The organism is Burkholderia sp. ABCPW 11, from assembly GCF_001523445.1.
Lineage (GTDB): Bacteria > Pseudomonadota > Gammaproteobacteria > Burkholderiales > Burkholderiaceae > Burkholderia.
In genome coordinates this window covers 1-57,671 of sequence record NZ_LOVM01000062.1, presented here as the reverse complement: position 1 = coordinate 57,671, position 57,671 = coordinate 1, and the positions used below count along the sequence as shown (strand labels likewise).

The 57,671-nt window shown below is 65.1% G+C and carries 50 protein-coding genes (1 of these 50 running past the window's edge); 36 read left to right on the top strand and 14 right to left on the bottom strand.

Annotated elements, in window-relative coordinates; translation table 11 throughout:
• Window positions 1–291, top strand: partial view of an NAD(P)-dependent oxidoreductase gene (locus tag WS61_RS23425; RefSeq protein WP_059503938.1) — the end only. 546 nt of this gene lie to the left of the window's left edge; the window shows 291 of its 837 coding nt (coding positions 547–837); its start codon lies off the left edge, out of view; the stop codon is at window positions 289–291.
• Between the two features lie 19 nt (window positions 292–310).
• Here WS61_RS23425 and WS61_RS23420 read toward each other — a convergent pair whose 3' ends face one another.
• On the bottom strand, window positions 311–631 hold the full coding sequence (locus tag WS61_RS23420) for a DUF1330 domain-containing protein (RefSeq protein WP_059503937.1): 321 nt from the start codon (window positions 629–631) through the stop codon (window positions 311–313).
• Window positions 632–807: 176 nt separating this feature from the next.
• Window positions 808–1,266 (bottom strand): MerR family transcriptional regulator, encoded by a 459-nt coding sequence (locus WS61_RS23415; RefSeq protein ID WP_059503935.1) that lies wholly within the window; start codon window positions 1,264–1,266, stop codon window positions 808–810.
• Between the two features lie 77 nt (window positions 1,267–1,343).
• On the opposite strand from WS61_RS23415, the gene WS61_RS23410 reads away from it, so the two are divergent.
• Complete coding sequence (locus WS61_RS23410; RefSeq protein WP_059503933.1) at window positions 1,344–2,576, top strand: NADH:flavin oxidoreductase/NADH oxidase family protein; 1,233 nt, start codon at window positions 1,344–1,346, stop codon at window positions 2,574–2,576.
• 94 nt (window positions 2,577–2,670) lie between these two features.
• Here WS61_RS23410 and WS61_RS23405 read toward each other — a convergent pair whose 3' ends face one another.
• The 4 genes from WS61_RS23405 to WS61_RS23390 all read right to left on the bottom strand — a co-directional run bounded on the left by WS61_RS23405 (window position 2,671) and on the right by WS61_RS23390 (window position 7,466).
• On the bottom strand, window positions 2,671–4,794 hold the full coding sequence (locus WS61_RS23405) for a TonB-dependent siderophore receptor (RefSeq protein ID WP_059503932.1): 2,124 nt from the start codon (window positions 4,792–4,794) through the stop codon (window positions 2,671–2,673).
• A 40-nt stretch (window positions 4,795–4,834) separates the two neighbouring features.
• The gene (locus WS61_RS23400) at window positions 4,835–6,304 is read right to left on the bottom strand and encodes a PepSY domain-containing protein (RefSeq protein WP_059503930.1); all 1,470 of its coding nucleotides are present in this window, start codon (window positions 6,302–6,304) and stop codon (window positions 4,835–4,837) included.
• Between the two features lie 242 nt (window positions 6,305–6,546).
• Window positions 6,547–7,032: a DUF2946 family protein gene (locus tag WS61_RS23395; protein ID WP_059503928.1), complete on the bottom strand. Its 486-nt coding sequence runs from the start codon at window positions 7,030–7,032 to the stop codon at window positions 6,547–6,549.
• 110 nt (window positions 7,033–7,142) lie between these two features.
• Window positions 7,143–7,466 carry a hypothetical protein gene (locus WS61_RS23390; protein WP_034205546.1) on the bottom strand — a complete coding sequence of 108 codons (324 nt, stop codon included), beginning with the start codon at window positions 7,464–7,466 and terminating at the stop codon, window positions 7,143–7,145.
• Window positions 7,467–7,609: 143 nt separating this feature from the next.
• On the opposite strand from WS61_RS23390, the gene WS61_RS35295 reads away from it, so the two are divergent.
• Window positions 7,610–7,759, top strand: a complete 150-nt coding sequence (locus WS61_RS35295; RefSeq protein ID WP_179949404.1) for a hypothetical protein — start codon at window positions 7,610–7,612, stop codon at window positions 7,757–7,759.
• Window positions 7,760–8,054: 295 nt separating this feature from the next.
• Entirely contained in the window at window positions 8,055–8,687 is a 633-nt protein-coding gene (locus WS61_RS23385; RefSeq protein WP_059503926.1) for a LysE family translocator, read from the top strand.
• A gap of 72 nt (window positions 8,688–8,759) precedes the next feature.
• On the opposite strand, the gene WS61_RS23380 is transcribed toward WS61_RS23385, so the two are convergent.
• On the bottom strand, window positions 8,760–10,388 hold the full coding sequence (locus tag WS61_RS23380; protein ID WP_059503924.1) for an NADP-dependent glyceraldehyde-3-phosphate dehydrogenase: 1,629 nt from the start codon (window positions 10,386–10,388) through the stop codon (window positions 8,760–8,762).
• 933 nt (window positions 10,389–11,321) lie between these two features.
• Between WS61_RS23380 and WS61_RS23375 the strand changes: the two genes are divergently transcribed.
• Window positions 11,322–13,451 (top strand): TonB-dependent siderophore receptor, encoded by a 2,130-nt coding sequence (locus WS61_RS23375; RefSeq protein WP_059503922.1) that lies wholly within the window; start codon window positions 11,322–11,324, stop codon window positions 13,449–13,451.
• Between the two features lie 69 nt (window positions 13,452–13,520).
• On the opposite strand, the gene WS61_RS23370 is transcribed toward WS61_RS23375, so the two are convergent.
• A complete protein-coding gene (locus WS61_RS23370; RefSeq protein ID WP_059503920.1) occupies window positions 13,521–14,468 on the bottom strand; it encodes a LysR family transcriptional regulator in 948 nt (315 codons plus the stop codon).
• A 286-nt stretch (window positions 14,469–14,754) separates the two neighbouring features.
• Between WS61_RS23370 and WS61_RS23365 the strand changes: the two genes are divergently transcribed.
• Window positions 14,755–15,783, top strand: coding sequence for a DUF1338 domain-containing protein (locus WS61_RS23365; RefSeq protein WP_059503917.1), 1,029 nt, complete (start codon window positions 14,755–14,757; stop codon window positions 15,781–15,783).
• 232 nt (window positions 15,784–16,015) lie between these two features.
• Here WS61_RS23365 and WS61_RS23360 read toward each other — a convergent pair whose 3' ends face one another.
• From WS61_RS23360 to WS61_RS35290, 3 genes are all read right to left on the bottom strand, one after another.
• A complete protein-coding gene (locus tag WS61_RS23360; protein ID WP_034205539.1) occupies window positions 16,016–16,213 on the bottom strand; it encodes a CsbD family protein in 198 nt (65 codons plus the stop codon).
• A 53-nt stretch (window positions 16,214–16,266) separates the two neighbouring features.
• Window positions 16,267–16,617: a BON domain-containing protein gene (locus WS61_RS23355; protein WP_059503915.1), complete on the bottom strand. Its 351-nt coding sequence runs from the start codon at window positions 16,615–16,617 to the stop codon at window positions 16,267–16,269.
• A 69-nt stretch (window positions 16,618–16,686) separates the two neighbouring features.
• A complete protein-coding gene (locus WS61_RS35290) occupies window positions 16,687–16,851 on the bottom strand; it encodes a hypothetical protein (RefSeq protein ID WP_179949403.1) in 165 nt (54 codons plus the stop codon).
• Window positions 16,852–17,233: 382 nt separating this feature from the next.
• Here WS61_RS35290 and WS61_RS23350 point away from each other — a divergent pair, with 382 nt between their 5' ends.
• The 4 genes from WS61_RS23350 (at window position 17,234) to WS61_RS23335 (ending at window position 22,049) form a co-directional block, all read left to right on the top strand.
• Complete coding sequence (locus WS61_RS23350; RefSeq protein ID WP_034205537.1) at window positions 17,234–18,766, top strand: helix-turn-helix transcriptional regulator; 1,533 nt, start codon at window positions 17,234–17,236, stop codon at window positions 18,764–18,766.
• Window positions 18,767–18,907: 141 nt separating this feature from the next.
• Complete coding sequence (locus WS61_RS23345; protein ID WP_027782241.1) at window positions 18,908–19,099, top strand: CsbD family protein; 192 nt, start codon at window positions 18,908–18,910, stop codon at window positions 19,097–19,099.
• A gap of 422 nt (window positions 19,100–19,521) precedes the next feature.
• Window positions 19,522–20,673: a branched-chain amino acid ABC transporter substrate-binding protein gene (locus WS61_RS23340; RefSeq protein ID WP_059503914.1), complete on the top strand. Its 1,152-nt coding sequence runs from the start codon at window positions 19,522–19,524 to the stop codon at window positions 20,671–20,673.
• A 203-nt stretch (window positions 20,674–20,876) separates the two neighbouring features.
• Window positions 20,877–22,049 carry an FAD-binding oxidoreductase gene (locus WS61_RS23335; RefSeq protein ID WP_059503912.1) on the top strand — a complete coding sequence of 391 codons (1,173 nt, stop codon included), beginning with the start codon at window positions 20,877–20,879 and terminating at the stop codon, window positions 22,047–22,049.
• A gap of 97 nt (window positions 22,050–22,146) precedes the next feature.
• Here the strand turns inward: WS61_RS23335 and WS61_RS23330 are convergent, their stop codons facing one another.
• Window positions 22,147–23,328 carry a serine hydrolase gene (locus tag WS61_RS23330; RefSeq protein WP_059503959.1) on the bottom strand — a complete coding sequence of 394 codons (1,182 nt, stop codon included), beginning with the start codon at window positions 23,326–23,328 and terminating at the stop codon, window positions 22,147–22,149.
• A 277-nt stretch (window positions 23,329–23,605) separates the two neighbouring features.
• Between WS61_RS23330 and WS61_RS23325 the strand changes: the two genes are divergently transcribed.
• The 5 genes from WS61_RS23325 (at window position 23,606) to WS61_RS23305 (ending at window position 27,225) form a co-directional block, all read left to right on the top strand.
• Window positions 23,606–24,733 (top strand): aminotransferase class V-fold PLP-dependent enzyme, encoded by a 1,128-nt coding sequence (locus tag WS61_RS23325; protein ID WP_059503910.1) that lies wholly within the window; start codon window positions 23,606–23,608, stop codon window positions 24,731–24,733.
• Window positions 24,734–24,829: 96 nt separating this feature from the next.
• Window positions 24,830–25,399: a YdeI family protein gene (locus WS61_RS23320; RefSeq protein ID WP_059503909.1), complete on the top strand. Its 570-nt coding sequence runs from the start codon at window positions 24,830–24,832 to the stop codon at window positions 25,397–25,399.
• A 274-nt stretch (window positions 25,400–25,673) separates the two neighbouring features.
• Window positions 25,674–26,015, top strand: coding sequence for a DHCW motif cupin fold protein (locus WS61_RS23315; protein WP_059503907.1), 342 nt, complete (start codon window positions 25,674–25,676; stop codon window positions 26,013–26,015).
• A 158-nt stretch (window positions 26,016–26,173) separates the two neighbouring features.
• Window positions 26,174–26,548, top strand: coding sequence for a VOC family protein (locus WS61_RS23310; RefSeq protein WP_059503905.1), 375 nt, complete (start codon window positions 26,174–26,176; stop codon window positions 26,546–26,548).
• Complete coding sequence (locus WS61_RS23305) at window positions 26,548–27,225, top strand: hypothetical protein (protein ID WP_059503903.1); 678 nt, start codon at window positions 26,548–26,550, stop codon at window positions 27,223–27,225. The genes WS61_RS23310 and WS61_RS23305 overlap by 1 nt, the downstream gene beginning before the upstream one ends.
• A gap of 5 nt (window positions 27,226–27,230) precedes the next feature.
• On the opposite strand, the gene WS61_RS23300 is transcribed toward WS61_RS23305, so the two are convergent.
• Window positions 27,231–28,202 (bottom strand): LysR substrate-binding domain-containing protein, encoded by a 972-nt coding sequence (locus WS61_RS23300; protein WP_059503901.1) that lies wholly within the window; start codon window positions 28,200–28,202, stop codon window positions 27,231–27,233.
• A gap of 134 nt (window positions 28,203–28,336) precedes the next feature.
• On the opposite strand from WS61_RS23300, the gene WS61_RS23295 reads away from it, so the two are divergent.
• The 7 genes from WS61_RS23295 (at window position 28,337) to WS61_RS23265 (ending at window position 35,940) form a co-directional block, all read left to right on the top strand.
• The gene (locus WS61_RS23295; RefSeq protein WP_059503899.1) at window positions 28,337–30,637 is read left to right on the top strand and encodes an NADP-dependent malic enzyme; all 2,301 of its coding nucleotides are present in this window, start codon (window positions 28,337–28,339) and stop codon (window positions 30,635–30,637) included.
• 502 nt (window positions 30,638–31,139) lie between these two features.
• A complete protein-coding gene (locus WS61_RS23290) occupies window positions 31,140–31,547 on the top strand; it encodes a hypothetical protein (RefSeq protein ID WP_059503897.1) in 408 nt (135 codons plus the stop codon).
• Window positions 31,548–31,631: 84 nt separating this feature from the next.
• Window positions 31,632–32,159 carry a pyridoxamine 5'-phosphate oxidase family protein gene (locus WS61_RS23285; RefSeq protein WP_059503895.1) on the top strand — a complete coding sequence of 176 codons (528 nt, stop codon included), beginning with the start codon at window positions 31,632–31,634 and terminating at the stop codon, window positions 32,157–32,159.
• Window positions 32,146–33,621: an NAD(P)/FAD-dependent oxidoreductase gene (locus tag WS61_RS23280; protein ID WP_059503893.1), complete on the top strand. Its 1,476-nt coding sequence runs from the start codon at window positions 32,146–32,148 to the stop codon at window positions 33,619–33,621. The genes WS61_RS23285 and WS61_RS23280 overlap by 14 nt, the downstream gene beginning before the upstream one ends.
• A gap of 233 nt (window positions 33,622–33,854) precedes the next feature.
• A complete protein-coding gene (locus WS61_RS23275; RefSeq protein ID WP_059503891.1) occupies window positions 33,855–35,054 on the top strand; it encodes a PLP-dependent aminotransferase family protein in 1,200 nt (399 codons plus the stop codon).
• A gap of 12 nt (window positions 35,055–35,066) precedes the next feature.
• The gene (locus tag WS61_RS23270; protein ID WP_059503889.1) at window positions 35,067–35,258 is read left to right on the top strand and encodes a hypothetical protein; all 192 of its coding nucleotides are present in this window, start codon (window positions 35,067–35,069) and stop codon (window positions 35,256–35,258) included.
• A 94-nt stretch (window positions 35,259–35,352) separates the two neighbouring features.
• Window positions 35,353–35,940 carry a pyridoxamine 5'-phosphate oxidase family protein gene (locus tag WS61_RS23265; protein WP_059503957.1) on the top strand — a complete coding sequence of 196 codons (588 nt, stop codon included), beginning with the start codon at window positions 35,353–35,355 and terminating at the stop codon, window positions 35,938–35,940.
• A gap of 25 nt (window positions 35,941–35,965) precedes the next feature.
• Here the strand turns inward: WS61_RS23265 and gcvA are convergent, their stop codons facing one another.
• Complete coding sequence (gcvA, locus tag WS61_RS23260) at window positions 35,966–36,856, bottom strand: transcriptional regulator GcvA (protein ID WP_059503888.1); 891 nt, start codon at window positions 36,854–36,856, stop codon at window positions 35,966–35,968.
• 134 nt (window positions 36,857–36,990) lie between these two features.
• Here gcvA and WS61_RS23255 point away from each other — a divergent pair, with 134 nt between their 5' ends.
• The 14 genes from WS61_RS23255 (at window position 36,991) to WS61_RS23210 (ending at window position 57,236) form a co-directional block, all read left to right on the top strand.
• Window positions 36,991–37,695, top strand: coding sequence for an SDR family oxidoreductase (locus tag WS61_RS23255; RefSeq protein WP_059503955.1), 705 nt, complete (start codon window positions 36,991–36,993; stop codon window positions 37,693–37,695).
• Between the two features lie 207 nt (window positions 37,696–37,902).
• Window positions 37,903–39,180, top strand: a complete 1,278-nt coding sequence (locus WS61_RS23250) for an epoxide hydrolase family protein (RefSeq protein ID WP_059503886.1) — start codon at window positions 37,903–37,905, stop codon at window positions 39,178–39,180.
• Between the two features lie 281 nt (window positions 39,181–39,461).
• Complete coding sequence (locus tag WS61_RS23245; RefSeq protein ID WP_059503884.1) at window positions 39,462–40,505, top strand: alpha/beta fold hydrolase; 1,044 nt, start codon at window positions 39,462–39,464, stop codon at window positions 40,503–40,505.
• Entirely contained in the window at window positions 40,505–41,047 is a 543-nt protein-coding gene (locus WS61_RS23240; protein ID WP_059503882.1) for a cytochrome P460 family protein, read from the top strand. The genes WS61_RS23245 and WS61_RS23240 overlap by 1 nt, the downstream gene beginning before the upstream one ends.
• A gap of 332 nt (window positions 41,048–41,379) precedes the next feature.
• Window positions 41,380–41,676 carry a DUF4148 domain-containing protein gene (locus tag WS61_RS23235; protein WP_373557134.1) on the top strand — a complete coding sequence of 99 codons (297 nt, stop codon included), beginning with the start codon at window positions 41,380–41,382 and terminating at the stop codon, window positions 41,674–41,676.
• 84 nt (window positions 41,677–41,760) lie between these two features.
• The gene (locus WS61_RS23230) at window positions 41,761–42,552 is read left to right on the top strand and encodes an alpha/beta fold hydrolase (protein ID WP_059503951.1); all 792 of its coding nucleotides are present in this window, start codon (window positions 41,761–41,763) and stop codon (window positions 42,550–42,552) included.
• A 76-nt stretch (window positions 42,553–42,628) separates the two neighbouring features.
• Complete coding sequence (locus WS61_RS23225) at window positions 42,629–44,029, top strand: amidase family protein (RefSeq protein WP_059503880.1); 1,401 nt, start codon at window positions 42,629–42,631, stop codon at window positions 44,027–44,029.
• 553 nt (window positions 44,030–44,582) lie between these two features.
• Window positions 44,583–53,885 carry a hemagglutinin repeat-containing protein gene (locus WS61_RS23220; protein WP_095211820.1) on the top strand — a complete coding sequence of 3,101 codons (9,303 nt, stop codon included), beginning with the start codon at window positions 44,583–44,585 and terminating at the stop codon, window positions 53,883–53,885.
• Window positions 53,882–54,343 (top strand): hypothetical protein, encoded by a 462-nt coding sequence (locus WS61_RS35020; protein WP_157692778.1) that lies wholly within the window; start codon window positions 53,882–53,884, stop codon window positions 54,341–54,343. The genes WS61_RS23220 and WS61_RS35020 overlap by 4 nt, the downstream gene beginning before the upstream one ends.
• A gap of 58 nt (window positions 54,344–54,401) precedes the next feature.
• Window positions 54,402–54,491, top strand: a complete 90-nt coding sequence (locus tag WS61_RS35740; protein WP_257127344.1) for a hypothetical protein — start codon at window positions 54,402–54,404, stop codon at window positions 54,489–54,491.
• Between the two features lie 10 nt (window positions 54,492–54,501).
• Window positions 54,502–54,618, top strand: coding sequence for a colicin E5-related ribonuclease (locus WS61_RS35735; RefSeq protein ID WP_257127343.1), 117 nt, complete (start codon window positions 54,502–54,504; stop codon window positions 54,616–54,618).
• A gap of 6 nt (window positions 54,619–54,624) precedes the next feature.
• Window positions 54,625–54,951, top strand: a complete 327-nt coding sequence (gene cdiI, locus WS61_RS34085; protein WP_095211819.1) for a toxin-immunity protein system imunity protein CdiI — start codon at window positions 54,625–54,627, stop codon at window positions 54,949–54,951.
• Between the two features lie 162 nt (window positions 54,952–55,113).
• Complete coding sequence (locus WS61_RS35010; protein WP_157692776.1) at window positions 55,114–55,482, top strand: hypothetical protein; 369 nt, start codon at window positions 55,114–55,116, stop codon at window positions 55,480–55,482.
• Between the two features lie 41 nt (window positions 55,483–55,523).
• Entirely contained in the window at window positions 55,524–57,236 is a 1,713-nt protein-coding gene (locus WS61_RS23210; RefSeq protein ID WP_059503875.1) for a ShlB/FhaC/HecB family hemolysin secretion/activation protein, read from the top strand.
• Window positions 57,237–57,671: the final 435 nt, after the last annotated feature.

Sequence of the window (57,671 nt, the reverse complement as noted above, 5' to 3'; positions counted from 1 at the left end):
CGCATGCTCGTCACGTTCCTCAGCTATCGCGATTTCATCGAGCTCGTGCGCTGCTCGCTGCTGACGAATCGTGTCGGCCACGCGATCGTGTACGGCGCGTCGGACAACCCGGTGAAGTGGTGGGACAACACGAAGGCCGGCTTCCTCGGCTTCCGCCCGCGCGACAGCTCCGAGCAGTTCGCCGGACTGTTTCCGGTGACGGCGCCGACCGCCGAGTACGACGATCCCGCGCAGCGGTTCCAGGGCGGCGGCTTCGTCGTGGGCGAGCCGATGGAGCGGAAGGCGTCGTAAGCGTCGCCTGCGTCAGGCATCAACGCAGAATGTCGGTCGCCTTGTGCCGCTCGTCGACGCCGTCGATCAGGATCAGCGGGCCGCTCGCGTGCCGTGCGCGTAGCGGCTGGATCTGCCGGTACGCCTCCGATTCGTACCATTCGCGCGCCGTGTCGAGGTCGGGAAACGCGATCGCGATCAGATCGCCGCGCCATACACCTTCGCGTACTTCGGGCCGTGCGCCGTGAATCACGAAATGGCCGTCGTACGGCGCAAGCGTGCCGTCGATGCGTTCGAGGTATTCGACGATGTCGTCGCACATGTCGACGTCGTGCAGGTGGGCGATGGCGTAGGCGGTCATGGCAGGCTCCTTGGCGGGATGCGGTTCGAGAGTCGTTGGAGCCATGATCGTGGCGCGGGCGGCGCGCGTCGATTACCTGCGACGTAAGCAAAGCGCGGCAACCGCGCCACATCGTGTTTCAGGCCGCGGCGCGCATCGATCGATGGATGAGCAGCGTAATCCCACGGCACAATCCATCACGCCCGCTTGCGCGCCGGCCGCACCACGGGCGCCGGCTCCAGCGGCTCGCTGGCCTGCTCGCACAGCCGGTCGAGCATCCGTTGCGCGGCGCCCGCGCAATCCTCGCCCGCCGGCTTGTTCTCGATCGCGTCGATCAGCGTTTCCAGATGCTGCCGGTTCTGCGCGAGCCGCCGTTCGAGCAGCGCGATTTCGCCGACCTTGTGCCGCAGCGCGACCAGCAGTTCGTCGCGCGGCCATGCGCCGAGATCGGGCGGCAGCACCGCGCGGATCTCGTCGAGCGCGAAGCCCGCGCGCTGCGCGCGGTCGATGATCGCGAGCCGCGTCAACGCTTCCGGCCCGTATTCCCGATAGCCGTTTGCCTGCCGGCGGGCCGGTTCGAGCAGGCCGCTCGCTTCGTAGAAGCGGATGCGCGACGCCGCGAGGCCGCTCGCCTTCGCCAGTTCGCCGATTTTCATGGGGACTCCAAAAAGGCTTGACCTTAAAGTTGACTTTAAAGTTATCGTGGGCCATCGTCAATCGAGGATCTGCCACCATGAATCTGTTTGCGCCCCTCACACTGCCCAACGGGGCGGTGATTCCGAACCGTCTGGCCAAGGCCGCGATGGAAGAAAACATGGCCGATGCGGACCACGCGCCGTCCGATGCGTTGCTGCGCCTGTACCAGGCGTGGGCCGACGGTCAGGCCGGCCTGATCCTGACCGGCAACGTGATGGTGGACGGCCGCGCGATGACGGGGCCGAACGGCGTCGTGCTCGAAAGCGACGCGCATCTCGACCGTTTCCGCCGCTGGGCGCGGATCGCCCGCTCGGGCGGCGGGCACGTGTGGATGCAGATCAATCACCCGGGGCGCCAGATGCAGGCGGCGCTCGGCCAGACGACGCTCGCGCCGTCGGCCGTGCCGCTCGCGCTCGGCGCGTTGTCGAAGCAGTTTCCAGTGCCGAAGGAAATGACGGCGGCCGATATCGCCGACGTGCAGCAGCGCTTCGTGCGTGCCGCGCAGCTCGCGGAGCAAAGCGGTTTCACCGGCGTGCAGGTGCATGCGGCGCACGGCTATCTGCTGAGCCAGTTCCTGTCGCCGCTGACGAACCGCCGGCAGGATCGATGGGGCGGCAGCATCGAGAATCGCGCACGCCTGCTGCTCGATATCGTGAAGGCGGTGCGCGCGACGGTATCGCCGGCCTTCGCCGTCGCGGTGAAGCTGAATTCGGCCGATTTCCAGCGCGGCGGTTTCAGCGCGGATGACGCGAAGCGCGTGGTCGAATTGCTGAATCCGCTCGGCGTCGATCTCGTCGAACTGTCGGGCGGGAGCTATGAAGTGCCGGCGATGCAGGGCGAGGCGCGCGACGGGCGCACGCTCGCGCGCGAAGCGTATTTCCTCGAATTCGCGCGCGACATCACGGCCGTCGCGCGCATGCCGCTGATGGTCACGGGCGGGATCCGGCGTCGTGCGGTGGCCGAGCAGGTCGTGAACAGCGGCGTGGCGATGGTCGGCATCGCGACCGCGCTGTCGATCGACCCGAACCTGCCGCGCGACTGGCGCGCCGGCAAGGACAGCGCGCCGGTGCTGGCGCCGATCCGGTGGAAGAACAAGGCGCTGGGCGCGCTGGCGAACATGGCCGTCGTCAAGTTCCAGCTCACGCGGCTCAGCGAAGGGCGTCGCACGCACCCGCGGGTGTCGCCGCTGCGCGCGCTGGTGAAGCAGCAACTGGCCGCGCAGTGCCAGACGCGACGCTACCGGAAGTGGATGGCGGGGCCGCGTACTTGATCGATGCGTCCAGGTTGGCCGCGGCGATACCGGAGGCTGACCGACCCGCCGCCGCGCACGGGGCGGCGCGCGCGTTGCGTGGCGGCGCGCCGCATCAGAACCGGTAGTTCGCGAGCACCTCGAACCGCCGATCGTTGCCGAGCAGATACTGCGTCTCGTTGTAGTACGCGGACTGCACGTAGCGACGGTTGAACACGTTGTACGCGCGGGCGGTGATCGTCGTGTCCTTGCGCGGCCGCCACGCGAGGCCCAGGTCGACGGTCGTGTACGACGGCATGGCGAGCCGGTTCGCGGTATCGGCGAACCGCTTGCCGACGTACTTGACGCCCGCGATGCCCGTCCAGTCCGGCGCGAAGCGCCAGCTCACCCACAGGTTCGCCAGACGCTGCGGCACCGACATCGGCACGTTGCCCGCGCGCGATACGGTCGCGTCGCCGGACGACTGCTGGAAATCGTCGTATTTCGCGCGCAGGATCGATACGTTCGCATCGACGCGCCAATCCTTCGCGATCTCCGCACCGACCGTCGCCTCCAGCCCGCGCGACGACTGCTGGCCGACCTGGATCGACTGGTTCGGGTTCGCCGGGTCGGCCGTCAGGAGATTGCTCTTCACGATCCGGTACGCGGCCAGCGTCCATTCCGCGTTGCCGTCGAGGAACGACTGCTTCACGCCGATCTCGATCTGCCGGCCGGTCGCGAGCGTGAAGTTCGCCTTCGACGCATTCAGCGACAGCAGCGAGCTGACCGGATCGGCCGCGACCGAATACTGGCCGTACACGGCGAGGCCGGGCCGCACGTCGTATACGGTGCCGACGCGCCAGCCCGTGTTCGCGAACACCTTCGTGAATGCGCCGCCGTTCACGAGATCGTCGCGGTTCACGCTCGCATGGTCGTAGCGCAGCCCGCCGATCACCGACCAGCGCGGCGTGATCGCGAGCCGATTCTCCGCGAACAGCGCGTACTGGTTCGACTGGCTGCGGTACTTCGGAAATGTACCGGCCGTATTGATGAAACCGCGCGGATCGAAGTCGAGCGGATCGACCGTCGACGTGCCCGAATACGGCGAGTTGTTGTCGTGCTGGAACGTCGTGTGGTTGAACTCGACGCCCGCCGAAAACGTGTTGCGCATCCCGAACAGCGCGCTGTCGACGGTGGCCGTCGTCACGTTGCCGTACTGTTCCTGATCGTGAAAGATCTCGGTGTAGCTGCTGCGCCGCACCTGCGCGCTCGACGGCACGTACGTGTAGTACTCCGCATCCTTCCAGTGACGATTGCTCTTCATCCGGTACAGCGTGCTCGTCACGTTCAGGCCGTCGCTCGGCTGCCAGTTCGCCGATACGGTGGCCCAGCTGTCGCGGAACGCGATGTCGGCGTCGCCGACGTTGTAGTTCTTCTCGTCGAGCGCGCGATCGCGCGCGCCGCCGACGAGCGGCGTGCCGAAATACCGCATCGGATGCTGGAAGCCCTGCGCGTACGACGCCGTCACGTACAGGTCGGGCGTCACGTCGTAGCGCAGCGCGCCCGACACCGACAGGTTGCGCGAGTCGCCGCGATCGACCCAGTTCGACGAGCGGTTGCCGCTGATGTCGAAGCGGTACGACAGCTTGTCGCCGATCGCGCCGCCGCTGCCGAACGCGGCGCGCGCCGTGCCTTCGGTGCCGCCGCCGACTTGCAACTCATTGCGGATCGGCGTGCGCGTCGGCTTCTTCGGCACGATGTTGACCACGCCGCCGATCGCGCCTTCGCCGTAGATTACCGAAGCGGGGCCGCGCAGCACGTCGATATGGTCGACCGACCACGTGTCGAACGGGAACGTGACGCCGATCGCGCCGTACGGGCGCACGCCGTCGTAGAGCTGCGTGACCGACGACGCGCCGACGAAGCCGCGCGCGGCGAGCTCCGAATCGCCGTTGCCGGGATGCGGCGACGCGCTGATGCCGGCGGCGCGGCTTACCGCGTCGACGATCGAACTGTCGCCGCGCGTGTCGAGGGTCGCGCGGCCGATCTGCTCGACGCTCGCGGGCGTTTCGAGCGGCGACAGCCCGAGATGGCTGCCGGTGTCGAGCGGTTGCGTCAGTGCGGGTGCCTTCTGCGCGTCGACGCGAATCGGTGCGAGCGTGGCGCCGGCGCCGTCGCCGCCGCTTTCCTGTGCTTGTGCGTGCCCGGCCGGCGAGAGCGCCGCGAGAACGGCAGCGGGCAGCATCGATCTGAACTTCATTGTTTCGGTTTCCTTCGAATGGGGGAGGTGCTTGCGTCGATCACGCTGCGGCCGGGGCCGCGCGGCCGAACAGCAGCCGGTCGAGCAGCCAGACCGCGACGAGCGTCAGCCCCATCAACGGGAAAACGATGCCGAGCAGCACGAGCCCGGCGACCCAGCCGCGCATCGGCGGCGTGCCGCGTTCGCGCGACGGTGCGCCCAGCTTCCCGGCCGGGCGGCGTTTCCACCACATCACGGTACCCGTGACGGCCATCGCGGCCAGCCCGAGCGACAACACCGCGCAAAGGATCTGATTCGCGAGCCCGAAATAACGGCCCATGTGCAGCGACGTGCCGTACGACACGGCTTTCGATACCGCGCCGTAGTCGTCGTAGCGGATGTCCTTCAGGACGGCGCCGCTGTACTGGTCGACATAGATCGTGCGTTCGGCCTTCGGGTCGGCCGGAAAGTACGACGCGGTGAACACGCCATCCGCGCCGGACGGCAACGCGAGCGTGTAGCCGCTCGTTACGCCGAGCCCGGCGACGATCGCGATCGCGCGGGCCAGCGGCAGCGGCGCAGGGGCCGGCGCCGACGGCGAATGCGGCACGGGCACGTTGCCGACCGCCCACGGCGTTTGCGGCAACGGCAGGTCGTCCATCACCATTCCCGGCATCGATTCGCCGGAATCGTGGTGATGGCCGGACGGCATGGCCGCCTGCGCAGGCGCCTGCCCGGCCGTCACGGCGGCACCCGGGCGCGTCGAGCGGATCGACTCGCCGCCCCACGCGCCTTCCGGCGCGCCGAGGTTCACGGTCGCGGCGAGCGCCTTGAAATTCTTGCCCCACGAGCCCGACCACGGCAGCCCCGTCAGGATGAACGCGACCGTGCCGGCCGCGAGCCAGATGCCGGCCGACGCGTGAATGCTCTTCCACAGCGGCCGGCCGCGCAGCGACAGGTCGGGCCGCAGCGCGCGCCCGACGCGGGCCGCCCCGCGCGGCCACCACAGCGCGACGCCGGTGCCGATCATCACGAAGGTCCAGCAGGCGGCGAGCTCCATCAGCAACTCGCCGGTCTTGCCGAGCAGCAGCTTGCGATGCAGCATTCGGTCGACCTGCATGAAGCGGTTCTCGACGCTCAGCGTGCCGAGCACGCTGCCGTCGTACGGGTTCACGTACACGCTCTCGCGGCTGCCGTCGCGCAGCCGGAATACGTACTCGGCGCTGCGGTCCGGCGCGGTGGCGACCTGCACGGACACCGGCGTGGCGCCGGCCGGCATCGCGGTGCGTGCGCGGGCGAGCAGCGTGTCGGCATCGAGCCGCGGCGTCGCGCGCGGTTCGACGACCAGCCGGTGCGGATACAGCAGCGGTTCGATCTGCGGCTGGAAGCAGTAGAGCGTGCCCGTGATCGCGAGGATCACGAGGAACGGCATCACGAACAGGCCGGCGTAGAAATGCCAGCGCCAGAGCGTCCGATAACCGGCGCTGGCGGAACGGGCGGGCGAGATGGCCCGATCGACGGTGGTCGACATGGTGTGAACTCCTCGGGTGCGTCGAGCGGCGCGACCGGCGGGGGCCGGCTGCGGTCGACGTGCGTCGCACCCGCATGCGTGCATCGCCGCGGCGGGCGGCGCGGCAGCTGCGCAAACGGTGCGCAGGGCGGCGTCGCCCGCGCGATGCGGGCATTCGGGTGAACGCGTGAATCAGGTCAGGGCGAAACGAACGGCGTGAACGCGCATGCACGTCGACGTGCGCGCGTCACGGGGCAAAACGTTCAGCAGAACAAAGGAGGGGCGCGGGAGGGCGGGCGATCGTCGAATATCGATCGCACGAATGGAAGACCGTCGAAGCGAATGAAGAAGCGCCGCGGCGGCGCTGCGGGAAACAGCAGCACCAGCAGCACGAACGACGCGAGCGCGGTGAACAGTGCGGCGCCGAATGCGCACAGGCTGTCGCCGTTGTCGGAGGACGCCGCCTGGTCGGCGTGCGCGTCATGCTTCAGTGCATCGGCGAGCGCGCGCGCATCGTTGGCCGGCGTGATCGGCGCGCCCGCATCGAAGCGGGCGGCCAGCGCGGCGCCGGTGACGATCAGCGGGCCGCGGCCCGAACACAGCACCACCGAGCCCGCATCCGGACCGTCCGGATCGAGCATCACGGCGCCCGACATCAGCGCGCGGGACAGCAGCGTCACGAGGAGGAACCCCCACAGCCACCGTCGCGCGACGCCTGGCCGGAGCAGGAAGCGGCGAAGTGCGTTCATGGCGCGCGATTGTACCTCCGTTTACGTGGAGGGACAGTCGGGGCGCGCGTGTGCGGGATGGGTTGGGTTGCCGCGACGGCCGTGCGCGACGCGCGATCCGTTGCGCCGGCTCACACCGGATAGGCGTCGTCGACCTTCAGGTTCGCGAGCCGGAACAGCGTGCGCAGCGTCTGCGGATGAATGTCGCGGTGCGCGGCGAGCGACGTCAGCATGAAGTCGAGCACCTTCGCGTAGCGGAGCAGCACGAGGCAGCGCGCGAGATCGGGCGCGCGGCCGCGCATGTCTTCGGCGAGCGTGACCATTTGCGTCGACAGCGTGCGTGCCATCTCGAGTTCCATCTGCTGTTTTTCGGTCCAGTCGGGCAGCGGCTGTTCGAGCACCTTCGCGAGGAAGAGCTGGAACGACGAATCGGACGAGTTGGGCTGCGCATCCATGAAGAGCCTCGTTGCGTGTGCATACGTACGGGCGTATCCGCGGACGCGCCCGAGGGTGAATCATGTCCGCGCAGTCCCGCGCGCGGCTTCTGCCCGAACGGAATGCAGATTCCGTACCAGCGCCGCCAGACGATTGTTGAGCAATGTTGAGCCGCGATCCGCCGTCGGTCGGCGAGTCCCGTCGGGACTGGATTGCGCAGGCGATCGAGGAGGGTATCTACGGGCGCGAGGTGGACGGCGTCGGGCGCCCGAAACGGCGCGACGACGCGAAATGCTTCACGGATGTAACGTAACGCGGGCCTCGGGCGCGTCGCGCGTTTCCCCTGCGAATGGCCGGAACGACGCGTGCCGTGCGGTTCCGCCGCGCCCGCCGTGCGTCCGCCGACGGTAAACCGCTGCGCGGAACGTGCGCTGTCGCATCGCGCGAACGGCGGCGAGCACGCCGGTTGTTTCAAAACAGAGACGGTCCGGCGGCGGGCGATCGGTTGCGTGGCCATCCAACTGGCCCACCGATCGGACGCACAATTGTCCATGGGCAGACGGCGCAGGTTTGCCAACAATCTCCGGATCGTCCCCGCGAGATTCGACATGAGCGCCCATACCTTCTTCTCGGCCAACCTGCTGCTTGCCTACACGGCCTATTTCATCGGCACGGCCAGCCCCGGGCCGAGCAATCTCGCGATCATGTCGGTCGCCGCGAACCAGGGCCGCAAGGCGGCGCTCGCGTTCGCGCTCGGCGTGATTTCAGGGTCGATGTTCTGGGCGATGGTCGCGGCGCTCGGCATATCGGCCGCGCTGCTCGCGTGGTCGAAGCTGCTGGTCGCGATCAAGGTCTTCGGCGGGCTGTACCTGCTGTGGCTCGCGTTCAAGTCGGCGCGCACGGCGCTGTCGGGCCCGCCGGCGGCATCGGCGAATGCGGCGCGCGAGCAGCGGCTGTCGCGCTTCTACGTGCGCGGCGCGATGCTGCATCTGACCAATCCGAAGGCGATTCTCGTGTGGGTGTCGATCGTCGCGCTGTCGTCGAACGGCGCGGGCGGGGCGCACGGCGCCGTCGTCCCGGGCTGCCTCGCGATCGGCTGCATGGTGTTCGGCGGCTATGCGCTGGTGTTCTCGATGGACGGTGCGCGGCGGCTTTACGTGCGCGGCCGTCGCGCGATGGAAGCATGCCTGGCCGTCGTGTTCGGCGTGGCGGGCGTCCGGCTGCTGGTGACGAACGTCTAGCAGGGCGACGCATGCCGGAAGCGCCCCGCCGCACCGGCGTGCGACGGGGGCCCGGCATCGATCAGGATGGCTTCAGAAAATGAAGCCCGTATTGATGAACTTCGAGTGGTGATCCGACACGATCGAGTCGAGCAGCTGCTTGCTGGCGTCGGTCTGCTTCGCCGCGACCATCGAGCGGATCGAGAACGCGCGCAGCGCATCGCTCACCGACAGCGTGCCCTCGGCCGAATCCTTGCGCCCCGCGAACGGGAACACGTCGGGCCCGCGCTGGCACTGGCAGTTGATGTTCACGCGGCACACCTGGTTCACGAGCGGATCGACGAGCGCGCCGATCTGCGCCGGATCGGAACCGAAGATGCTGACCTGCTGGCCGTGATCCGACGTCGTCACGTAGTCGAGCGCGGTTTCCACGTCGTCGAACGGTGCGACCGGAATGATCGGCCCGAACTGCTCCTCGCGGTACAGCTTCATCCCTTCGGACACCGGATACACGACGGCCGGGTAGAACAGCGTCTTGCTGAATTCGCCGCCCGAACGATTGACGACCTGCGCGCCCTTCGCCTTCGCGTCGTCGATCGCGTCGGTCATGTACACGGTGCGATGCATGCCGGGCAGCGGCGTGATGCTGACGCCTTTTTCCCACGGCATGCCGATTTTCAGCTGTTCGAGTGCGGCGGTGAAGCGCTTCAGGAATTCGTCGACGATCGAGCGATGCACGAGCAGCATCTTCAGCGCGGTGCAGCGCTGGCCGTTGAACGACAGCGCGCCGAGCAGGCACTCCTTCACGGTGAGGTCGAGATCGGCGTCGGGCAGCACGATCGCCGCGTTCTTCGCGTCGAGGCCGAGGATCGCGCGCAGCCGGTGCGACTTCGGGTGCTGCTTCTTCAGGTGATCGGCCACCTTGCTCGACCCGATCAGCGCGAGCACGTTGATCTTGCCCGACGCGAGCATGTGCGGCACGACCACCGCGCCCGGCGCGTAGATCGTGTTGATCACGCCCTTCGGGAATGCGTCGCGGAACGCCTCGAGCAGCGGCTCGAACAGCAGCGTGCCGTACTGCGGTGGCTTGAACACCACGGTGTTGCCCATCAGCAGCGCCGGAATCAGCGTCGCGAACGTCTCGTTCAACGGATAGTTGTACGGGCCCATGCAGAGCACGACGCCCAGCGGCGTGCGGCGGATCTGGCCGATCGTGCCTTCCGCGATCACGAAGCGCGAGTTCGTGTTGTCGAGCTCTTTCAGCGCGTCGATCGTCTGCGTCATGTAGGTGACGGTGCGGTCGAATTCCTTCTGCGAATCGGCGAGGCTCTTGCCGATCTCCCACATGATCAGGTTCACGACGAGTTCGCGCTGCGCGACCATCCGCTTGATGAAGTCCTGCATGCACGCGATGCGCTGCTCGACCTTCATCGTCGGCCATTCGCCGCGGCCGGCGTCGTACGCGCGCACCGCGGCGTCGAGCGCCGCGTCGCTTTCCGTTTCGCCCATCACCGGGTAGCTGCCGATTTCGACCTGCTCGACGCTGCCGTCCGCCTGTCGCACGCATACGGGCGACAGCACGGTCTTGGTTGCGCCGTCCCACGGCCGCAATTCGCCGTCGACGAGCGACACGCGCTGGTGAATCGGCGAAGCCAGCCGGAATTCGGCGGGGATGTCCTGTAAGGCGGGAAACAGGTGCTGCAGGGAGGCGGAATCGGGCATGACGGTCTCGTTTGACGGGGTGTCCGGGAAGGGACGGGCGAAGCGAATCCTGAGCTGAACGGTCCTCGATCCTGAATCCGCATCATGACGCGCACGCGACGGCGCGTCACGCGCAAATAGCGTCGATTCAGCGAATGGAACCAGTTCCATTTAAAAGGAACGACGCAACGAATGCAACATGGGTCGAAACGTGCCGAAATGACCGAAAGTATTCCGAAAGAATGTGTCCGAATCCCGGATATAACGGCCGCGGTGCAGACGCAAACGTTTTACTTCTGCCGAATTGCGTGGATAATGGCGCAGCGCGGCGAGGAAAAAAATGCAGCGAGCCTGAGAGCAGACGTAGTGAAGAACAGAAGAAGATCCGCCGCGTTGCCGATACGAGGTCGGCTGCCCGGAGCGCCGGGTCGGGGTTGCCCGGTCCGGCGCACACCGGACCGTTGAATCCGTTCCGTCTGCTCGATCCGGTCCTTCGCGATCCTCTCCAGTTTCCCCGTCGTCGTATCCCGATTCCCGCGCGTTACCGATCGTTGCCGCATGAGACGGCCGATTCGAATCTTTCGTTTCTATTACGAAACAAGCCGCTCAAGGGCCCGAAACGGAAAGGCATTCGTCAGGAATGCAGAGCGCGATGCGCGCTCACGTTGCGGCCAGGCGACACGTTGAAAATTAACTAAAAACACGAATCATTCTCGTTTATTATTTCGCCGCATTACGAGCCGTGACGGGGCGTCACGGCTTTTTTCGTGCCGGCTGAGCCGGCCGGCAGCGATTCGTACCGGCCGCTCGCCGCACGGACTGCGCGACGGGGCAATCCTCCACGCGCATCGTCGTTTTCGCGAAAAGGGCGTCGCCGGCCGATTCGACGCGCGACGTGCGCGCGGGCCGGCGCGTTCTCGTTCGCCGTTTTCTTCACCACCTTCTACGTTCACGATGAAACTCAACACGAGCGCGTGCCATGCGCTTCTGATTGCCACGTCGCTGGCCGGCGCCCGCACTTCGTTTGCGCAGGCGGCCGACGCCGCGGCGACCCTGCCCGCGATTTCCGTCAACGCGGCCGCCGAGCATGCGTCGTACGACGGCGGCCATTCGCGCGCGGCGACCAAGACCGACATGTCGCTGATGGACGTGCCGCAGACCGTGAACGTCGTGCCGCACGCGGTGATCGAGGATCAGAACGCGACGTCGCTGCAGGACGCATTGCGCAACGTGCCGGGCGTCGGCTTCTCGGTCGGCGACGGCCAGCGCGACCAGATCACGATCCGCGGCTTCAACAGCATCACGGACCAGTACGTCGACGGCATTCGCGACGATGCGCTGTACTACCGCGACCTGTCGAACGTCGAGCGTGTCGAGGTGCTGAAGGGGCCGGCGGCGGTGCTGTACGGGCGCGGCTCGGCGGGCGGCATCGTGAATCGCGTGCTGAAGCGGCCGCAGGCGACCCCGGTGAACGACGTGGGCGTGACGCTCGGCACGCGAGGCGAGCGGCGCGGCGAATTCGACCTCGGCTGGAACCCGAACGACGCCGCGCGCTTTCGGATGACCGGCGCGGCCGAGAATTCGAACAGCTTCCGCGACCGGTTCCAGCTCAACCGGCAGGCGATCGCGCCGTCCGCGCAGTTCAAGCTCGACCGCGACACGGTGCTGAACGTCGAATTCGACTATCTGCACGACCGCCGCACGTCCGATCAGGGCCTGCCCGCGTATCGCGGCCGGCCGGTCGACGTGCCGATCAACACGTACTACGGGTCGGCCGACGGGGGGAACAGTTCTTACAACGACGTCTCCGCGAAGAGCGCGACGGTGTCGCTCGATCACCGCTTCGACGATTCGCTGTCGTTCCACGGCGCGATCCGCGCGTACGACTTCTCGCTCGAGCGGAAAAACTACGTGACGTACGAGCCGATCAAGACGGCCGCGCGCCCGGTCGTCACGCTCGACCAGTCGACGCGCCAGCGCACCGATCACGGCATCGACGGGCTGTTCGAGCTCACGCAGAAGACGTCGCTGTTCGGCATGCGTCACGAGCTGCTGTACGGGCTCGAGCTGTCGCAGCAGCAGAAGTTCGACACGATCTACAGCGTGACGAAGGTCGCGACCTACGATCTCTTCAATCCGCAGCCGGTCGTGCTGCCCGGCGTGCCGACCGGCGCGCGCGCGAAGACGAACGCGTCGACCGTCGTCGGGCTCGCGGGCGTCTACGCGCAGGATCTGATCTCGCTGACCGAACACTGGAAGGTGCTCGCGGGCCTGCGCTTCGACTACCTGAACCAGACCCGCCACGACTACACGTCGTCGAACGTCAATCTCGAGCGCACCGATCATGCGTGGAGCCCGCGCGTCGGCCTGATCTACGAACCGCTCGACTGGCTCACGCTGTACGGGTCGTTCAGCCAGTCGTTCTCGCCGCTGGCCGACACGCTGATCAGCTCCGGCGCGTTCTCGAACGGCGCCGCGCTCGCGCCGCAGAAGACCACCGCGTATGAGGTTGGCTCGCGCTTCGACCTCGGCGGCAAGGCGACGGCCAGCGTCGCGCTGTTCGACATGCGCCAGACCAACCAGCAGATCGGCGATCCGGCGAATCCCGGCTATGCGCTGCCGATCGGCACGCAGCACGTGCGCGGGATGGAGCTCGGCTTCACCGGCGAGATCGCGCCGAAGTGGTCGGTGTATGCGGGTTACGCGTACCTGAACGGCACGGTGGACGGATCCGCGCAGTCGACGGCGGCCGGCCTCGCGGTGTCGAGCAACACGCCGGGGCTGATGCCGCGCCACAGCGCGAACCTGTGGCTCAAGCGCGAGCTGCCGTACGGCTTCTATGCGGCGGCCGGCATGCAGTTCCAGTCGGCGCGCTACACGTCGGCGAGCGATCTCGTCACGCTGCCGTCGTTTACGGTGTTCAACCTGGGCGCCGGCTATCGGAGCAAGAAGGTCGACGTGACGCTCACGCTCGACAACCTGTTCAATCGCCGCTACTTCATCGCCGCGCACGGCAACGCGGACCTGTACAACATGCCCGGCGATCCGCGTACGCTGACCGCCACGGTGAAGTGGCACATGTGACGCACGCGGTGCGCGACAATGCGGCTTCCCGCCGCGCAGCCGCGCGATGACGCCGGCGCGACGGCGCCGTTACTCGACGTCCTCGTCGTCTTCCTCAGCGGCGTCGTGCGCGTCGCGCTCCGGCGCCGCATACGCGCTCGCCTGTTCAAGCAGCCAGCTGCGGAACGATTCCAGCGGCTTGCTGTGGCTGAGCTCGGTCGGATACACGAGGTAGTACGCCGAATCGCCGACGGTTGCCGCATCGCACGGCACGACGAGGCCGAGCTGCTGCAACTGTTCCTCGACGAAGAACTTCGGCACGAGCGCGACGCCGAGCCCGGCCGCGGCCGCGCTGATCAGCATCGTGTGCAGTTCGTAGCGCACGCCCTGCATCGTGCGGATGTCCTCGACGCCGTGCGTCTCGAACCACTGCGCCCACGCGCCGGGGCGCGTCGTCGAGTGCAGCAGCGGATACGCGAGCAGATCCTCGACGCGCTCGACCGGCCCGTCCAGCAGCGCCGGCGAGCAGATCGGCACGACTTCCTCGCCGAACAGGTAGTCGGACGACGTGCCGGGCCAGGTCGGCTTGCCGTAGTGGATCGCGGCTTCGAAGTGCGTGTCCTCGAACGAGAACAGGTCGGTGCGGCTGCCCATGTTCACGCGCACGTCGGGCGTGCGGTCGTAGAAGCTCTTGATGCGCGGGATCAGCCAGTGCGACGCGAAGGTCGGCAGCACCGCGAGCTCGAGGTAACCGCCGCCGCTGCCGTGCGCGATGATCGACAGCGTGTCGCGGTCGAGCGTTTCCAGCGCGCGCCGCACTTGCGTGCCGTACAGCTTGCCGGCCCGCGTCAGCACGACGCGCTGCTTCACGCGCGCGAACAGCCGCACGCCGAGGCTCGCCTCCAGCGTCGCGATCTGCCGCGACACCGCGCTTTCGGTCAGGAATAGTTCCTTGGCCGCGTGCGTGAAGCTCTCGTGGCGGGCGGCGGCTTCGAAAGCCACGAGCGCGCCCATGTTGGGGATCTTGAATTTGCGCATGATGTCGGGGGCCGTTTAGAGATGGAACGTCATGGGAACGGGGTATTCCATCTCTAAACGGGCCCTTGATTTGTCTGACGAAGGGATCCTCGCGGCGTCGGGTGAAACGCCTGCGAAGAACCGGCCGATAATTCCAAAAACTCATCACATATCAATTTAATCTCGCTTTACGCCCCGCTGCAACCCTTTGAATAATGCTTCCCGTGCAAGGCTAGGCGCCCGCTGGGCGGCCGGCCGACGAATGGCCGGCACGTTTGCCGGCGGGTCCCCCGAGACGAGAATCCTGATGCGCAATCCGAATATCGACAGCTTGCTGACGAAGCTGCTGGGACAGGCGAAGACCGACGCCCTGTTCTCGACCCTGAACATGCCGGCCATCCTCGAAGAATGGGAAGACGGCGTCGTGACGCGCGCGGAAATCGCGCAGGCGATGAACATGGCGCTGTTCGAAGGACTGCTCGAGCGTTCGGCGAACGGCCGCGCGTACACGGCCGACACGATCGAAAGCGGCGGTTCGGTCTATTTCGACCACGGCGCGCTGCGCACGGTGCGCTGGCCGCACACGGGCGCGCTGCCGCCGGGCGAGGCCGCGTTCACGCGCATCCTGCGTCCGCTCGGCTTCCGCCTGAACGGCCGTTACCCGCTCGACAAGCTCGGCATGACCGGCCGGGCGTACGCGCATGAGGACGCGCCGGACGAAATCGCGCAGTTCTTCGTCAGCGAACTGCATCCGGAGCGCTTCTCGAAGGAATTCCAGCAGGCCGTGACGAATGTCGTCAGCTCGTCGCGCGACCCGTTGTCGCCGGCGGCCGTCGCGCTGCTGTGGGAAGTCGAGCGCGAAGGCTGGCTGTCGCTGGAAGACGCGCATGCGTTGCTGCCGGAAATCGTCGGCGCGTTCGCGCGCCAGCACGACCTGCCGAACGAGCTCGACTATGAAACGCTGCTGATGGAATCGGCGGAAATGGCGTGGATCGCGACCGAAGGCAATGCGTTCAACCACGCGACCGACCGCGTCGCCGACGTGTTCAAGCTGGCCGACGCCGAGAAGGCGAAGGGTCGGCCGATGAAGCCGGAAGTCGAACGCTCGCGCTCGGGCCGCGTGTTCCAGACCGCCTATCGTGCGGATACCGTCGAGCGCGAGTTCCGCACCCGCGACGGCGGCACGGTGAAACGCAACGTGCCGGGTTCGTTCTACGAGTTCATCACGCGCAAGCGCACGTTCGACCAGACGGCGCGCCGCTGGGTGACCGACCTGCGCTTCGACGCGGGCAACGCACAGGGCATCTTCAAGATGACGGCGAACGCGGCGAAGTAAGCGCGACGCATGCAAAAGCCGACGGGCCGGCGGCTGGGTTTCAGCCGCCGGCCCGTTTTCGTTCGTCGACGGGGCGTCGCGTGCGTCAGAAGAGGTGCGTGACCAGATAAAACAGCACCAGCAGCCCGATCGGTACGCCGAGCAGCCATGCGATCAGATACTTGCCCATGTCGTTGTCCTCCTCGTGGCCGCGACGCGGCGCGCGTCGCGGCGGGGTGAGACGACTGGCGCGTTACAGCTCGCGGTCGAATTCCTTCAACTGCTTCTCGGCTTCGTCGCGGGCAATGCCGTAACGCTCCTGGATCTTGCCGGCCAGATAATCGCGATTGCCTTCCGCGACCGCGAGATCGTCGTCGGTCAGTTTGCCCCACTTGGCCTTCAGCTTGCCGGTGAGCTGCTTCCACTGGCCCTTGATCTTGTCTTCGTTCATGGTGTGCTCCTTTCGTAAGGGGAGAAAAGTGCGGCACGCGGCCGCGTGATGGTTCAGGCTTTCGCCTTCAGGCCGGACGCGTCGACGTGCTTCACGCCCTTGATGGCGCGCGTCACGGCGACGGCCTTCTTCACGGCGGTCTTCGTCGGCAGCACGCCCGTGAGCGTGACGACGCCGTCCACCGTCTTCACGCTGATGTCGGTGCTCTTCACGCCGTCGGTGGTCGCGAGCTCACTCTTCACCTTGGTCGTGATCCATGTGTCTGTCACCGGCTGGCTCGATTCGGTCGCCATGTCGCTGTCGGTCGACGAGGCCTGGGCGTGCGCGTTCGTGAGCGGGGCAGCGGAAAGCAGGAAGGCCGCGCTGACGGCGAGCAGTGTCGAAAGGTGCGAGGTCTTGTTCATTGATGTTCTCCTTCGATTGGCGGGTGAATCAATGGGCGAGCACGGATCGTTCCCGTGCGTTCCCGGGCCTTAGCGGGCGATCGGCGTGTCGTAGCCGGGCTCGCGCGGCGGCATGTCCGGCCGCGGCACGTCGGGCGGCAGCGGCACCGGCGGGTCGGTGCCCGGCGCCGGTTCGGGCGGATTGTCCGGGGGCGGTTCGGGCCGCGTCGGATCGGGTGTCTGATGCTGTTTCATCCGGGTGTCCTCCTCTGCGGTATGAAAGGGCAGCGCATGAGCGCCGATGCAGTACCAGCGTACCGACGCGAACGCGAGCGGACATCGCGCAAATTCACCTGATCGGCTAGTGCGTTTGCACCGGGGACGGAATGAACGGGCGAGCTCGCGACATGCACCATGATCCGGGCAACGCCGCACGACGGGCGCGCGGGCCGCATTGTGCGGTCGGCGGGGCACCGCACGATCGCGAGCGGCGTGCGAATGTACTATTCGAGATAGTGCATCCGCGCCTGTCGGGCCGTTGCGCGGCACGCGATCATCGCCGCACGCGCCGGCCGGGGCGTGCCACTGCAACGGGCGCTCGGCCGGCGCTCATGTCGACGACAGGGACAACGATTCGATGAACGAACAAGTAGACGAACAGGCGCTCAAGTCGCATACCGACCGGCGTCAACTGCACCAGATCATCGCCGGGCTCACCGAGGGCGTGATCCTGATCGAACCCGACCAGCGGATCGTCTGGGCGAACGAGGCCGCGCTCGCGATGCACGGTGTGACCGAGCTGAAGGCGCTCGGCGCGGACGTCACCGAATACCGCGAGCGATTCCGGCTGCGCTACCGGAACAACCATCCGGTGCGCGACGGCCACTATCCGATGGATCGCGTGATCGCCGGCGAAGAGTTCAGCGACGTGACGGTCGAGGTCGAATCGGCGGCCGACGAGTCGGTGAGCTGGGTTCACCGCATCCGCAGCCTGGTGCTGACGAACGCGGCCGGCGCACCCGATTGCCTCGCGCTCGTGCTGCACGACGCGACCGAATGGGCGAGCGCCGAGGAGCGCTTCGAGCGCACCTTCAACGCGAATCCGGCGCCGGCCGTGATCTGCCGGCTCGACGACTTGCGCTACGTGAAGGTCAACCAGGGCTTTCTCGACATGACGGGGTACGCGCGCGACGACGTGCTCGGCCGTTCGGTGTACGAGATCGACGTGCTCGAACAGGCCGAGCGGCGCGAGCTTGCGATCGAGCGGCTCGGCGAAGGCGCGACGATCCCGCAGATGGAAGCCGTGCTGAAGCTTGCCGACGGCAACACCAAGGCGGTGGTCGTCGCCGGGCAGCCGATCGACATGAACGGCGAGGCGTGCATGCTGTTCACGTTCATGGATCTCGAGCCGCGCAAGCAGGCCGAGCGCGCGCTGATGCAAAGCGAGGAGCGCTTCGCGACGGCATTCCGGATGGCGCCGGTCGCGACCGCGATCGTCACGGCCGACCGTTTCGAGCTGCTCGACGTGAACGACGCGTTTGCCGCGCTGACGGGCCACGCGCAAGGCGACCTGCTCGGCAAATCCGCCGACGAGATCGGGCTGTGGGCCGAGCGCGGCGTGTGGTCGCGCGTCGAAGGCCGGCTCGCGCGCGACGGCAACGTGCGCAATGCGGACGTGCAGATCCGCACGCGCGACGGCGACGTGCGCGATTGCGTCGTGTCGGCCGACCCCGTCGCGATCCACGGGCGCGACTGCCTGCTCGTCGCGCTGCTCGACATCAGCGACCGCAAGCGTACCGAGATGGAGCTCGTCTATGCGATCGAGACCGCGATGCAGGATGCGTCGTGGTTCAGCCGCACGCTGATCGAGAAGCTCGCGAACGTGCGGCGCGCGAATGCGCCGGATGCGGGTGCGCAGCTGTCCGACCTGACCGCGCGCGAGCGCGACGTATTCGACCTGCTGTGCCACGGCCTGGCCGACAAGGAGATCGCCGGCCGCCTCGGGCTTGCGCCGAACACCGTGCGCAACCACGTCGCGACGATCTACGCGAAGCTCGACGTGCACAGCCGCGGCGAGGCGATCGTCTGGGCGCGCGAGCGCGGGATCGTCGGCGCGGCCGAGGCGAACGGCGCGCGCGGCGACAAGGGCGGTGCGAAGGGCAAGGACTGACCGCGGCGGTACGAATGCACCAGGCGCACTGGTGCATCCGCATCTGCCGCCCGCGGCGCGTGCTTGCGATCCTGTCCACTCGGCGGCGCCGCGCAGGGGCGCGGCATCGCCGGCTTTCCTCAACCATCGCAGGAGACGACCATGGACAGGAATCGCATCGAGGGCAAGCTCAAGCAGGTCAAGGGTTCGGTCAAGGAAGCACTCGGCAAGGTGACGGGCGACCGCGAGACCGAAGCGGAAGGCGTGGCTGAACAGCAGGCCGGCAAGCTTCAGGAGAAGGCCGGCGAGGCCGCCGACGCGGTGCGCAACCACAAGGGCACCGATCGGCACTAATCGATGACGCGGCGCCTTGCCGGCGTCGCGAAGGCCGGCTGGGCCGGCGTCGCAACGATGATGCGTTGCCGGCATGACCATGGCCGGCCTTGATCCAGCGGCGCGGCCGCCCTTCGCCATGGACGGCTTCCCTGTACGGTCCACCGACGGACGGGCCGCGGATCGGCCACGACTACGGAACTTGATGACAAATCCTCACAACGTAGTTCCGATATTTCGTTTGCTGCACGGGTATTGGCTACCCACAATCCCTTCACCTCTTACGCGATGAAAGGCTCTTCGGAGACGGAGCCACGGTAATCGTCCGCCCGGATCGGCGCATTGCACCCGCCCTCGGCACGGAAAGGCATCACCGGCGCGCAGGAGGTTGCCGGCGCGCGACCCTCGCGCGTTGCATCCCGACCCCCAGAAGAAGGACTGCCATGACGTTCCGCATTCGTTCGCTTTCCGGCGTTGCACTGACCGCCGCGCTTCTCGTGTTCCAGACGGGCGCGGCCCGGGCGCAGGAGACGATCGTCAAGGTCGGCGTGGCCGGCCCGCTGACGGGCGGCGGCGCCGCATACGGCAAGGACATCGAGAACGGCGTGCGCATGGCGGTCGACGAAGCGAATGCCGCGCGCACGACCGTCGGCGGCAAGCCGGTGAAATTCGTCATCGCGTCGCAGGACGACCAGAGCGATCCGCGCACCGGCGTGCAGGCCGCGCAGCAGCTTGCCGACGCGCAGGTCGCCGTCGTGATCGGCCACTTCAATTCGGGCACGACGCTGCCCGCGTCGAAGATCTACGCGAAGGCCGGCATTCCGATGATCACGCCGTCGGCGACCAATCCCGACATCACGCGCGCCGGGCTCGATACCGTGTACCGCGTGATCGCGACCGACACGCAGAACGCCGGCAATGCCGGTGCGTATGCGGCGAGCGTGACGAAGGCGAAGCGCATCGCGATCATCGACGATCGCACCGCGTTCGGCCAGGGCGAGGCCGACGAGTTCGAGAAGGCCGTGAAGGCGAACGGCGGCACGATCGTCGCGCGCGAATTCACGAACGACAAGGCTGTCGACTTCAGCGCGCAGCTCACGAAGATCAAGAGCACGAATGCCGACCTCGTGTTCTTCGGCGGCCTCGACGCACAGGCCGCGATGCTCGTGAAGCGCATGCGCCAGCTCGGCATTCGCGCGCAGTTTCTCGCAGGCGGCGGCGTGATGAACGCGAACTTCATCAGGCTGGCCGGCAACGCGGCCGAAGGCGCGGCGGTGTGGGAGTACGGGCAGCCGCTGTCGCGTCTGGCGAAAGGCAAGCTGTTCGAAACGAAATTCAAGCAGAAGTACGGCGTCGACATGCTCGCGTATGCGCCGTTCGCGTACGACGCGACGTGGATCGCGATCAACGCGATGCAGAAGGCGAACTCGACGAAGCCGGCCGATTTCAACGGCGCGCTCAAGGGCACGCGCTACGACGGCATCACGGGCACGATCGCATTCACGAACACGGGCGACCTGAAGAACCCGAGCTCGACGCTGTATGAAGTGAAGAACGCCGCGTGGCAGCCCGTCACGACGAAATCGGCGGACTGAACGCAACACGGGCGAGCGGGCTTTCGCGGCGATGCCGGACGTGCTGAAATAGCCGGAGCGATCGTCGAGGAAGCCTGCCCGCGCGACGCCGCGCGAGTCGCGGCACGAACCACCCACGGGCGCGGCCAGCCGGCGAAGGGCGGCGCCAAGCCCGTCATCGGCGTGAGCGGCCCCAAGCCTATTACGTGCAACCGGAGTCAGTCGTGAGTTCTCAAGTCGTCATCGTCGGCGGTGGTGTGATCGGCAGCTCGATCGCGTATTTCCTGCGCGCCACCGATCCCACGGTCGCCGTGACCGTCATCGAACGCGATCCCACCTATGCGAGATCGTCGTCGGCGCTGTCGGCCGCGTCGATTCGCCAGCAGTTCTCCACGCCGCTGTCGATCGAGATGTCGCTGTTCGGCATCGACTTCCTGCGCACGATCGGCGAACGGCTCGAAGTGGACGGCAACCGGCCGTCGATCGATCTGCACGAAGGCGGTTACCTGTTCCTCGCGACGCCGGCCGGCGACGCGACGCTGCGCGAGAATCATGCGCTGCAGACGCGCCTCGGCGCCGATATCCGGCTGATGGACGGCGCCGCGCTGCGCGCGAAGTTTCCGTGGCTCAACGTCGACGATCTCGTGTCGGGCGCGTACGGCGTGAGCGGCGAAGGCTGGTTCGACGGCTACGGGCTCGTGCAGGCGCTGCGCAAGAAGGCGCAGGCGCTCGGCGCGCGCTACGTGGCCGCCGACGTGAAGGACGTCGTGCGCGACGGCCGCAGGATCACGCACGTCGTGACGGGCGACGGCGAGCGCTACGCATGCGACACGCTGGTCAACGCGGCCGGCGCGTGGACGCGCACGCTGTCGTCGATGATGGGCATCGACATTCCCGTGTATGCGCGGCGGCGCAGCATCTTCAACGTATCGTCGCCGGCGAAGCTCGCCGATTGCCCGCTGCTGATCGACCCGACCGGCGTGTATTTCCGGCCGGAAGGGCGGACGTATATCTGCGGCACGTCGCCGAGCCCGGATCGCGACCCGGACGACCTGCCGCTCGACGAAGTCGATCACGCGCTGTTCGACGACGTGATCTGGCCGACGCTCGCGCACCGCGTGCCGGAATTCGAGGCGCTGCGCGTCGAGAATTGCTGGTCCGGTTACTACGAGTACAACGTGTTCGATCACAACGCGATCATCGGCTACCACCCCGAACTCGACAACGTCGTGTTCGCGAACGGCTACAGCGGCCACGGGCTGCAGCAAGGGCCGGCGACGGGGCGTGGCGTCAGTGAACTCATTCTGGGCGGGCGTTACGACACGCTCGACCTGTCGTCGCTCGGCTGGGCGCGCGTGCTCGAAAACCGGCCGATCGTCGAGAAGAACGTCGTGTAGCACGGCGTGACCGCCCGGTATGGGGTGGGCGGGATTCTCCTTGTGTCTCAAACCCGTTGGCCCGACTCCGTCGGGCCTTTTTTTGCCGCGCGGCCGGTTACCCCGCGCCGTAGACGGCATCCCGCAGATCGAGCGTGTACTGCCCGTTCATGCCTTCGTAGAGCGTGTTCGACAGCGACACGACGGTGAGTCCGCGTGCGCGGTCGACGAACCACGAATGACCGTAGACGCCGCCCCATCGCCAGGTGCCGACGGATTCCGGCGACGCGGCTGCCTGCGGATCGTGCAGCACCGAGAAGCCGATTCCGAAACCCGCGCCCGGCAGGTCCGGCAATTCGAGATCGCCGGTCTGCACGCGGCCCATCTCGTCGACGAGCTCGGCGGGCAGGATCGCGCCGCCGCCCGCGCGCAGCGTGTCCAGCACCGTCAGCACGTCGCCGGCGGTGCCGACCATCCCGGCGCCGCCCGACGGGAACGCTTGTGCATTCAGCGCGCGCGACGGCGAGTACGTGACGCCGACGAACCCTTCGACGATGGGCACCGTCTCGTTCTCGGCGAGCCGGTGCGGCTGAGGCGTGTCGTTGACGTACGGCGTGGCGAGCCGCGCGGGATCGCGAGCGACGAAGGCCGTGTCGCGTGCGCCGAGCGGGTGCAGCACGAGCGCATCGACCGCGTCGGCGAGCGGCACGCCGCAGACGGCCTCGATCAGCGCACCGACGACGTCGATCGACAGCGAATAGTTCCAGTTGGTGCCGGGTGCGAACAGCAGCGGCACGCTGACAATCCGGCGCAGGTTTTCGGCGAGCGTGATCGATGCGCCGTCGAGCCCGTCGGAGACGCCGGCGCGCGCGTAGGGGCCGTTTGCGTCGGTTTCGTTGAAGCGATAGTCGAGACCGGCGGTATGCACGAGCAACTGGCGCACCGTGATCGTCGGCACGCGGCCGTCGGGCAGCGCCGGGCGGAATTCGGGCAGCCAGCGCGTGACGTCTTCGTCGAGCGACAGCTTGCGTTGTGCGACGAGCGCCATCGCGGCCGCCGAGACGATCGGCTTCGTCACCGACGCGAGCCGGAACAGCGTGTCCTCGCGCATCGGCGTACGCGATTCGCGGTCCGCGAATCCGGCCGCGCGGCGATAGACGAGTTCGCCGTCGCGGGCGACGAGGACGACCGCGCCGACGAGGCGCTGCGTGTCGAGCTGGCGGGACAGGACCGCGTCGATACGCTCGGCGAGCGCTGGATCGGTTGACGACTGCAGTGACGATGCGGGAGAGGAGGTCATCGAAATATCCGTCGTGAAAGGGCTGATCGACATGTTATGGGACGCTTGCCGCATGCGTCGTTAACCCTTACGCGGAGCGGGGCGATGTGTGCGGCGCGGGCCGGCGGCGACGAACACCGGGCCCCGCAGCAGACAAAATATGCGCCAATCGGCCGGCGGCGTTCGTTAGAATCTGCTTTCGTCGAGGAAATGACGCATTTGCATTGGTGCAGAGCAGTATCGAATCGAAGACGCGGCTTGTCCCGATTCCATCGTTCATCTTTCACCGGAGGCGAGCATGCCAGGTTTACTTCCCGATGTTGACCGCGAGGGGCTCCTCGAATATTCGGTGGTGTACACCGATCGCTCGGTCAATCATATGTCGCAGCGCTTCCAGGGCGTCATGCGCGACATCTCCGCCACGCTGAAAAAAGTCTACAACGCGAAGTCGGTCGCGATCGTCCCGGGCAGCGGCACGTTCGGCATGGAAGCCGTGGCGCGACAGTTCGCGACGAACAGGAAGTGCCTCGTCATCCGCAACGGCTGGTTCAGCTTCCGCTGGTCGCAGATTTTCGACATGGGCGGCATTCCGTCCGAAACGACGGTGCTGAAGGCGCGTCCGGTCGAAGCCGGCAGGCAGGCCGCCTATGCGCCGGCGCCGATCGACGAAGTGGTCGCCGCGATCAGGGAAAACAAACCCGATCTCGTGTTCGCGCCGCACGTCGAAACCGCGTCCGGCATGATGCTGCCCGATGCGTACCTGCGCGCGGTGGCCGATGCCGTGCATGCGGTCGGCGGCATGTTCGTGCTGGATTGCATCGCGTCGGGCACCGTGTGGGTCGACATGCAGGCGAGCGGCGTCGACATCCTGATCAGCGCGCCGCAAAAGGGCTGGAGTGCATCGCCGTGTTGCGCGATGGTCATGTTGAGCGCGCTCGCGCGCGAGCGCATCGATGCGACGACCAGTACCAGCTTCGCGTGCGATCTGCGCAAGTGGCTGCAGATCATGGAAGCGTACGAGGGCGGCGGGTTCGCGTATCACGCGACGATGCCCACGGATAGCCTCGCGACGCTGCGCGACGTGATGAAGGAAACCGACGCATACGGTTTCGACAAGGTGAAGGCGGAACAGCTCGAGCTCGGCGAGCGCATTCGTGCGCTGCTGACGGAGAAGGGGTTCAGGAGCGTGGCCGCGGCAGGGTTCGAGGCGCCGGGTGTCGTGGTGAGCTACACGGACGATGACGGTATTCGCACCGGGAAGAAATTCGCCGATGTCGGTTTGCAGATCGCGGCGGGCGTGCCGTTGCAATGCGACGAGCCGGAAGATTTCAAGACTTTCCGGCTCGGGTTGTTCGGTCTCGACAAGCTGCACGATGTCGATGGCGCGGTGAAGCGGTTTGCCGATGCGTTGAACCGGATTCTTTGAGGCGGTCGTGCACAACGGGTTGCGCCGGTGGCCGCCGCGCGTTCGTCGAGCGGCGGCTTCCGGGTCGTTGGAAACCCGACCATTCAGAGGCGTGACATGACCGAAGGCGCGTTGACGTTTGCCAGTCAAGCCGAATGGGAAAGCTGGCTGGAAAAAAACGGCGGCGCGTCGACCGGCGCATGGCTGCGGCTCGCGAAAAAAGGTGCGGGGCAGAGAACCGTCACCTATCAAGAAGCGGTGGAAAGCGCCCTCTGCCACGGCTGGATCGATGGCCAAAAGAAGGCCGAGAGCGAGCAATACTGGTTGCAGCGTTTCACCCCGCGCTCGGCGAAAAGCATCTGGTCCAAACTCAACAAGGACAAGGCCGAAGCGCTGATCGCCGCAGGCAGAATGCGCGCGGCCGGCATGGGCGAAATCGAGAAGGCGAGGAAGGACGGCCGCTGGGAGGCTGCTTACACGTCGGCCAGCAACTCGATCGTGCCGGACGATCTGCAGGCGGCGTTGGACGCCCATCCGAAAGCCGGGAAGTTCTTCGCGACACTGAACAGCCGTAATCGCTATGCGATCCTGTTTCGGATACAGAACGCGAAGAAGCCGGAAACACGGGCGCGAAAGATCGCGGAATTCATCGACATGCTCAAGCGGGGCGAGACTTTTCATCCGTAGGGCTGCGGCGTCGACGCGTCGTGCCGGGCGCGATGCAATCCGAGACAGTGCCGGTCGAGGATGCGCTGACGCGTGTACCGGTCGAACTCGATTTCGCGTTCAGTCGGCGCGCACTGGCTTCGCCAGCCGGCAGTCCGGCGGCTCGTGCAATGCTGCTCGGCAATTGTGGAATAGTCTTTGATGTGCCAAGGCGATCGGATGCGAATGGATTGCATGATCGCGACGGCGGATTGACCGCGGCACGAAAGCCCGACCTGATACAGGAAGCGACAGTATGAAAATGGATGCGTTTGCCTTTGGCACGACCAACTGGGCCGAAATCGAACGAACGGAACATCGAGGAGAAACCGGAGTCGCTTATTGGCGCACGCGGTTCTTTGGTGAAGAGCCGAATCGGATCCGTGTGCGGATGGTGGAATACACGCCCGGCTACCTCGCCGACCACTGGTGCCAAAAAGGGCATGTTCTTTTGTGTATGGAAGGCGAACTGGAAACAACGCTCAAGGACGGGCGGAAGTTCGTTTTGACGGCGGGCATGAGCTACCAGGTTGGCGACAACGCGGAGCCACATCAGTCCTACACCCGGACGGGGGCGAAACTTTTCATCGTCGATTGACCCAGGTGTCGGAGTGATTTCGTCAGTCCGCTTTCAGATGCCCGGAGGTCTCATACGGGTCGTTTGAGCTGGTAACGCACTACCATCGCATGCGACACCGTTGCGGTCATCGCTACATCGCATCAGCATGCTGATTGATCCATCCACCGGGGGAACTCATGTTTGACCACGTCAAATTCGGCGTCAGCGACTACGCCGCCAGCAAGGCGTTTTTCCTCAGGGCACTCGAACCGCTGGGTGCCGAAATCGTCGGGGAACGCGAGCCGTCGTGCGGGATCGAGATCGGACTGCCCAGCAAGTCTTCGCTGTGTCTGTTCCCGACCGACGAGAAACCGGCGCATCTCCACATCGCGTTCGTGGCCGACACGCGGCAGCAAGTCGATGCGTTCCATCGCGCGGCGCTGGAGGCCGGTGGGAAAGACAATGGCGCGCCCGGGCTGCGGCCGCATTATCACGCGAACTACTACGCGGCGTTCGTCATCGGTCCGGATGGACACAATATCGAGGCGGTGTGCCATCGGGCGGAGGGGTGATGCGCGGGATCGGTAAAACGCTCGCGGCGATCGCGAGCATTGCGCTCGTCGGCATTGCCTGCGTTCAAGCCGCGCCCCGCGAAACTGCATTCCCGCGCTTCACTCAGACGGAAGGCAAGCTCGACGGTGACGGGCTTCCGCTCTCGGGCGTGAAGCTCTGCGTGCTGCCCGACCGTGCGCCGTGCTTCGAGATGCCGCCGGCGCCGCTTCCCCATTCCTCGAAGGAGCTGTACCAGTTCGGCCTGAATCCACGGTCCGAGCGGTTGCCGATCGCGTCCGGCGGCTCGTGGGTGTTCTTCTCGGGGATGTTCTCGGGCGGCGGCAGCGGGATGCTGGAGCGCGTCGCCGTGCTGCGTGTCGGCGCGGACGGCAAGATCGAGAACCTGATGCCGAAGGTCACGCAGGCGGAAATGGCCGATCGCGCGATGTGGAACTTGCCGGAGGTGTCGCCGTATCCGCTGTTTGTCCGCGCGGACGCCGAGTGGCAAGAGGGCGAAGTGCATTTCGACAAGCACTTCTTCGAAGTCGATGTGTGGGTGTTCGACCCTGCCGCCAATCAATACGCGAAGCGCTTTTCCTATCGCACGAGCAAACGCTACGACAGAGGCGAGGGTTCGGACCACGTGCTGGCCGCCGAGCGCGCGGAAATCCTGCGTCGGCTTTCAGCGGGCAAGTAACGCGGTTATCGCTGCGCGTTCCCGTACGTCTCCTTGCACACCGCACGCAGCGCGTCGACGAGCAGATCGCGCGCGGGTGACTGCGAATCGGCGGAGCGCGTGAACAGCGCGATGGGCGGCAGCGTCCATACCAGCGAATAAGGCACGATCGCCACGCCGGCGATTCGCACCAGTTCCTCCGCGATATCGGCCGGCACGATCGACACGGCCTCGTCGCTCGACGCGATCATTTCGCCGATCAGCTTCGACGAGTAGCTTTCGACGATCGGCACGGGCGGCGCGATGCCGGCCGACAGGAACAGGTCGGTCACCTGTTCGCGCATCGGCGTATGCGGCGCGCCGAGAATCCAGTCGAGCGCGTGCAGCTTGTGCCAGTCCAGCGGCGTGCGGGCGAGCTTCGCCGCCAGCCGCCGGCTCGCGATCATGCGCGGCTGCTGCTGATACAGCACTTCGAACGAAACCTGCCCGAGATCGATCGCCGACGACGCGCGCCCGATCACGATGTCGACACTGTGATCGCGCAGTTGCAGCAGCAGCTGATCGCTGGTGCCTTCGTGAATCGTGACGGTCAGGCGTCGCTCCATGCGCGCTTGCAGCCGCTTCAGCGCGGCCGACAGCATCTGGCCGGAGATGAACGGAATCACGCCGATGTGCAGATGGGCCGCATGCCCGGCGGCGACGGCCTCCATCTCGCGGGCGAGGTGGTCGAGATCCTTGATCATCGCCTTGGCCCGTTCGAGCACGACCGCGCCGAGCGCGGTGGGCCGCATGCCGCGCGACGAGCGCTCGAACAGCGGCGTGCCGAACATGCTCTCCAGTTCGGACAGCGCGTTCGTCACGGCCGGCTGGCTGCTCGCCATGTGCTCGGCGACGCGCGTCAGCGATCCGTGCTGCTGGATCTGCAACAACAGCACCAGATGCCGAATCTTCAGACGAGCGCCGAGCCGCCTGACCACGTCGTTCGCGTCAAAATTCATTGACTGGTCATGCATTCATCAGGAAAAAGTGATGGACCGATATTAAAACAGAATCATCACGTTATGGCGGATCCCTAGAATCACCTTCATGGATTGCGCCGGGACTGGCCTGGCGCCCACGCCGGGACCCAGACATGAAACAGACAGAGACACAGCAGCAGGCCGCGTTCGACTATCACGAGTTTCCGACCCCCGGGAAAATCTCGGTCGTGGCGAGCAAGCCGCTGGTGACCCAGCGCGATCTGGCGCTGGCCTATACGCCCGGCGTGGCGAGCGTGTGCGAGTCGATCGCCGCCGATCCGCTGCAGGCGCACCGCTTCACGAGCCGCGGCAACCTCGTCGGCGTGATCACGAACGGCACCGCCGTGCTCGGTCTCGGCAACATCGGCCCGCTCGCGTCGAAGCCGGTGATGGAGGGCAAGGCCGTCCTGTTCAAGAAGTTCGCCGGGATCGACGTGTTCGACATCGAGATCAACGAGACCGATCCGGACAAGCTGGTCGACATCATTGCCGGCCTCGAGCCCACGTTCGGCGGCATCAACCTCGAGGACATCAAGGCGCCGGAATGCTTCACCGTCGAGCAGAAGCTGCGCGAACGCATGAAGATTCCCGTCTTCCACGACGATCAGCACGGCACGGCCATTACCGTTTCCGCCGCGTTCATCAACGGGCTGAAGGTCGTCGGGAAGTCGATCAAGGAAGTGAAGGTAGTGACGTCGGGCGCCGGCGCGGCCGCGCTCGCGTGCCTGGACCTGCTGGTCGACCTCGGGCTGCCGGTGGAAAACGTCTGGGTGACCGACATCGAAGGCGTCGTCTATCGCGGCCGTACCACGCTGATGGATCCGGCCAAGTCGCGCTTCGCGCAGGAAACCGATGCGCGCAAGCTCGCCGAAGTGATCGGCGGCGCGGATGTGTTTCTGGGTCTGTCGGTGGGCGGCATTCTCACGGCGGAGATGCTGAAGGAAATGGCGGCGCGCCCGCTGATTCTCGCGCTGGCCAACCCGACGCCTGAAATCTTCCCCGAACTGGCGCACGAGACGCGCGACGACGTCGTCATCGCGACGGGCCGCTCGGACTACCCGAACCAGGTCAACAACGTCCTGTGCTTCCCGTACATTTTCCGCGGCGCGCTGGACGTGGGTGCGACGACGATCACGCGCGAGATGGAAATCGCCGCGGTGCACGCGATCGCGGGGCTGGCCGAGGAAGAGCAGAACGAAGTCGTCGCGGCGGCCTACGGTGCATACGACGTGTCGTTCGGCCCGCAATACCTGATTCCGAAGCCGTTCGACCCGCGCCTGATCGTGCGGATCGCGCCGGCCGTGGCGAAGGCGGCGATGGAAGGCGGCGTGGCGACGCGTCCGCTCGCGAATCTCGATGCGTACGTCGAGCAGTTGCAGCAATTCGTTTATCACTCGGGCGCGTTCATGAAGCCGCTGTTCGCGACCGCGCGTCAGCTCGTGCGCGACGGCGGCAAGGCGCGGATCGTGTTCACCGAAGGCGAAGACGAGCGTGTGCTGCGTGCGGTGCAGGTGATCGTCGACGAGAAGCTGGCGCGGCCGATTCTGGTCGGGCGACCGGAGGTGCTGCTCGCGCGCATCGAGCGGTTCGGCCTGCGCTTGCGGCTCGGTCAGGATGTCGAAGTGACCAATCCGGAATACGACGAGCGCTTCCCGCAGTACTGGACGAAGTATTGGGAACTGCGGTGCCGCGACGGTATTTCGAAGGAAATGGCGCGCGTGGAAATGCGCCGCCGCCTGACGCTGATCGGCGCGATGATGGTGCAGCTCGGCGACGCGGACGGGATGATCTGCGGGACGGTGGGCGAGTATCACAATCACCTGCGGTTCGTGGACGAAGTGATCGGCAAGAAGCCCGGTGCGTCGACCTACGCGGCGATGAACATCCTGTTGCTCGATCAGCGGACGGTCGCGCTGGTGGATACGCACGTGAACGACAACCCCGATGCGGAGCAGATCGCGGAATTCACGATCGCGGCGGCGCGGCAGATGGAATGGCTGAATCTGACGCCGAAGGTGGCGTTGCTGTCGCGCTCGAATTTCGGGTCGGGGAGTGCGGCTTCCGGCGCGAAGATGCGCCGGGCGCTGGAGATCGTTCGCGAACGGGCGCCGGATATCGAGGCGGATGGCGAGATGCATGGCGACTGTGCGCTCGACGAAGGACTGCGGGCGAAGCTGCTGCCGATGTCGCCGTTGAAGGGGGCGGCGAATTTGCTGGTCTGTCCGAACGTGGATGCCGGCAATATCGCGTACAACCTGCTCAAGACGGAGGCGGGGAGCAATGTCGCGGTGGGGCCGTTCTTGCTCGGCGTCAATGCGCCGGTGAACATTCTGACTTCCAGCGCAACCGTGCGGCGGATCGTGAATATGGCCGCTTTGACCGTGATCGAGGCTAATCGGGGTGTGGCGGGCTGATTGATCGACGCTTGTGGGGCGGCCGCGGCCGCCCCTCGGTTTGTCGGCATTTGGCCATGAAACGCCGTTGGAAAAATAAAATCCGAGCGGCTGCTAGAGGCTGTAACGGGTCATGGATATCTGATCGGCTTTCGCGGGATCACGATTCCGATTTGGCTTCGCTGAGCACATTCTCATTGCCGGGGCGGTCATCGCGTTGATGCAGGGCGGCCCACATCCTGGATTCGCGCGTGGCCGTTGCCCGCGCGTCGCAACTCATACCCATAGGCATCTTCAACCACTATCGCGGCCGCAAGGACCGTGAGGCCGCGTCACGTCCGGCGAAACGGCTTGCATGGAAAAGCGGGAGAACATCGCCGACACGTGTTGCCAAAATAATGCACGACGTATACAGTTGCCCGTAGTGCATGTTGAAGTCTCCTGCATAGCCGGCCGACAGCCATGACAGGCCGACGCCGCGCGGGACCTTCGATGTTCAACACCCGCCATTGGAGCGACGTTGATGCATCACACGCTATCGCTGTTGTTCAGCGCGATGTATGACCTTGGCTTCGCGTTTTTCCATCTGACCTTCTGGCGCTGGTTCAACTGGCCAAGGTCTCTCGAGAAAAGCGGGAGACTCAATCGGGGTATCACCCAGACCCTCAACGTGATGTTGAGTTACGTGTTCATTGTCTATGCAGTGTCGCTCGTCCTGGCTGAAACGCGAACCCAAGGCCCGCTTGCGCTGGCGGGAACCGGATTCTGGTTGCTGAGGGCGATTGCACAACCGGTGCTGTTTGCCGGAACACGCTTGAGCTGGATTTTCGTGGCTTTGTTCGCCCTTGGCGCGGGCCTGCATGCGGTCACATACGTCGATTCCACGAAAGTGGGTGTCGAGGCATGGTCATCCGCTCAACCGCTTTCGTGAAGGCAGCGTCGGCGCGCTTCCGATTGCCGGATTGTCACGGTTTCTAGAGAAGTTTCCCGAAACGAAACACTGTCCAACATCACCATGAATGCCGACCAGCTCTTTCAACAGGCCCATGAAATCGTCAGTCATTGCGCGCTCTGTTTCGTGTCTTCGAGCGACGCCACCGGTCAGATCAACTCCAGGGTCGTCGAGATCCTGGAAATCGGAAGCGACCTCACGATTCGTTTCATGACCGATTCGAGAACGCGTAAAGCGCTGGAGATCAGCCGGGGAAGTGCGATCAGTCTGTCCTTCCTCAGCATGGCCGACCGTGGATACGTGACGCTCGGAACCGTTCCGGCGGTTTCCGCCGACACTGCGTTGAAACGACGCATCTGGAAAGAGTCGCTGCTGACGTGGTTTCCCGACGGGCCGGACGATCCATACGTGATCGCCGTAACCTGCACGCCGGTCTGGGTCGAGATGTGGTCGCGCATGCGGGGGATCGCACCCGATCCGCTGGGCCTCAATTCGGTTCGGCTGATCCAGAAGGACGGCAACTGGCACGTCAATCACACGTTTCCAGCCATGCGCGAATCGTTGCGTGAGGGATCGTATGACGAGCAATGACAAGCAGCCGGTCGTCGTCATCGGTGCTGGGCTGGCCGGCCTAGCCGCTGCGCTGATGCTGGCGCGCGGGGACAAGCCTGTCGTCATCGTGGAAGCATCGGACGATGCAGGCGGCTGCTGTTCCACCACGACGAAGAACGGCTTCACGTTCAACAACGGCGCGATGTATGTCGCGGTGCCGTCGCTGATTCGCGCGTCTTTCCGGCGCCTCGGTCTCGATTTCGATCGCGAGGTGCCGATGGTGGCCATCGAGCGTCCGCACGTCACGCATCTGGACAATGGAACGGCCGTTCATCTGTCCAGTGCCGACACGTCGTATGTGGAAGGCGATCGCGCGGATTCGAGGACACGGCAACTGCGCGACGGCCTCGGCAGGCTCCGGCAGCAATGGGGGCCCGCTTACCGAACGCTGGTCGACGAAGTGTTGCCGCACGAGCCTTCGCTGCTGCGGACGTTGGGCAAACTATGGCGTTACCTGCCGCGCATGAGCGGGCATGCCGGCCGTCTGATCGAAGCGCACTTTGCCGATGCGGACCTGCAGTCGGCGGTTGCGTCGACCCTGCTCTACACCGGGCAAGGTCCCGACCGCCTTCCGGCGACACAGATCATCGGCCTGATTGCGATGCTGGAGGAGGGGTTCCATCTGCCGCGCGCAGGCATGGGCGCCATCCATTCCGCGATGACGCGCGAGCTGTCCAGGCGTTCGGTGCCGATCCGGTTCGGCGCCCATGTACGCGAAATCGTCGTGGAGAACGGGGCGGTCCGTGGCATCGTGCTGGATGACGGCGAGCGCATTTCGACCGATTGCGTCGTGGCGACCTGTTCGGGTTTCGAAGTGGTTCGGCACTTGTTGCCCAGCCGCGCGGTGCCACCGCGGCTCGCGCACAGGGCGCGCACGGCGCCGCTGTCGCATCGGGCGATTTCGATTCAGGTCGGCTGCTCGGGCGCCAGACTGCCACGCGCGTTCATTACCAATCATGTGCCCTCGATGCGGCAGCAGGCGGCGCTGCATGTATCGACTCCAGGCGTACCGCACTGGCTCGCCTATACCTGTCCGTCGCTGGTGTTGCCGGAGCTTGCGCCAAGCGGCAAGGCGGTGCTGGAACTGTATGCGCCGGCGACAGGTATCCACTCCGTATCGGAATGGACGCGCGCGATGACGCAGGCTGCGGTCGACGACTATCTCCACGCGATACAGGCGCATTTTCCCGGCCTGTGCGTCGAAAGCGTCCGCGTGGCGGATCCGCAGGATTTCGCAAGCGAACGGCATGTGTACGAAGGCGCGCTGTACGGCATTGCCCCGGGTACGGCGCCCGACAAGTTCTTTCCGCATCGGGCGGGGCTGCGCGGCCTCTATCTCGGAGGACAAACGACGTTCCCGGGGTATGGCGTACCCACGGCCATGTTCTCCGGCATCCAGGCGGCGGAAGCCGCGATGCAGGACATGCGCGGGCATGCGTGATCGGCGCGTCGCGTGACCGTGGGCAATGTCCGAACCCCGCATCGGCCCCACGTTCCGCGCGCCGCCCTCATTTGATGACCAAACCGCAAGACCTAGTGCATAGATATCGTTTGCCGAGCCCTTAATGACTATCGACAATCGTGGCTCGAATTCACCGCCGCGGCGCCAGAAGCGCCTTGGCGGCGGCACGCGACGGCTATCCCGGCCGGCCGTGCCCACCCGCTCACGACGACATGTACGCGTTCACGCCCTCATTCCAAAACCCTGCCGGCTCGCCGATCCGCGAGTTGTTCAAGTACCTGTCCGAACCGGGCATGATTTCCTTCGCGGGCGGTTACCCGGCCAGCGACCTGTTCGACGTCGACGGCCTGAATGCGGCCGCCGAACGCGCATACGCGCAGCCGGTTCGCTGTCTGCAATACGGGCCGACCGACGGCCTCGCCGAACTGAAGCAGCAACTGATCGCGCTGATGGCGCGGCGCGGCGTCGCCTGCACGCCGGCCGAGCTGCTCGTCACGACCGGGTCGCAGCAAGGGCTCGACCTGCTGCTGCGCGTGATGGTGTCGCCCGGCGACGTCGTGCTGACCGAACAGCCGGCGTACCCGGCCACGCTGCAGGCGATGCGTTTGCAACAGGCGCGCATCGTGACGATTCCCGTCGACGGCGAAGGGCTCGACGTCGATCGTCTCGGCGAACGACTCGCGTCCGGCGCGATCGCGCAGCCGAAGCTGCTCTACACGGTCCCGACCTTCGCGAACCCGACGGGTGCGACGCTCACGCGCGAACGCCGGCTGAAGCTGCTGCGTCTCGCGGTGCAATACCGTTTCCTGATCGTCGAGGACGATCCGTACGGCGACCTGCGTTTCGCGGGCGAAGCCGTGCCGTCGATGCTCGCGCTGGCCGGCGAAGTGGACGGCGCGCGCGACTGGATCGTGCATTTCGCGAGCCTGTCGAAGATCGTCGCGCCGGGGCTTCGCGTGGGCTGGACGATCGCGCCGGCCGAAATCGCGCGGCGCTGCGTGATCGCGAAGCAGACGGTCGATCTGTGCAGCGCGCCGTGGACGCAGGCGACCGCCGCCGAATACCTGGCCGACGGCGCGCTCGAACGCCATCTGCCGCGCATCGCGGCCGCGTACCGGCGCAAATGCGACGCGATGTGCGACGCGCTGCGCGACGGTTTCGGCGATGCAATCGCATTCCATCGTCCCGAAGGCGGGATGTTCGTGTGGGCGCGGATCGGTGCGGTGCCGTCGGACGTGCTGCTGCAGCAGGCGATCGTCAACAGGATCGTGTTCGTGCCCGGCAAGGCGTTCTTCGCGGACGACGTCGACGCAGCGTCGCTGCGCCTGTCGTTCGCCGCGCCGGACGTCGATGCGATCAGGGAAGGCGTCGCGCGCCTCGTGCGCGCGTATGGTGCGGCGCTGGCCGCGTGAGGAGACATCGACATGACGATCACCATCAACGAAACGACATCGACGGGCGCAGCATCGGTCGCCGGCGACGAGCGGCCGGCCACGCATCGCTCGACGCAGATCGGCGCGGGGCCGCGATATGTGGCCGACGTGCTCGGCCGCTTCGGCGCGGAGCCGGCGACCGATGGCGGCGATGCGGCGCCGGTCGTGCTCGGCTACAACTGAGCGGCGCACGCGCGGCGGCGCATCGCATGCGAGCGGTCGCCGACACGAACGGTTAAGCTTGCGCGATCGAAACACCGACGATCGCCGCTGCCTCATGTCCGACTCGACTTCCGAATCGCTCGCGCAAACCTATGACCGGCTGTGGTCCTGCCTCGAATCCGGCGTGCGCGTGCAGCGCTCGCCGTTCACGATGTTGCAGGCGGCGACGCTCGGCCTCGATGGCGCGCCGAAGGTCCGGACGATCGTATTGCGTCAGGTGAATCGCACCGAGCGCGTGCTGTCGTTTCATACCGACGTGCGTTCGGCGAAGGTGGCGGAGTTGCGTCGCGATCCACGTATCTCGATCGTCGCCGATGATCTCGATGCGCTCGTGCAGATTCGCGCGGAAGGCGTTGCGGCGATCTGCGACGACGAAACGCAACGGCGTGCGATCTGGCGAGCGAGCCGGCCGCATACGTTGCTGCTGTATCGCGCGCCGTTGCCGCCCGGTACGCCGGTCGCGTCGCCCGAAGTCGCGCATATCGACGGCGCCGCACCCACCGGCGACGGCTACGAAAACTTCTGCCTGATCCACATGACGGTCACGCGCATCGACTGGCTCGAACTCGCGCGCGCCGGCCATCGTCGAGCGGTATTCGACCTGAACGAAAGCGGCTACGAAGCCCGCTGGATCGCGCCCTGACGCGAACCCGGCGCGCTCGGGCCCATCAAGGCCGCCCGTCCGACGCGGCCCCGATCATCCACTCGCGCATCACCGCGATCGCGTCGTCGTCGCGGCGCTCGGCCGGATACACGAGATAGAACCCCATCGACAGCGGAAACGCGAAGTCGAACGGCTTGCACAGCCGTCCGGCGGCGATGTCGCGCTCGACGAGCGGCTCGGTCGCGAGCGCGATGCCCTGGCCGGCGACGGCCGCATCGATCGCGAGCGACGTCTGGTTGAAGCGCAGCCCCTTGTGCGGATCGACGTCGACCGGTTCGGGCATCGCCGCGAGGAACGCGGGCCACAGGTCGTGCGCGTCGTGCAGCAGCACCTGGCCGGCGAGCGCACGCGGCGAAGCCGGTGCGGTCAGCACCGAAGGGCTGCATACCGCATACACGTCGAGCGGGAACAGCGCATGGGTGGCGAGATGCTTGCCGAACGGCGGCTTGCCATAGCGGATCGCGAGATCGACGCCGTCGTGGCGAAACGTCGCGATCTGCGGGTCGGCGATCACGCGCACGTCGTAGTCGGGGTGCGCGTCGGTGAACTGCGCGAGCCGCGGGATCAGCCACTTCGACGCGAACGACGGCGTCGTGCTGATCGTCAGCGCGGCGCGCCGTTTCACGAGCTTGTCGGTCGCGTCGGCGATCGCGTGCAGCGCGCGCTGCACGTCGGAGAAATACGCGGCGCCGTCGTGCGTGAGCGCGAGGCCGCGCGGCAGGCGCTCGAACAGCTTCAGGCCGAGCACGTCCTCGAGGTGGCGCACCTGCTGCGCGACGGCGCCCTGCGTGACGCCGATCTCGTCGGCGGCGGCGCGGAAATTGAGGTGCCGCGCGGACACTTCGAACGCACGAAGCGCGTTCAGCGGCGGCAGGCGGGAGGGGCGTGGCGGCATCGTCAGGCTGTAGAAAAACTATCGGCTGGCGGCAGAAATACTGGTTCGACAGTCGGAATGGATGCGCCTACATTACCACCATGGCGCGCCGAATGGCGGCTGCGCGACGGCGGAACGAGAGCAAGGAGCGGATCGTGACTGTAGAAAAAGTGGCGTTGATCACGGCGGCGGGCAAGGGCATGGGCGCGGCCATCGCGCGGGAACTGGCGGCGACCGGCTACCGCGTCGCGCTGATGTCGCCGCCGGGCAGCGCGGTGGCGCTCGGCGAGGAACTGGGCGGCTTCGGCATCGAGGGCTCGGTGACGGAAGAAGCCGATATCGACCGGCTCGTGCAGGAAGCGGTTGCGCGCTACGGCCGAATCGACGCGGTCGTGAACAACACCGGCCATCCGCCGAAGGGCGAACTGCTGGCGATCACCGACGACAACTGGCACGTGGGGCTCGACCTGATCCTGCTGAACGTGGTGCGCGTGATGCGCCGCGTGACGCCGATCTTCCAGAAGCAGGGCGGCGGCGCGGTGGTCAACATCTCGAGCTTCGCGGCGGACGCGCCCGAGCAGCCGATGCCCGTGTCGTCGGCGTTGCGCGCGGCGCTGAGCGCATGGACGCGCCTGTACGCGGAACGCTATGCGGCCGAGAACATCCGGATGAACGCGGTGCTGCCGGGCTTCATCGACAGCTGGCCGGAAACGCCGGAGATCGTCGCGCGCATTCCGGCCGGCCGCTTCGGCAAGACCGGCGAGATCGCGAAGACGGTCGCGTTCCTGCTGTCCGACGGCGCGGGCTACATCACCGGGCAGAACATTCGCGTCGACGGCGCGATCGTCAAGGCGCTCTGAGCGGCACACGGGCGCGCGGGCCGCGAAAGCGTGTTCGCCCGCCGTGCAGAAGCAGCTACAAACGCGTACAAATCAGACAAATCCGGGATACATCGGACCTTTCAAATGGGCGACGCCGCGTGACGAGGGCGCGCCGGATTGAAAGCCAAGGCGCGATCCCGCGCGCGGCATGTTCACTTTCCACTTCACGAAAGGAGATGCCGAACGATGTCTTCCACACCGTTTTCCCCGATGCGTCGCCACCTGCTGGCCACTTCCGTGGCCGCCGGGGTCTCGGCGATGCTGCCCACCGCGCTGCATGCCGCCGCTGGCGCGAGCGGCATACGCCCGTTCACCGCGCACATTCCCGACGAAGCCGTGGCCGACCTGCGCCGCCGTATCGCCGCGACGCGCTGGCCGGGCCCTGAGACCGTCGCCGACGAATCGCAGGGCGTGCGGCTCGCGCGCATGCAGGCGCTGCTGCGCTACTGGGGCACCGACTACGACTGGCGCAAGGGCGAGGCGCGCCTGAACGGTTTCCCGATGTTCATCACGGAAATCGACGGGCTCGACATTCATTTCATTCACGTGCGGTCGCGGCACGAGAACGCGATGCCGATGATCATGACGCACGGTTGGCCCGGTTCGATCTTCGAGCTGCTGAAAGCGATCGGCCCGCTGACCGATCCGACCGCGCACGGCGCGAGCGCGGACGACGCATTCCACGTCGTCGTGCCGTCGCTGCCTGGGTTCGGTTTTTCGGGCCGGCCGACGAAGACCGGCTGGGGTTCCGACCATATCGCGCGTGCGTGGGGCGAGCTGATGGCGCGGCTCGGCTATACGCGCTTCGTGTCGCAGGGCGGCGACTGCGGCTCGGTGATCTCGCATCGAATGGCGATGCAGCGCGTGCAGGGCCTGGCCGGGATTCACGTCAACATGCCGGCAACGGTGCCGCCGGACATCGCGACGCTGCTCGCGACCGATGCGCCCGCGCCGGCTTCGCTGTCGCCGAAGGAGAAGGCAGCGTACGAGAAGCTCGCGACGTTCTATCGCGACAACTGCGGCTACTCGGCGATGATGGTCACGCGACCTCAGACGGTCGGCTATGCGCTTGCGGATTCGCCGTCCGGGCAGGCTGCGTGGATGTACGACAAGATCTCGCAGTGGACGTATAGCGGCGGCGTGCCCGAACACTCGATTCCGCGCGACGAGATTCTCGACGACATTTCGCTGTACTGGCTGACGAACACCGCGACGTCGGCCGCGCAGATCTACTGGGAGGATCACTCGAACAACTTCAACGCGGTGGACATCTCGCTGCCGGCGGCGATCACGGTATTTCCGGGCGAGATCTACCAGGCGCCGCGCAGTTGGGCCGAGCGCAGCTATCGCAACCTGATCTACTTCAACGAAGTCGACAAGGGCGGGCACTTCGCGGCATGGGAGGAGCCGGAATTGTTCGCGCGTGAAGTGCGTGCCGGGTTCCGGCCGTTGCGGCGCGCGTAAGCGGAGGGTACACGACGAACACGGGCCGGCCTGCTGCGCGGCCCGTGTTCGTTTCTACGCAACCGCCTGCAATGCCAGCGCGTGGTTTTTTGAATCGCCGTGTGTCGGATCCGCACACGGATACGTTGGGATACAAAGCCTCCGAATGGTTCGGATATAAAACCGGTGAAGCGATTCGCACGGTGGCGCGGTGCCATGCGCCGCCGCTGCGAACGGCGCCCCCCGATTGCCCGCACGTGCCGCGGGCCCTTTCCTTAGCGATCGACACTGGAGAACGAGTCATGCCTGATACCGTGAACACCCGCCGCCGCCTGATCCTGGGCTCGACGCTGGCGAGCCTGAGCCTGGCCGACCTCGGCTTTAGCGCGCTGGCGCAAGCGCAGTCGGCACCCGATTCGCCCCCGGCGAAGCGCCCGGCCGGCGTTGCGTCGCTGGGCGCGATCCACCAGATCGATGCGGGCGTGCTCAACGTCGGTTATGCGGATCTCGGCCCGAAGGACGGCCCCGTCGTGTTCCTGCTGCATGGCTGGCCGTACGACATCTACAGCTACGCGGAAGTCGCGCCGCTGCTCGTCGCGGCCGGCTATCGCGTGATCGTGCCGTACCTGCGCGGCTACGGCTCGACGACGTTCCGCTCGGCCGACACGGTGCGCAACGGCCAGCAGGCCGTGACGGCCGTCGACATCGTCGCGCTGATGGATGCGCTGAAGATCGACCGCGCGGTGTTCGGCGGCTACGACTGGGGCGCGCGCACGGCCGACGTCATCGCGGCGCTGTGGCCGCAGCGCGTGAAGGCGCTGGTATCGGTGAGCGGCTACCTGATCGGCAGCCAGGCGGCGAACGCCAAGCCGCTGCCGCCGCAGGCCGAATTCCAGTGGTGGTATCAGTTCTACTTCACGACCGAGCGCGGCGAACTCGGCTACGCGCAGAACCGCGATGCATTCAACAAGCTGATCTGGCAGCTCGCGTCGCCGAAGTGGCAGTTCTCCGACGAGACTTATGCGCGCTCGGCCGCATCGTTCCGGAATCCCGATCACGTGGCCGTGGTGATCCACAACTATCGCTGGCGGCTCGGCCTTGCCAAGGGCGAAGCACAATACGACGACATCGAGCGTCGACTCGCGGCCGGGCCCGCGATCAGCGTGCCGACGATCACGATGGAAGGCGATGCGAACGGCGCGCCGCATCCGGAGCCGGCCGCGTACGCGAAGAAGTTCACCGGCAAGTATCAGCACCGGACCATCACCGGCGGCATCGGCCACAACCTGCCGCAGGAAGCGCCGCAGGCGTTCGCCGAGGCGATCCTGCAAGTGGAGCATCTGTGATGCGGGCCGGCGTGGAGGTGTGGCGGCGCGGCGCGCGCCGTGCGCTCGTCGCGGGCGCGCTGCTGGCCGGCGCGTGGTCGGCAAGCGGCCCGGCCGCGTTCGCGGAACAGCCGAAGCCGGCCGCGGCCGCGTCGCCGATCTACGGCGTGACGATTCCGCCCGGCTACCGGAAGTGGGAGATGGTTGCGCCGGCCGAAGAGGCCGCACCGCTCGACGAGCTGCGCGTGGTGCTCGGCAACCCGGTCGCGATCCGCGCGCTCGAACGGGCGACGCTGCCGTTCCCGGACGGCACGATCCTCGTGAAGCTCGCGTACAAGCGCAAGCAGTCCGACGAGTTCGCGCCGGCGACGGTGCCCGGCCAGGCGACGACCGTGCAGGTGATGGTGAAGGACTCGCGCCGCTACGCCGCGACGGGCGGCTGGGGGTTCGGGCGCTTCATCAACGGCGTGCCGGCCGACATCGGCCAGCATCAGACATGCTTTGCGTGCCATCAGGCGCGGGTGAAGAACCACGATTACGTGTTCACGCGGCTCGCGCCGTGACGTGACACGGCGGTGCGAAGGTGACGGAAAGGCGTGCCCGGCGAGGCACGCCTTTTTTTCATGGTGCGCGGGGAACGGTGGCGCGCATCGGCAAGCGGATTTGTATCGCACTGTATCTGCGGCCGCCCCTGAAAAACTGGCATGCAGAAAGCCCCCATTCCGGAAACATGCCGGATACGTGCGCGGGTTCTACTGTCGACATGCAGCAAACGTTCGGTGCCAGACGTTCGCACCGGACACCAAGTGATCGACACCCCCAACTTCCTTCAAGGAGAAATCTCACGAAAGCCGCTCGAATCCTCGCCGTTGCCGTCCTCGCCGTCGCACCCGCGTTGTCGTTCGCCGATACCGGCCACGGCCTCACGCGTGCCGAAGTGCGCGCGGACCTCGTCCGTCTCGAGAAGGCCGGCTACAACCCGGCCGGCAGCGAAGCGCATTACCCGGACGATATCGCGGCCGCACAGAACGCCGTCGTGGCTGCCGAGCAAGTCGCACGTTCGGACCAGAACGGCCCGTCGAAGTCGCAAGGCGACAACGTGGCCGACGCGTCGATGCCGGCCGGCCATCGCGACGCAGCGCAGTCGCGTACCGCACGCAACACCGCCGACGACCTGTACGCGCATTCGTGATGCCGCGCCGCGCCAGCGACAGGCAGGCGCGGCCGCTCACGCAGTACTTCACTTCAACGACACGACAAGGAAAGGAGCATGACGATGGCCGGTTTGATGAAACGCGTTCTGGTATCCGCCGCGATGATCGGCGGACTGTTCGGTGCGATCGCGGCACAGGCCGCGCCGAAGGAAGACCTGAAGGGCACCAACGTCGTGCTCGTGCACGGCGCGTTCGCCGACGGGTCGAGCTGGAACCGCGTGATTCCGCTGCTCGAGGCGCGCGGGCTGCACGTGGTGTCGGTGCAGAATCCGCTGAGCTCGCTCGCCGACGATGCGGCCGCGACGAAGCGCACGATCGACGAACAGAAGGGGCCGGTCGTGCTGGTCGGCCATTCGTGGGCCGGCGTCGTGATCAGCGACGCGGGCAATGACGACAAGGTGAAGTCGCTCGTGTACGTCGCGGCGTTCGCGCCCGACAACGGCCAGTCGATCGCCGACGTCACGCAAGGGCTGCCGGCACCGTCATGGGCCGGCGAACTGCGCAAGGACGCAGGCGGCTTCGCACGGCTGTCGGACAAGGCGATCGCGCAGGATTTCGCGCCGGATCTGCCGCCCGCGCAGCAGCGCATCGTTGCGGCGACCCAGGGGCCGTGGTATAGCGGGTGCATCTCCGAGAAGGTCGCGCAAGCCGCGTGGCATGCGAAGCCGTCGACGTTCGTCGTCGCGACGCAGGACCGGATGATCGACCCGACGCTGCAGGAAGCGATGGCGAAGCGGATCGGCGCGACGGTCGCGCGCGTGAACGCCAGCCACGTCGCGATGCTGAGCCAGCCGAAGGCCGTGGCCGACGCGATCATCGCCGCCGCCGGGCGCGCGAAGCAGGATACGCAGTGAGCGAATGCGGCGCCGCGCTTTCGTGAGGAGGCGCGGCGCGCGAGTGATGGCGATGTCTTTCCACCAAGGAGAAGTCATGACGCAACTCTGGCAACTGTCGGCAACCGAACTCGCGAAACGCGTGCGGCAGCGCGACGTATCCGCGCGCGAAGTGGCGGATGCCGTACTCGATCGTCTCGATGCCGTGAATCCGGCGATCAACGCGGTGGTCGAACACCGCCCCGACGACGTGCGGCGGCAGGCAGACGAAGTCGATCGCGCAATCGCGCGCGGCGACGATCCGGGGCCGCTCGCGGGCGTACCCGTCACCGTGAAGATCAACGTCGATCAGGGCGGCTTTGCGACGACCAACGGCACGCGCCTGCAGGAAAACCTGATCGCGCCCGCCGACAGTCCGGTGGTCGCCAACATTCGGAAGGCCGGCGGGGTGCTGCTCGGCCGCACCAATTCGCCGACGTTCGCATTGCGCTGGTTCACGTCGAATCTCGTGCACGGCCACACGCGCAATCCGCGCAATCCGTCGCTGACGCCGGGCGGATCGAGCGGCGGCGCGGCGGCGGCCGTGGCCGCCGGGATCGGCCCGCTCGCGCTCGGCACCGACATCGGCGGCTCGGTGCGCTACCCGGCCTATGCGTGCGGCGTCCACGGAATCCGGCCGTCGCTTGGCCGCGTGCCGGCGTTCAATGCGTCGTCGCCGGAACGCGCGATCGGCGCGCAACTGATGTCGACGGCCGGGCCGATCGCGCGCACGATCGACGATCTCTCGCTCGCGCTGCGTGCTTTCTCCGCGCCGGACCCGCGCGATCCGTGGCACGTCGCGGTGCCGTTCGACGGGTGCGAGGTGCCGAAGCGCGCGGCGCTGTGCGTGCGTCCGCGCGGGCTGGAGGTCGTGCCCGAAGTCGAGGCTGCGTTGCGCGATGCCGCGCGCCGGCTGGTCGATGCGGGCTGGACCGTCGACGAGATCGACGATACGCCTCCGATGCGCGAGGCCGCGCTGTTGCAGGAACAGCTGTGGCTCGGCGACGGGTTTGGCGCACTGGCGAACGCGGTCGAGCAAGACGGCGATCCGGGCGCGGCCGCGGTGATCGCCGCCGTGCACGGCAAGGTGCGCGATCTGCCGGCCGACGTGATCAGCCGCGCGCTGGTCCGGCGCACGACGCTGACGCGGCAGTGGCGGCTGTTTCTCGACGAATATGCGGTGTTGCTGCTGCCCGTTTCGTCGGAACTGCCGTTCCCCGACGATCTCGACCGGCAAGGGCCGGACGGCTTCGACCGCGTGTGGGAAGCGCAGCTCACGTTGCGCGCGCTGCCCGCGATGGGGCTGCCGGGGCTGGCCGTCACGACGTCGCTCGCGAACGGCGTGCCGGTGGGCGCGCAGGTGGTGGCCGCGCATCATCGCGAGGATCTGTGTTTGCTTGCCGGGCGCGATATCGAGGCGCGTGGGGGGCCGATTACGGTGGTCGATCCGGTGGTGTGACGTGCAGACAGCGCGTGCATCGGCGATACCGCAGGGGCATCGCCGGTGCATCGCAACGGTGGATCCTGTCTCTGCGTTCCACTTCCGAATTCACGACTAGACCACGAGCCTGCCAAGCAGATCGACATGGCCGTATGGGACGCGGATTCCGGGGATTCCCCGGGGGGGCGGGCCGGTGCGGACATTCAGCGGCGCAGCGGCCGCCCCTGGCCGTCGTCGTGGCAGTACAGGTTTAAAAGTATTCCGAATATGGCCGGTATACCGAGCCCTCGTAATTCGAACAGGTCGTTTTTAGAGGTTGAGTGAACAACAGTAAACGGATTGTTGTAACCCATACCAATCGTCTTTGCGGCTGACCGAATAGGGTGCCTGGGCTGCGGGATTGTCGGGCGGGGTATTGATCGCTGGTACGAATACGAAAGAGGTTCCCGGAAAACTAATACTCGTCATATATCGACGACGCTTGACAATTGTTGACGCTGATCGATCTGGTTTCGTGCGATGTTCGATGTCCGTGAGAGCGGATCGGGTGAATCGCGAGTAGACCAGGATCATGAATAAAAAACATTATCGGCTGGTATTCAGCCGTGTGCGCGGTATGTTGGTTGCAGTCGAAGAAACCGCCAGTGCATCGGGCAACGCGAGGCGGGGCGAGGTCGGTGTCGCCATGCACCCGCCACACGCATTCGCCAGCTTCGCGCTTCGTCACGTGGCACTCGCCGTACTGGTTGCGGCCGGCGTGATGCCGATATGGGCCCATGCCCAGGTTGTCGCGGGCGGTGCGCATGCTCCGTCCGTGATCCAGACACAGAACGGACTTCAACAGGTGAACATCAACCGCCCAGGCTCGTCCGGCGTGTCGATGAATACCTATAACCAGTTCGACGTGCCCAAGCCCGGCATTATTCTCAACAACTCCCCGATTAACGTCCAGACTCAACTGGGCGGCATTATCGGCGGTAACCCGAATTTCCAGGCCGGCGACGCGGCGCGTCTGATCGTCAATCAGGTCAACAGCAACAACCCGAGCTTTATTCGCGGCAAAGTCGAGATTGGAGGCGCAGCCGCGCAACTCGTGATCGCGAATCAGGCCGGTTTGGTCGTCGATGGCGGCGGCTTCATCAATACGAGCAGAGCCACGCTGACAACCGGCAATCCGAACTTCGGGCCTGACGGGGCGCTCACGGGTTTCAACATCAACCAGGGCTTGATTTCGGTTGTCGGCGCGGGGCTCGACACGGCCAATGTCGACCAAGTGGATTTGTTGGCCCGCGCTGTACAGATCAATGCCAAGGCTTACGCGAAGAGCCTGAACGTGGTGGCTGGTTCGAACCAGGTCGACTACACCACCCTGAACGCTACGCCGATCGCGGGCAACGGCCCCGCGCCCACCATCGCGATCGATGTCAGCCAGCTCGGTGGTATGTACGCGAACAGGGTGTTTCTCGTGAGTTCCGAGAATGGCGTCGGCGTTGCGAACGCGGGCGACATCGCTGCACAGGCGGGCGATCTGACGCTGCAAGCAAACGGCCGCCTTGTACTGTCGGGCCACACCAATGCGGCCGGCAACATGTCGTTGTCGGCCTCGGGCGGCATCCAGAACAGCGGCGTCACGTATGGCAAGCAATCGGTCACGGTCAACACCGGCGCTGCGGACCTGACCAACAGCGGTGCGTTGACTGCCCAACGGAACCTGACTGCCAACGTCGGCAACCTCAACTCGACGGGCACCCTTGGCGCGGGCGTCAATGCCGACAGCACGATCGGCACGAGTGGTGATCTGAGCGTCACGGCCAGCGGCCAGTTGACCGCGACGGGGACCAACAGCGCCGCCGGCAACGCGACCTTTGCCGGCAGCGGCGTCGATCTGTCGAACAGCGCGACGGCCGCCAATGGCAACCTCGCGTTGACCGCGACGGCGGGCGATGTGAATCTGGCCGGCTCGACCGTCAGCACCAAGGGCGCCGTGAACGCACAGGCGAGCGGCACGGTCATCAACGACCGGGGCAATCTATCCAGCGGCGCGGGTATGACGCTCGGCGGCGGCAACCTGTCGAACCAGGGCGGCCGCGCCAGTTCGCAAGGCCCACTGTCGGTGCAGATGGCCGGCGCCGTGTCGAACCAAAACGGCATGCTGAGTTCCCAAAGCACGGCCGACGTTCGCGGGAGTGCTATCCAGAACAATGCCGGGTTGATTCAAAGCGCGGGCAAGCAAACGATTGCTGGTACGTCTATCGACAATGGCGCGGGCCGGCTGATTTCCCTGAACGCGGACGGCCTGTCGGTGACAGCAACCGGTGCGATCACGAACGCTGCCGGCACGAACGTGAGCGGCGACCTGGGCGGCGTCATCGGCGGCAAGGGGGATGTGACCGTACAGGGCAACACGGTCACGAACAGCGGCTCGATGTCGGCCGACGCGAACCTGCACGTGATCGGCCAGAGCATCGACAACGGCAACGGTATCCTGCATGCCGGACAGACCACCACCGTCGACGCCGGCAATCATTTTGCGAATGCAGGCGGCCGGGTCGAGGGCCAAAGCGCTGTGTTGAACGGTGCGACGCTCGACAACTCCCAAGGCACGATCAATGCGGCGACGGTCTCGCTGAACGGCTCGACGCTGTTGAACCACGGCGGGACGGTCACGCAGACCGGCACCGGCCCGATGACGGTCGCGATCACCGACACGCTGGACAACTCGAACGATGGCCTGATCCAGACGCGCAGCACGGACCTGTCGCTCACGCCCGCTACCCTGATCAACGACAACGGCGGCACGATCGCACATGTCGGCACGGGCACGCTGACGGTCGGCAACGCGTCGGGCACCGTCAGCAATAAGGCGGGCGCCATCGCCAGCAACGGTCGAACCGTCCTGCAAGGCAAGACGATCGACAATTCGGCCGGTTCGGCGTCCGGCCAAACGGGCCTGAGCGTCAATGTCGCCGACTCGATCACGAATACGAGCGGCAAGCTCACGTCGAACGCCAATGTCGACGTGACCGCGGGCGGCGCACTCATTAACGACGGCGGCGAACTTGGTTCGAAGACGGCAGCGACAACGATTCATAGCGCGTCGCTGTCGAACCTCGACGGCAAGATCGTTTCCCCCTCTTTGACAGCAACCGTCGCTGGCTTGATCGACAACAGCCAGAACGGCGACATCGAAGCCAATCAGCTTTCGTTAACTGCCGCGAATCTGAAAAACCAGGGTGGCCGCATTTCGCAATGGCAGAGCGGGCCGACCACGCTCGGCATTTCCGGCACGCTCGACAATTCGAATGGCGGTGTCATCCAGACCAACAGCGTTGACCTGACGCTCGCGCCGGCCGCACTAGACAACTCGAAAGGCACCATCACGCATGGTGGCACCGGCACGCTGACGCTCGCACCGGGCAACGGTGCGGGAGCCCTGCAAAATATCGGCGGCACGATCGGCACCAACGGGCAGGCCATCGTGAAGGCCGGCAGTCTGGACAATGGTAGCGGCATCATTGCAGCGAAATTGGGTCTGTCAGCCATGATCGCAGCGGCAATGAACAACGCTCAGGGCCTGATGCGTTCGAACGCGGCGCTGTCGATCATCAGCAACGGCGCGCTATCGAACCGGCAAGGGCACATCGAGGCTGGCACGGCGGGCGACACGAGCACGCTGTCGATTCAGGCTGCGTCGATCGACAACACCGACGGCGCGGTGCACGACTTCGGCAGCGGTGCGATGAACGTGCAAGGCGGCAGCCAGATCGTGAACAGCCACGCGGGCGGTGTCGACGGCATGGGGCAGATGACCGGCCAGGGCGACGTGACGATCGGTGCGGCTTCGATCTCGAACACGCAAGGCGGCCAGTTGATGGGCGCGAACCTCCGTGTTCAGGGCAATAGCCTCGACAACTCCGGCGGGCAAATAGGCAACGTCGCGGATGCCACGGGCGACGTGAACGTCGCGATGTCGGACGCGGTGACGAATACCAACGGGGCGATCACCTCGACGCGCGACCTGTCGGTAGCGGCTTCCACGCTGCTCGGCGGCGGCACGTACAGTGCGGCGCGCGACGCGGCGATCAATCTGCAAGGCGACTTCGCGACGACGCCGCAAACGCAGTTCAATATTGGTCGCGACCTGACTTTTACGTTGCCGGGTACGTTCGCCAACAGCGCGAATCTGCAATCGGTCCGCAATCTGACAGTCAACGCCGGCAACATCGTCAACACGGGCGCGATCACGGCCGGCAGCCTGCTCAGCACGCATTCGGGCGACCTGACGAACTATGGCGCGATGGTTGGCGGCAGCGTCGCCATCCAGGCCAGCGGCACGGCGTCGAACCTCGGTCCGGTCGCGCTGATCGGCGCATCGGACACGTCGGGCCTGCTGGAAATTCTTGCGCACGACATCGAGAACCGCGACGACACGACGCTGGGCGACTCGATGCCGACCACGACGATCTTCGGGCTCGGCAAAGTGGCTTTGGCTGGCGGCAAGGATGCGAGCGGCAACTATACGAACGCGGCGTTGATCAACAATGCGTCGGCGGCGATCCAATCGGGTGCTGCGATGGAGCTGCACGCCGACAAGGTCACGAACACGCGGCGCGTGATGCAGACTTCGGGCAACACGAGTCAGGTCGATCCCGCACTGCTGCAACAGCTCGGCATCAGCATGTCAGGGTGCGCCGCTTACTTCATGGCAGCCTGTAGCGGTCAAGACGTTCACTGGGTCAACATCTTTCACGACCCGAACGATCCCAGTTACGATCCCGCGCCGATCATCGCCGCGCTCAAGGCGCAGCCGGGTGGCGTCTTCACGGTACCGCCGAACGGCGGCCAGTGGAACAGCGGTTATCAGTACACGACCTACGAGGGCAAGGCGGTCGCCAACACCGTGACGAAGCTGAGCCCGGGCGCGCAGATCGCGTCGGGCGGCGATCTCGACGCGTCGACGGTCAAGACGTTCCAGAACTACTGGAGCAGCGTGACGGCGGCCGGCAACATCAAGCAGCCAGCGAGCCTCGACATGGACGGCTGGGGCGCAACGGGCCAGCAGGCGCCGGGCGTGACGGTCACGTATTCCGGGTACTACCACTACAACAACTACGACAACACCGAACACAACTGGACCTTGCCGTTCGGCGACAAGCCATTCGTCGGCGGGCCGGGCGGCTACACGCAGGCAGCGCCGGCCGACGTGCGGCAATACAGCTTGCCCGACTATCGTTCGACGTGGGGCGCAAACGGCACGATCTCGGGCAACGGCGTGAGCGTGAACAACACGGCGGCCAATGCGACCATTCCGTCGCTCGGCCTGCTGCCCGGTCAGGCCGTGCCGGGGTTGACGATCGGCACGGTGAGCGGCAATGCGAGCGGCACGCAATCGGGAGCCGCCGCGATCAAGGGCGGTACGCCGACCTGGGTCGATCCGGTGATCGCGAGCGCGACCGCCGTGAACGTGTTGAACAACCTGACGATTCCGCAAGGCGGGCTGTACCGGCCGAATCCTGCCCCGAACCCGACCTATCTCATCGAGACGAACCCTGCGTTCACGCGGATGAACAATTTCCTGTCGAGCGATTACTACCTTCGGCAGATTGGCGTCAATCCGCTGACAACCGAAAAGCGTCTCGGTGACGGGTTCTACGAGCAGCAGCTCGTGCGTAACCAGGTCACGCAACTGACGGGCAAGGCGGTACTGGGGCCGTATACGGACCTGCAAGGCATGTATCAGTCGCTGATGCTCGCGGGCGCCGAATTGTCGAAGTCGCTGAACCTGCCGCTCGGCATGAGCCTGTCGGCGCAGCAGGTGGCCGCACTCACGACCAACGTGATCATCATGCAGACCGAGACGGTCGGCGGCCAGCAGGTATTGGTACCGGTCGTCTATCTGGCGAAGGCCGATCGGCAGAACGCGAACGGTCCGTTGATCACGGCCGGCAATATCGATTTGAAGAACACGCAGGTCTTCACGAACAGCGGCACCGTGAAGGCGGACACGACGCTCGCGCTTCAGGGCAAGCAGATCGACAACGCGTTCGGTGCGCTGCAAAGCGGTGGGCTGATGTCGCTCGATACGACGGGCAACGTGGACCTCACGTCGGCCAACGTGAAGGCCGGTAGCCTCGACCTGAACGCAGGTAACAAGCTGATTCTGGATACCGCGACGCAGACGACGCACCAGGTCAGCCGCGACGGCGCGACGAGTGACAAGACGACGCTCGGGCCTGCCGCGAACCTGAACGTGGCAGGTGACGCGTCGATCAAGACCGGCGGCGACTTCCAGCAGAACGCGGGCAACCTGAACGTCGGCGGGAATCTGAACGCCAATATCGGCGGGAACTGGAATCTCGGCGCGCAGCAGACCGGCGAGCACAAGATCGTGCAGCGCGCGAACGGCGTGTCGGATACGGACCTCAACAGCGCGACCGGCAGCACCGTGAACGTTGGCGGCAAGTCGGCCATCGGTGTGGGCGGTGACCTGACGGCACAGGGTGCACAGCTCGACTTCGGCCAGGGCGGCACGATCGCGGCCAAGGGCAACGTGACCTTCGGTGCGGCGAGTGTCACGTCGACGATCAACGCCAACAGCTCGGGCGACCAAGGGAATCGCAGCTATGCGGAAACCCGACACGGGTCGGATCAGGCGCTGACAGGCACGACCGTCAAGGGCGGCGATACGCTCAATGTGGTGTCGGGCAAGGACATCAATGTCATCGGCAGTACGATCGACCTGAAGAAAGGCGATGCGAATCTGCTGGCGGCCGGCGACGTGAATGTCGGTGCGGCTACTGAAACGCATGTGTACAACTCGCGCGAGACGCACAGTCGCAGCGGCGTCGTGAGTGGCACGAAAATCGCCAGCTCGCAGGATGCAACCTCGACGATCGCGAACGGCAGCCTGATTTCGGCGGACGGCGTGTCGATCGGCAGCGGCAAGGACATCAATGTTCAGGGTAGTACGGTCGTCGGTACGCACGATGTGGCGCTGAACGCGGCGCACGACGTGAACATCACGACGTCGCAGGACACCAGCCAATCATCGACCACCTATCAGGAACAGCATTCGGGCTTGATGTCGGGCGGCGGCCTGTCTTTCTCCGTGGGCAACAGCAAGCTCGCACAGCAGAATCAATCGTCGAGCGTCACGAACAACGCCAGCACGGTCGGCTCGGTCGACGGTAATTTGTCCGTCAACGCGGGCGATACGCTGCACGTGAAGGGCAGCGATCTGGTCGCGGGCAAGGACGTGACCGGCACGGCGGCGAATATCGTCGTCGATTCGGCAACCGATACTTCGCACCAGGCGCAGCAGCAGCAGACGAGCAAGAGCGGGCTGACGGTCGGCTTGTCGGGTTCGGTGGGCGATGCGATCAACAATGCGATCAGCGAGACGCAGGCCGCGCGCGAATCGGCGAAGGACAGCAACGGCCGCGCATCGGCGCTGCATAGCATCGCGGCGGCCGGCGACGTGGCATTCGGCGGTATGGGTGCCGCAAAGCTGCTGGACGGCGCGAAGGGGACGCAGGCCCCGAGCATCGGTGTGCAGGTCAGTGTCGGTTCGAGCCATAGTTCGATGCAGTCGTCGGAAGATCAGGCGATTCAGCGAGGTTCCAGCATCAATGCGGGCGGGAACGCAAAGTTGATCGCAACGGGCAACGGCACGCCGAAGGACGGCAACATCACGATCGCGGGTTCGAACGTGAACGCCGCCAATGTTGCGCTGATCGCGAACAACCAGGTCAATCTCGTCAACACGACCGACACGGACAAGACGCAAAGTTCGAACTCATCGTCTGGGTCGAGCGTTGGCGTGTCGATTGGCACGAACGGCGTCGGCGTGTCCGCGTCGATGCAGCGCGCGCATGGCGACGGGAATTCTGATGCGGCGATCCAGAACAACACGCACATCAACGCAAGCCAGACCGCGACCATCGTAAGCGGCGGCGACACGAACGTGATCGGCGCAAACGTCAACGCGAACAAGGTCGTAGCCGACGTGGGCGGCAACCTGAACGTGGCGAGCGTGCAGGATACGACCGTGAGCGCCGCGCATCAGTCGAGCGCGGGTGGCGGCTTCTCGATCAGTCAGGCGGGCGGTGTCGGTGGGAGCTTCAGTGCGCAGAACGGTCACGCGGACGGCAACTATGCTGGCGTGAACGAACAGGCCGGCATCCAGGCCGGTGCGGGCGGGTTCGACGTGACCGTGAAGGGCAACACCGACCTGAAAGGCGCGTATATCGGCAGCACGGCCGATCCGTCGAAGAACAGCCTGACGACTGGCACGCTCACGACGAGCGACATCGAAAACCACTCGCACTACAGCGCGAACAGTGCGGGCTTCAGCGCCGGCGCGTCGGTTGGGCCGAGCAACAAGGCAGTTGGCCCCTCGTCGGTATCGGGCTCGGGCGGCGTTACACCGATGGTGTTCCAGAACGACAGCGGTGACCAGAGCGCGACGACGAAGAGCGCGGTGAGCGCAGGTACGATCAATATCACGAAGCCGGGCGAGCAGACGCAGGATCTCGCGAATCTGAACCGCGATGCGACGGATCTGAACGGGACGGTTTCGAAGACGCCCGATGTACAAAAGATGCTGTCGCAGCAGGCCGATACGATGAATGCGGCGCAGGCGGCAGGGCAGACGGTTTCGCAGGCGATTGGTTTGTATGCTGACCACAAGCGCGACGCAGCATTGGAGGCGGCAGACAAAGCCTACAAGGCTGGCGATTTGGCGGGCGCACAGGCGGCGTTGAACGAGGCCAAGGGCTGGATGGAAGGCGGTGCGTCGCGCGCGGAACTGCAGATGGGCGGCGGTGCGCTGATCGGCGGGCTCGGCGGCGGCAGCGCGCTCACGGCGATTGGTGGGGCAGCGGGAGCCGGCATGTCGTCACTGCTGGCGAACCAGGCCGAGAAGATCAGTAAATCGGTCGGCGATACGACCGGCTCGTCGCTCGTCGGCAATATTGCCGCGAACGTCGCGGCGACGGTTGGTGGCGCACTGATTGGCGGTAGCGCGGGCGCGGCGATGGCGTCGAATGTGCAGCTTTACAATGCCGGTAACGATTCGAACAATCAAACGTCAAACGACGTTTTTGCATCGTTGTCGAAGAAGGTAGCCCAAGCCATCGTCATGACGGGAGATGCCAAGGTCGGTGTCTGGAACGGGATGGTCAACGTTGCGGGTGCGATCGTCAATATTCCGAACGGCGGGCCGTTTGCTACGCCGGGTGATCCGGGCTACATTTCGCTGGACGGGCTGAAGACACCGTATAAGTCGGGAACGTCGGTTGGCCCTGAGATGGAATTCTGGACGTCTGTCATAGTGACGCTGGGTCTTGGTGGCAAAGCTGCAGTCGGAACTGAAACGGAAACCGCAGTCGTAAGCAACGCAACCAAGCCGATCGTTGAGACACCTAGCCAGACCATTTCTAACGTCTCCCAAGGAGGGAAAGTTGTAACCCCTCCGAGTTCTGCGGCCCCTAATTTTTCTGGCTCAGGACCTGTTCCTGGTGTCATTGCAATCACTGACAATACATCGGTGGGCGCACTACGAAACTACAATCCATCGGGGGGCGGCGTGGAATTTGTTTTTGATCCAACAACTAACACATTTGCCGTTGGAAAGCCCAAGGCTGGTTTGTTCGATGGGTCCCCACACCAACAGCTGGTTCAATCAATTGGGGCAAGTGATAAAAATATCGTGGGTGGCACTTTTAGCCGTGCTCCAGATGGATCAATTACCACAACCGAGAATAGCGGCCATTATGGTCAAAACTGGACGCCTCAAATCTGGGATCATTTTCAACGATGGCTCTCGGATCGAGTTGGCGTTCCTGTCAATCATCAACCTTGGAGCGGAAAATGAAAGTAGAACTGCTTTCTCCTTCGGTTATTGATGAATCGCCGATCTGGCTTGTGTGCATTGGAAATGTTCTACTTGGCATCAATTGTAATCATCAATGGTGCATTGATGTCAATGGGAAAGAAAGGCTTATGCTAACGCCGGATGATACGATGCCTATACTGCCTTTGCTTGAGGTGGGAAGGGGGCGTTTTTTTGAGCATTTACGTCTTTTTGAATCGGAGCGGGGAAATTCTCTTGGTTTGGTTGAATCATTTCCAACGTCGCTCTTGCTTCGATTTGCATTTGAGTCTTCATTTTCTGAGTATTGGCCTCTCAAGGCTCTGGATTGGATTGACGGTGAGCAGGCGATCGACCCTAAGGTGAGAGAGAGTCTCCGTAGAATGTCCGAGCAGAGATGGGTGACGCAAAAGCTCAAGCAAATCGTAAAAAAGAAGATGGGAAAGATCAAGATCGATTGATCCGAGGAAATGCAAGATCGGCGGCCAACTTGAGGCTCGTGGATGGACGCAGCAAGAAGTGCAAGCAGTCGTCAATGAGGGACCTGTCGGAACGACGATGGATAATCGATCTGCGGGGAAGACCCCCAGATGGGTTGCCGAGAAATGATTCCGCATCCGTGTACGGCTCTAAGAGTGGTTACGTTGTGGTCAACGACCGGACCGGCGAAGTTGTCCAAGTGAGCGGTAAAAACGATCCCGGTTGGATTCCCGATAGTCGAATTAAATGGAAGTGAGTCGCGATGAATATTGATCTCCAACGACACTACGATTCGTCTGATGACTTTTTCTCACTCGGTGGAAGCGTTGTGATGAAGCTGTCTGCCGATGCAGCAATTGCGGTTTGTGAACGGGCAGGTCAGCACGGTTTGGTTGTTGCTCGGGTCGAGGGAGGTATTTGGCATTTCCCTGGATTCGAAGCGAGGCTCGATTGCATTTGGGATGGAGTCGATCCGCCTGTGCATGTTGGTGTTGCGGAACAAAACAATCTAGCCGCGGCTAAGTTCGTTCGTTCAGAGAGTCAAGAGCACGATGTCTTTGTTGTGACGGCCCCCCAGATAACGGGCTAGTAAGGTGGACGATGAGCATCCTGACCAACGTCGACGCCATTGATTTTTATTCTGGTTGCGTTGAAAAAAGTGGATGGATTCAAATCCGAATGCCTCATTCGGCGATCGTTCGGCAGCACAGAACGTACTGAGAGACCTACAGAATGCATTGAAGGGAAAGCGATGAGTACATGGAAAGATTTTGTTGCTGATTTGACGAAAATCGAATCTCTTCGGCTGGCTAGAGATGAAGCTGTCGAGGATTGGGGAGAAGACATTCCGACGACACTCCTCTTCGGAAAGCTAGGGAAGAGTGTCGCAGAAAGATTCGATGAATATTCATCCGAAGACCGGACGTATATCTTCGATACTATCGAGCGTGGCATGAGAGCAGAGAACGTTGACCTGAAAACATTCGTTGCAACGGGTCTATTGGAATCTCTATATGCGCAAGCAAACAGAGATGGTGCCCTTCTGACACGTATGGAAGAGCAACTTGGGAGTGTGTCCAGAGCATACTTAAAAGATTGGGCAATGTGGCATCAATCATGACAATTAAGCGGTTGTCGATCGTGCCATTGTCGGCGTTGGTTATGTTCTCTGCGCAGGCACAACAGACCCCCACTCCGAACGACCAAGCCGCTGCGGCCCGCGCGAACGCCGAGCAGAATCAGCAAGTGCAGCAGCGCCGTGACGCCCAACAGCGCGACGCCACCGTGCAAGCACCGGGCGTGCGCTCGGACGTGCCGCGCCTGGAAGCCTATCCGGTGCTGCCGACCGAGTCGCCATGCTTTCGAATCGATCGTTTCGCGCTCGACGTGCCCGACTCGTTACCGGCCGCGTCAAAGGCGCAAGGCGCATCAACCTTGCCGATGGATCGCTTTGCCTTTGCGCGCGACTGGCTTACGCACTACGCCGGCCAATGCGTCGGTAAGCAAGGCGTCGACCTGATCGTAAAAGGACTATCACAAGCCATCCTCGCACGCGGCTACATCACGACCCGCGTACTCGTTCCAGAGCAGGATTTGTCCACCGGCACATTGAAGCTTGCCCTGATTCCGGGCGTGATCCGCCACGTGCGTTTCGAGGACGAGAAGTTACGCGGAACGTGGAAGACCGCTTTCCCGACCCGCGACGGCGACGTGTTGAACCTGCGCGACATCGAGCAAGGGCTCGAGCAGATGAAGCGCGTCTCAAGTCAGGATGTGTCGATGCGGATCGCACCGGGCGACATGCCGGGCGAAAGCGACGTCGTCCTCGACGTGAAGCGCGGCAAACCATGGACCGTCGTGGCGTCCATCGACAACTCCGGCACGCGCGCGACCGGCAAACTGCAAGGCAACGTATCGCTTGGCATCGATAACCCGCTGGGCCTGAACGACATCTTCAACGTCGATTTCAACCAGGACCTGGAATTTGGCGACAAGCGCTTCGGTTCGCACGGCTGGAACGCGTTCTACTCGGTTCCTTGGGGCTACTGGACCGGTACGCTATCGGCCTATACCAGCACGTACTTTCAACCGCTCGCGGCCGTGAATCAGACGTTCGTTGCCAGCGGGAACATGAAGACGGTCGACTTCAGGCTCAATCGCGTGTTGACGCGCAGCCGGAACGATGTGTTCGGTGCACAGGTTCGGCTGATTCGCCGTTTCGGCGACAGCTACATCGAAGGCACGACGATACCGTCGTCGCACCAGAACGCGACCTTTCTCGAATTCGGGCTGAACGACCGGCACTATTTCGGCTCGTCGCAGTTCGACGGTTCGCTTGCCTATCGCCAAGGGCTCGGATGGCTTGGCTCAACCGACAGCATGTTCGCGGCGGAGGGGGGACAGACTTACAGATTCAAGATGGTCGTGCTCGATGCGAATCTGTCGACACCGTTCGTCATCGGTACGCAGCCGTTCAAATACGTGACGACCTTTCATGGTCAGTACACAGGCAACACGGTGTCGTACCTCGATAGTGTAACGATCGGCAGCCGCTACACCGTGCGCGGCTTCGACGGCGAAACGCTGCTGGCAGCATCACGCGGGTTCTACTGGCGCAACGAGTTGCAGGTCCCGATCGCACAGACCGGGCTCGCGGCCTATGCCGGTCTCGACTACGGCCGCGTATGGGGACCGGAACCGGTCGCCTTGGTCGGCACGCAACTTGCCGGAGCAGTGATCGGCGTGAAGGGCAGCGTCGCGACGCGCTACGGCGCATATGCCTACGATCTCTTTGCAGGCACCCCGGTGTACAAGCCTTCCGGATTCGAGACTGCACGCGTAACACTTGGGTTTCAGCTTACGGCGCAATTCTGAGCAAGACATGTAAAAGCAAAGAGCCATTTGCGGAAGCCTCCTGTCGGGCATCTGGCGCAGTGGGTCGCAATTCGTTAGTCGATGCGATGCAAGAGGCAACCCCGGGGTGGGCCATCCGTTGCCGATCGTGGAGATATCAATGCTGAAAAATGCATGGGCCGGAAATGAGCCTCTCTGGAAAGTCTGGTGGGGACTCGGTATTCCCACCAGAGTGGCCGTGTTTCTGATCAACGTCTGTGTCCGGCACATGGTTGATCTGTCGACGCCGAAGATCTACTTGGTACCGCTGCTCTGTGCGCAACTCGTATTGATCGCCGCGTGGATACGCACTGCCTGGATTTGTGCTCCGAATGTGAGGTGCGGTGGACTAGACTAAATCTGACAGTGGTTGGTTTTTCATGCTGGCGCGCATTGGCGCGAAGGGTGTAGCCCGTA

Excerpts from the sequence above, each read along its gene's own strand:
- WS61_RS23380 (WP_059503924.1), bottom strand. The coding sequence starts at position 10,388 with ATGCCCGATTCCGCCTCCCTGCAGCACCTGTTTCCCGCCTTACAGGAC.
- WS61_RS23415 (WP_059503935.1), bottom strand. The coding sequence starts at position 1,266 with ATGAAAATCGGCGAACTGGCGAAGGCGAGCGGCCTCGCGGCGTCGCGC.
- WS61_RS23240 (WP_059503882.1), top strand. The coding sequence starts at position 40,505 with ATGCGGGCCGGCGTGGAGGTGTGGCGGCGCGGCGCGCGCCGTGCGCTC.
- WS61_RS23285 (WP_059503895.1), top strand. The coding sequence starts at position 31,632 with ATGAATGCCGACCAGCTCTTTCAACAGGCCCATGAAATCGTCAGTCAT.
- WS61_RS23345 (WP_027782241.1), top strand. The coding sequence starts at position 18,908 with ATGGACAGGAATCGCATCGAGGGCAAGCTCAAGCAGGTCAAGGGTTCG.
- WS61_RS23400 (WP_059503930.1), bottom strand. The coding sequence starts at position 6,304 with ATGTCGACCACCGTCGATCGGGCCATCTCGCCCGCCCGTTCCGCCAGC.
- WS61_RS23315 (WP_059503907.1), top strand. The coding sequence starts at position 25,674 with ATGAAAATGGATGCGTTTGCCTTTGGCACGACCAACTGGGCCGAAATC.
- WS61_RS23395 (WP_059503928.1), bottom strand. The coding sequence starts at position 7,032 with ATGAACGCACTTCGCCGCTTCCTGCTCCGGCCAGGCGTCGCGCGACGG.
- WS61_RS23320 (WP_059503909.1), top strand. The coding sequence starts at position 24,830 with ATGACCGAAGGCGCGTTGACGTTTGCCAGTCAAGCCGAATGGGAAAGC.
- WS61_RS23275 (WP_059503891.1), top strand. The coding sequence starts at position 33,855 with ATGTACGCGTTCACGCCCTCATTCCAAAACCCTGCCGGCTCGCCGATC.
- WS61_RS23230 (WP_059503951.1), top strand. The coding sequence starts at position 41,761 with ATGGCCGGTTTGATGAAACGCGTTCTGGTATCCGCCGCGATGATCGGC.
- WS61_RS23245 (WP_059503884.1), top strand. The coding sequence starts at position 39,462 with ATGCCTGATACCGTGAACACCCGCCGCCGCCTGATCCTGGGCTCGACG.
- WS61_RS23375 (WP_059503922.1), top strand. The coding sequence starts at position 11,322 with ATGAAACTCAACACGAGCGCGTGCCATGCGCTTCTGATTGCCACGTCG.
- WS61_RS23350 (WP_034205537.1), top strand. The coding sequence starts at position 17,234 with ATGAACGAACAAGTAGACGAACAGGCGCTCAAGTCGCATACCGACCGG.
- WS61_RS23305 (WP_059503903.1), top strand. The coding sequence starts at position 26,548 with ATGCGCGGGATCGGTAAAACGCTCGCGGCGATCGCGAGCATTGCGCTC.
- WS61_RS23360 (WP_034205539.1), bottom strand. The coding sequence starts at position 16,213 with ATGAACGAAGACAAGATCAAGGGCCAGTGGAAGCAGCTCACCGGCAAG.
- WS61_RS35290 (WP_179949403.1), bottom strand. The coding sequence starts at position 16,851 with ATGAAACAGCATCAGACACCCGATCCGACGCGGCCCGAACCGCCCCCG.
- WS61_RS23310 (WP_059503905.1), top strand. The coding sequence starts at position 26,174 with ATGTTTGACCACGTCAAATTCGGCGTCAGCGACTACGCCGCCAGCAAG.
- WS61_RS23410 (WP_059503933.1), top strand. The coding sequence starts at position 1,344 with ATGAATCTGTTTGCGCCCCTCACACTGCCCAACGGGGCGGTGATTCCG.
- WS61_RS23340 (WP_059503914.1), top strand. The coding sequence starts at position 19,522 with ATGACGTTCCGCATTCGTTCGCTTTCCGGCGTTGCACTGACCGCCGCG.
- WS61_RS35020 (WP_157692778.1), top strand. The coding sequence starts at position 53,882 with ATGAAAGTAGAACTGCTTTCTCCTTCGGTTATTGATGAATCGCCGATC.
- WS61_RS23295 (WP_059503899.1), top strand. The coding sequence starts at position 28,337 with ATGAAACAGACAGAGACACAGCAGCAGGCCGCGTTCGACTATCACGAG.
- WS61_RS23370 (WP_059503920.1), bottom strand. The coding sequence starts at position 14,468 with ATGCGCAAATTCAAGATCCCCAACATGGGCGCGCTCGTGGCTTTCGAA.
- WS61_RS23270 (WP_059503889.1), top strand. The coding sequence starts at position 35,067 with ATGACGATCACCATCAACGAAACGACATCGACGGGCGCAGCATCGGTC.
- WS61_RS23365 (WP_059503917.1), top strand. The coding sequence starts at position 14,755 with ATGCGCAATCCGAATATCGACAGCTTGCTGACGAAGCTGCTGGGACAG.
- WS61_RS23330 (WP_059503959.1), bottom strand. The coding sequence starts at position 23,328 with ATGACCTCCTCTCCCGCATCGTCACTGCAGTCGTCAACCGATCCAGCG.
- WS61_RS23385 (WP_059503926.1), top strand. The coding sequence starts at position 8,055 with ATGAGCGCCCATACCTTCTTCTCGGCCAACCTGCTGCTTGCCTACACG.
- WS61_RS23280 (WP_059503893.1), top strand. The coding sequence starts at position 32,146 with ATGACGAGCAATGACAAGCAGCCGGTCGTCGTCATCGGTGCTGGGCTG.
- WS61_RS23420 (WP_059503937.1), bottom strand. The coding sequence starts at position 631 with ATGACCGCCTACGCCATCGCCCACCTGCACGACGTCGACATGTGCGAC.
- WS61_RS23290 (WP_059503897.1), top strand. The coding sequence starts at position 31,140 with ATGCATCACACGCTATCGCTGTTGTTCAGCGCGATGTATGACCTTGGC.
- WS61_RS23250 (WP_059503886.1), top strand. The coding sequence starts at position 37,903 with ATGTCTTCCACACCGTTTTCCCCGATGCGTCGCCACCTGCTGGCCACT.
- WS61_RS23265 (WP_059503957.1), top strand. The coding sequence starts at position 35,353 with ATGTCCGACTCGACTTCCGAATCGCTCGCGCAAACCTATGACCGGCTG.
- WS61_RS23390 (WP_034205546.1), bottom strand. The coding sequence starts at position 7,466 with ATGGATGCGCAGCCCAACTCGTCCGATTCGTCGTTCCAGCTCTTCCTC.
- WS61_RS35010 (WP_157692776.1), top strand. The coding sequence starts at position 55,114 with ATGAGTACATGGAAAGATTTTGTTGCTGATTTGACGAAAATCGAATCT.
- WS61_RS23220 (WP_095211820.1), top strand. The coding sequence starts at position 44,583 with ATGAATAAAAAACATTATCGGCTGGTATTCAGCCGTGTGCGCGGTATG.
- cdiI (WP_095211819.1), top strand. The coding sequence starts at position 54,625 with ATGAATATTGATCTCCAACGACACTACGATTCGTCTGATGACTTTTTC.
- WS61_RS23210 (WP_059503875.1), top strand. The coding sequence starts at position 55,524 with ATGTTCTCTGCGCAGGCACAACAGACCCCCACTCCGAACGACCAAGCC.
- WS61_RS23405 (WP_059503932.1), bottom strand. The coding sequence starts at position 4,794 with ATGAAGTTCAGATCGATGCTGCCCGCTGCCGTTCTCGCGGCGCTCTCG.
- WS61_RS23225 (WP_059503880.1), top strand. The coding sequence starts at position 42,629 with ATGACGCAACTCTGGCAACTGTCGGCAACCGAACTCGCGAAACGCGTG.
- WS61_RS23300 (WP_059503901.1), bottom strand. The coding sequence starts at position 28,202 with ATGAATTTTGACGCGAACGACGTGGTCAGGCGGCTCGGCGCTCGTCTG.
- gcvA (WP_059503888.1), bottom strand. The coding sequence starts at position 36,856 with ATGCCGCCACGCCCCTCCCGCCTGCCGCCGCTGAACGCGCTTCGTGCG.
- WS61_RS35295 (WP_179949404.1), top strand. The coding sequence starts at position 7,610 with ATGTTGAGCCGCGATCCGCCGTCGGTCGGCGAGTCCCGTCGGGACTGG.
- WS61_RS23355 (WP_059503915.1), bottom strand. The coding sequence starts at position 16,617 with ATGAACAAGACCTCGCACCTTTCGACACTGCTCGCCGTCAGCGCGGCC.
- WS61_RS23325 (WP_059503910.1), top strand. The coding sequence starts at position 23,606 with ATGCCAGGTTTACTTCCCGATGTTGACCGCGAGGGGCTCCTCGAATAT.